Genomic DNA, 57671 nt, shown 5'->3' with positions numbered 1-57671 from the left:
CTGGAGCCGTGGCTAGAGAAGGCAAAGGAAACGCCCGGCTCCTGGTGGCCACATTGGCAGGATTGGGCCGAAGGGCTCGACAAGCGGCGCGTTCCCGCCCGCAAGCCCGGAGGGCCACTCAACTCCATCGAGGAAGCGCCGGGCTCCTACGTGCGCGTACGCGCCTGACCTGCGGAAGCGCATTGTGAACTTTGCCCGCCCGCTCGTTCCAGCGACGCTGCTTCAGCGTTACAAACGCTTCCTCTTCGATGCAGACCTCGCGGACGGAACGCGGATCACCGGCTCCTGCCCGAATACCGGCTCGATGCGTGGCCTGACGACGCCAGGATCGGCAATCTGGCTGTCCGAGCATGACTCGCCAACACGCAAGTATCGCCACATGCTGGAAATCGTCGAGGCGGACCGCACGCTTGTCGGCATCAATACCGGGCTGCCAAACCGGATCGCCGAAGAAGCGATCGCCGCCGGGCTGATAAGCGATCTCCACACCTATGAAACGCTCCGCCGCGAACAGAGGTACGGGCGCAATTCGCGGATCGATATTTTGCTCAGCGATCCGGCAAAGGGGCTTGCTTATGTCGAGGTGAAGAATGTCCATTTCAGCCGCGCCGAGGCGTTGGCAGAATTTCCGGACAGCCCGACGCAGCGCGGCACCAAGCACCTTGACGAGCTCGGGGACATGGTCGAGACGGGACACCGGGGGATCATGCTCTATCTTGTTCAAAGAAACGACTGCAGCGTCTTGCGGATATGCCGCGACCTCGATCCGGTTTATGCTCGAGCTTTCGAACGGGCCGCTCGTCGCGGCGTCGAAGCCTATGCGGTCAGATGCGCGATATCGCCGTTCGACATCGTGCCGGCCGGTGCGATGATAGTGGACGAACCGGTACTTGCTGATCTAAGAAAACCGCCTGAAACATCGAAAGTCTTGGAATGGTAACTTATATCGAGGCCGGCGCCGCCCCCTACAAGAATACCGGGGTCATTCGTCTCTACGGGCCGGACGGATTCGAAGGCATGCGCAAGGCCTGTCAGGTGACGGCACGGTGCCTCGATGAACTGGTGCCGCGGGTGCGGCCCGGCGTGACGACGGAAGAGATCGACCGCTTCGTCTACGAGTTCGGCATGGATCACGGAGCGCTGCCCGCGACGCTGAATTATCGTGGCTATACCAAGTCGTCCTGCACGTCGATCAACCACGTCGTCTGCCACGGCATACCGAATGACAAACCCTTGCGCGACGGCGATATCGTCAACATCGACGTGACCTATGTCGTCGATGGCTGGCACGGCGATTCCAGCCGAATGTACCCGGTCGGCGACGTCAAGCGCGCCGCCGAACGCCTGCTCGAAGTCACCCATGAATGCCTGATGCGCGGCATAGCGGCGGTTCGGCCCGGTGCCCGTACCGGCGCCATCGGCGAGGCAATCCAGATCTATGCGGAGTCGGAGCGCTGCTCCGTCGTCAGAGACTTCTGCGGCCACGGCGTGGGACGATTGTTCCACGATGCTCCGAACATCCTCCACTACGGACAAGCCAGCGAAGGGCCGGAATTGAGAGAAGGCATGATCTTCACGATCGAACCGATGATCAATCTCGGCCGGCCGCATGTGAAGGTGCTCTCGGACGGATGGACGGCCGTCACCCGCGACCGGTCGCTTTCGGCGCAGTACGAGCACACGGTCGGGGTTACGGCGAATGGCTGCGAAGTCTTCACGCTTTCACCGGCCGGCCTTTTCATGCCCGGCGTCAGCGCTCTGGGCAACGCGTGACGAAGCCGCCCGTTTTTCCAGAACCGGACGAAGGCGAGACCGCCGACGAACGGCATTTCTTCGCGCAGCAGAAGACGCGGAAACTGGACAAGACGCCGGCGCTTGGCGGCAACGTCGAGGCGCATTATCACGGTCATCGCGATCGGCTACGAGCCCGCTACCGCGAACAGGGCGATGTGTCGCTTGCCGACTACGAGCTTCTCGAACTCATTCTGTTCCGCCTCATTCCCCGCCGCGACACGAAACCGATCGCCAAGGACCTTCTCGTTCGCTTCGGCACGCTCGCCGGTGTCTTCGGCGCGCCGCAGCACTTGCTGCAGGAGGTCAAGGGCGTCGGCGAGTCCGTCGCGCTCGATTTGAAGCTCATCGCGACCGCCGCACAACGGATGCTGAAGAGCGAGCTGCGCAACAAGCAGGTCCTGTCATCCTGGAGCGCGGTGATCGACTATTGTCATGCTGCAATGGCGCATGAAACGAAGGAGCAGTTTCGCATCCTGTTTCTCGACAAGCGCAACACGCTGATTGCCGACGAGGTTCAGCAGCAGGGAACGATCGACCATACGCCCGTTTATCCGCGCGAGGTCGTCAAGCGAGCCCTGGAGCTTTCCGCGACGGCCTTGATCCTCGTCCACAACCACCCCTCCGGCGATCCGACCCCGTCGCGTGCCGATATCGACATGACGAAGCTGATCGCCGAGGCGGCCAAGCCGCTCGGCATCACCGTCCACGACCATGTGATCATCGGCAAGGACGGGCACGTGAGCATGAAGGGGCTGCGGCTGTTTTAGGCCCGGGCCATTCCGCCCCGATCAAAGCCAGCGCGCACGCCGGAAGAACCGGTAAAGCGTGGCGCAAAGCCCGAAGATCACGGCCAATACGACGAAATAGCCATAACGGAACCGGAGTTCCGGCATGGCGTCGAAGTTCATGCCGTAGATCCCGGCGATCGCCGTGGGAACGGCGAGAATCGCCGCCCAGGACGCGAGTTTGCGCGAGATTTCCGTCTGCTCGGATTGGCCGATCATCAAGCTTGCTTCAAAGGTGAAAGCAAGCACCTCGCGAAGCGCGTCGATGTCCTCCTGAACGCGGCGAACGTGATCGGTAACGTCGCGGAAAAGCGGCTGCATGGCGGCGTCCATGCCGGGTAATTCGAGATGCTCGTGCCGGCGGCAGACATCGACCAAAGGAACGACGGCGTTGCGCAGCTTGAGCAGATTGCGCCGGAGCACGTAGAGACGTTCAATGTCGACCTTGTCCAAGCGACCGCGAAGCAGACGGTCCTCGAGTTTTTCCACCTCGCCGTGGATCGTCTCCACGACCGGCATGTAGTTGTCGACGATGAAGTCGAGGATCGAATAGAGGATATAGTTCTCTCCGTGCGCAAGCGCAGCCGGGGAAGACTCGCAACGCTGCCGCACCGCCATATAGGATGTCGAAGCGCCGTGGCGAACCGAGACGACATAGCCGCGCCCGACGAAGAGATGCGTCTCGCCGAAAGCGATCTCGTCCTCGACCATATGGGCGGTACGCGCAACGACGAAGATGGCATCCCCATAGATCTCCAACTTCGGACGCTGATGCGCCTTGCCGGCGTCCTCGATCGCCAGATCGTGCAGGTCGAACGCCTTCTGCACCTGCCGCAGCAATTGCTGGTCAGGCTCGTGCAGGCCGATCCATACGACAACGTTCTCGCGATTTCGCCACTCTCCGGCGTCTTCGATCTCGATGTCTCGCACGCGGCGGCCATTTTGATAGACGGCGGCCGCCACGACGCCAGGCCGGTTGCTCGACGCGCCTTCGAGCGCTGATTCGCCGCCATAGCCGTGCGCGGGCCGCGAACCATTCGCCGGACCGTTCATCCACTCAAGCGCCATGCCTATCCGTCTCCCACTTCCGCCGAATGCGAGCAGCATAGCGATATTTGACTTCGGACGCATCCAGGACAGATCGCTGCGGCATTGCCACTTCATCAAACCGGCGGATTGACGATATAGATGTCCGTGCGCGAATTTTGCCGCATTGCAATAACGATTCTTGCGCGGGTCAGGGGAAACGGTCATGAACCAGTTCGATCTTATCGTCGTCGGCAGCGGTCCGGCCGGACGCAGAGGCGCGATTCAGGCCGCCAAGCTCGGCAGGAAAGTGCTCGTCATCGAGCAGGGAAAACGCGTTGGCGGCGTCTCCGTCCATACCGGAACCATTCCATCCAAGACGCTGCGCGAGACGGCGCTCAACCTGTCCGGCTGGCGCGAGCGCGGCTTCTACGGCCGCTCCTACCGGGTGAAACAGGAGATCAGCGCGGAGGATTTGCGCCAGCGCCTGATCATCACCCTCAACCACGAGGTCGAGGTCCTTGAGCACCAGTTCGCGCGCAACCGCGTCCAACACATCCGCGGCAAGGCGAGCTTCGTCAATCCGACCACGCTCGAGGTCATCAAGGACGACGGCGAGAGCGTGCAGGTTTCCGGTACCAGTATCCTGCTTGCCGTCGGCACGAAACCCTTTCGGCCGGACTACATACCGTTCGACGGCAAGACCGTTCTCGATAGCGACGAGCTTCTCGACATCGAGAACCTGCCGCGTTCGCTCGTCGTCATCGGCGCCGGGGTCGTCGGCATCGAATATGCTACCATCTTCAGCGCCCTCGACACGCAGGTGACGGTAATCGACCCCAAGTCCACCATGCTCGACTTTATCGACAAGGAGATCGTCGAGGACTTCACCTATCAGCTTCGGGACCGCAACATGAAGCTCAATCTCGGCCAGAAGGCCGAGAAGGTGGAACGGCTTGATGACGGTAAGGTCCAGCTTACGCTCGATAACGGCCGCAGGATCACCACGGAAATGGTCCTGTTTGCCGCCGGCCGCATGGGCGCGACGGATGCGCTCAATCTCGGGGCTGCCGGCCTCGAGGCGGATAGCCGCGGCCGCCTGAAGGTCAATCCGGAAACATTCCAGACGGCCGTACCGAACATCTATGCCGCAGGCGACGTAGTCGGCTTCCCGAGCCTCGCCTCGACATCGATGGAACAGGGCCGCGTCGCGGCGCGCGTCGCCGTCGGCGCGATCGCCAAGGAACCGCAGAAATACTTCCCTTACGGCATCTATGCCGTGCCGGAAATCTCCACCTGCGGGCTTTCCGAAGAGGAAGTGAAGGAACGCGGCATCCCTTACGAATGCGGCATCGCCCGGTTCCGCGAAACCTCGCGCGGGCACATCATGGGGCTCGATGCGGGCCTGCTCAAGATGATTTTCTCGCTGAAGACCCGGCGCCTGCTCGGCGTGCACATCATCGGCGAAGGGGCCACCGAACTCGTCCATATCGGCCAGGCGGTTCTGAACCTGAAGGGCACGGTCGAATATTTCGTCGAAAACACCTTCAACTATCCGACCCTCGCGGAAGCCTACAAGATTGCAGGGCTCGACGCCTGGAACCGTATGGGCGAGATCAAGGCGGTATAGGTCCCACCCCTCGCCGCTCTAGATCATTTCATCGTTTCATTGAAACGGTGAAATGAGCCAACCCTTTGAAATTACGCAATTCCGGACGGAAAACCGTTGTTACACTTTTCCTGGAATTGCTCTGTGCTCGGCCGCCGATTCGGCGGCCTTTTATTTTCCCTGAAACGCGAAAGGCCGCCCGAAGGCGGCCTTCAAATGTTCCGAAAGAGTCCGATTACTCGGCGCTTTCGTCCGCGGCCTTCTTCTTGGCCGGAGCCTTCTTCTTCGGTGCAGCGGCCTCTTCGCCCTCGGCGGCTTCAGCCTTTGAAGCGGCTTTCTTCTTGGCGGACGCCTTCTTGGCCGGCTTGTCCTCGGCTTCGTCCTCGGCCATCAGATCGTCCTTGGAAACGGTCTTGTCGGTCACCGAGACTTCCGAAAGCAGGTGGTCGACGACTTTTTCTTCGAAGAGCGGGGCACGCAGCGAAGCGGCGGCGCCGGGCGTGTTCTTGAAATAGTCGAGGATCTGCTTTTCCTGGCCGGGGAACTGACGCAGCTGCTCGAACAGCGAGCGCTGCATTTCGTCGTCGCTCACCTGGACGCCGGCCTTCTCGCCGATTTCGGAGAGAACGAGGCCGAGACGGACGCGGCGCTCGGCGAGCTTGCGGTACTCGACGCGGGCTTGCTCTTCCGTCGTGTCCTCATCGGCGAAGGTCTTGCCGGCCTGCTCGAGGTCGGTATTGATCTGGCGCCAGATGTTGTCGAATTCGGCGTTGACGAGCCGCTCGGGCGTCTCGAACTGGTACAGTTCGTCGAGCTGATCGAGCAGCTGGCGCTTGACTTTCTGGCGGGTGACCGAGCCGTACTGGCCTTCGATCTGGCCGCGAACGATTTCCTTCAGCTTGTCAGCCGATTCGAGGCCGAGCTTCGTCGCCAGTTCGTCGTTGATTTCGATCGGAGCAGCACCGGCGACCTCCTTCACAGTGATGTCGAAGGTTGCTTCCTTGCCGGCGAGGTTGGCTGCCGGATAATCGGCCGGGAAGGTGACGGTGATGGTCTTCTCGTCGCCTGCCTTGACGCCGACGAGCTGCTCTTCGAAGCCCGGGATGAATCGGTTGGAGCCGAGCACCAGTTCGGCGTCCTCGTCCTTGCCGCCGTCGAAGGCGGCGCCGTCCACCTTGCCGAGATAGTCGATGGTGACACGGTCGCCGTTGGCTGCCTTGCCCTTCTTCGATTCATAGCTGCGGGCGCTTTCGGCGATACGCAGGATCTGCTCGTTGACTTCGTCCTCGCCGATCTCGACGACTTCGCGCGTCACCTTGATGCCGGTCGCATCCTTGAGCTCGATCGCCGGGATGATCTCGTAAGCGAGCGTAAACTCGAAATCGGCTTGGGCGTTGAGGATCTTGTCGGCTTCAGCCTCGTCCTCGGTCATGGCGACTTCAGGCTGCGTGGCCGACTTTTCGCCGCGGCTCGTCAGAATTTCGGTCGGCTTTTCGCGAACGATCTCGTTGACGAGCTCGGCCATGATCGACTTGCCATAGACCTTCTTCAGATGCGAGACCGGCACCTTGCCGGGACGGAAGCCGTTGATGCGGACGCGATCCTTCACCTCGGCCAGGCGCTCGTTCATCCGAGTTTCCATTTCATTGGCCGGAATTACGACCTTGAGTTCGCGCTTCAGCCCTTGAGCGAGCGTTTCGATAACCTGCATGTTCAAACCTTCACTTCACGTTGACAGTGCTCTTGCCCCGAAAGGTCTGGCGAGCACTTGAGCCGATCCATTTGCCGGGAGTGGCTTTACGCAATTCCGCAACCGTTTTGCAAGCAAAATGGCATTTTGCCTCCCCTCCTCACCGTCGAATACCGACATGTGGCCGCGATATTGTCCGGATACGATCGGAAGACTGACCCGTCTCGCCTCGTTGCACCGAAACCCAATCACCGCCACGCAAATGTCGATTGACCAGGCGCCGGTGAACCCAATCACCTACCCGCGACTGCCGCGTCGCCCTCGACGGGCATCACGAAGTCATGGCACATTTCGCGGTGTGTCACGGGCGCCAAATACACCCGATGGCCGCCGAATGGCAAGCATTTCCGGTAGGGAAGCCCCACACGAGGCTTGCCAAAATGCCTGTCATTGTTCTACAGGCGGCAAGCACCGCCGTTGCCCGGTTGGTGGAATTGGTAGACACACTTGGTTTAGGTCCAAGCGCGAGAGCATGGGGGTTCGAGTCCCTCACCGGGCACCATCTTCCCTCGATGTGAACCCCCGCCGCCATGCCCGGCTGCCGCGACGCCGCAGCGGATCATCGCGAGCGACCGTGCCTGGCGAACGTCAAGGATCGCGATTGCTCCGCGAGGCCGCCCTCGCGGTTGCCCATCATCCTAAGGACACCTGCGCCCCAGATGCGGGCCGATTGTTTCGCAGTTGCAAAAATCCACTCGCGTTTTCCGAGCCGCACTGCGCAGATTGCCCATTATTGAAGCATTTCTGCAGAGGCGGCGGTTGAGCTATGCATCGGGCGCATGCGTGCCATTCCGCAGTGTCCCTATACAAATTAGGGGTTCGCACCTATCTTCAAAGCATCGATCGGGCAGCGCACTCCTCCTCCCAGCGCTCCCGATACGGATTGGCAACACTCCTCCTCCCAGTTGCCAATCAGAACAGGCAACGCCCGCTGGATCTCCTCCCCCAGCGGGCGTTGTTTTTTGGCGCGTTGCAACAGGTTTCGATAGTCATCGTCCAGCCTGCAGCGGTCGATCTACGGTACCGGCGCCAAAGATTAAGACTGCGTTACCGTCCATCAACAGGATTGCAGGGCATGCATGGGTGCGATGCAGCATCGTCTCTTTTTCCAACGCCCAAATCGATTATATTCACAGCCATAAGATGACGGCCAGCAAGAGAGATAGAGCGCTGGCAAACGACCCTGAAAGGAATAGGATCATGAACCTCGCACGTTCTTTCAACAATTGGCGCAAGTATCGTCAGACCTGCAGCGAGCTCGGCCGCATGAGCGACCGCGAGCTGAACGACCTCGGTATCGGCCGTTCTGACATTCCCTACGTTGCCCGCCAGGCAGTCAAGTAAGCCACAAGACAAGCGCTACTTTTCAAACGCCCTCCGGCTCCCCGCCGGCGGGCGTTTTTCTTTGCCTGCGTCGCGTGAAAAGTGGCAGGGCCGCATCTCTGTTTGACCGGACGAAACGCCAGCCAAGAAAAGCTTTGCGAAGCGCACCGCGCGCCGACGCTTTTGGACTGAGCAAAGCTGCGGCGAAGCACACCCCATTTGCCGCATGCTGGCCTGGGTCCGCCCCCGGTGGCGTGATGCATTCTCGGGCTTTCTCTGCCTTTGCCCATCAAATCATCGATGCAGTGCACAAATGCATAGCAGATGCATTTTCTTTGCACTCCACTTCCAATTAGACAGGCGTATAAGAACCTCAACGACGCAGACAAATCACTGTCTCGCCTAAGCGATCTGAGGAAACGACCATGAACCCCATTCGTATTGCAAAAAGCTGGATCAACTATCGCCGCACTGTCGCCGAACTCGGTGGTCTCTCGAACCACGCCCTGAGCGACATCGGCATCACCCGCTACGATATCCGCAACATTGCGGCTCGCTCCTTCCGCTAAACGGAACGAAAGCCCGGACATCTCAAAGACGGCGCCTGCGGGCGCCGTTTTTGTTGGAAGCGCGACATGCCTGTGGTAGGAAGCCGCGCATGAACAAGACCACCTCCCCTTATTCCCCCATCCATGTCATCGGCGGCGGCCTCGCCGGCTCGGAGGCTGCCTGGCAGATCGCCGAGGCGGGCGTCCCGGTCATCCTCCATGAAATGCGCGGCGTGCGCGGCACGGATGCGCACAAGACCGACGGACTCGCCGAGCTTGTCTGCTCCAACTCTTTCCGCTCCGACGATGCCGCCAGCAATGCCGTTGGTGTGCTGCATGCGGAAATGCGCCTGGCCGGATCGCTGATCATGCAGGCGGCCGATCGCAACCAGGTGCCGGCCGGCGGCGCGCTTGCCGTTGATCGGGACGGCTTCTCGCAGGCGGTCGGCGCCCAGATCGAAAGTCATCCGCTGATCTCGGTCGTTCGCGAGGAAATTGGTGCCCTCCCGCCCAGGGAGTGGGACCTCGCGATCGTCGCCACCGGTCCGCTCACCGCGCCCGCTCTCGCCGAGGCGATCCGCCAGGAGACCGGCGCCGACGCGCTCGCCTTCTTCGATGCCATCGCGCCGATTGTCTACACCGAGACGATCGACATGGACGTGTGTTGGCATCAGTCGCGCTACGACAAGGTCGGTCCTGGCGGCACCGGCAAGGACTATATCAACTGCCCGATGACGGAGGAACAGTACAATGCCTTCGTCGATGCACTGATCGCCAGCGACAAGACAGGCTTCAAGGAATGGGAAGGCACGCCCTACTTCGACGGCTGCCTGCCGATCGAGGTAATGGCGGAACGCGGCCGCGAAACGCTGCGTCACGGCCCGATGAAGCCCATGGGACTCACCAATGCCCACAATCCTTCGGTCAAGCCCTACGCCGTCGTCCAACTGCGCCAGGACAACGCGCTGGGCACCCTCTACAACCTGGTGGGCTTCCAGACCAAACTGAAATACGGTGCCCAGACGGACGTCTTCCGGATGATTCCGGGCCTCGAGAACGCCGAATTCGCACGGCTCGGCGGCCTGCACCGCAACACTTACATCAACTCGCCGATCCTCCTCGATCGTTCGCTGACGCTCAAGTCCCGGCCCGGTCTGCGCTTTGCCGGCCAGATCACCGGTTGCGAGGGCTATGTGGAAAGTGCCAGCATCGGCCTTCTCGCCGGGCGGTTTGCCGCCGCCGAGCGCAAGGGTGATGCGCCGTCGCTACCGCCGGCCACGACGGCCTTCGGCGCGCTCCTCAATCACATCACCGGTGGGCACATCGTTTCCGACGACGAGCCCGGCAAGCGCTCGTTCCAACCGATGAACATCAATTTCGGCCTGTTTCCACCGCTGGAAGCCGGCGCCCTCACGCGGCCGGAAGGTGCCAAACGATTCCGGGGCAAGGAAAAGGCACTGGCCAAGAAACAGGCAACCGCGGCGCGGGCACTCAAGGACTGCGGCGACTGGCTGCATCACGAAGCCGAATAGGCATTTCAGTCGATCGTCTGCGCCGCCGCCTTGTTTTCGGCCGCTGGCTCCGCGAACTCGGATTTCGGGCTGAAGCTGCCGAGCAGCCACAGCGAGACCTCGGCCGCCTCGGCGGCCGTTCGAAATTCGAAGCTGTTGTCCAGGTAGGCGAAATCCGGAAAATGGACGATGAGCCCCTGCCCGCTTTCGGAACTGTTTACCCGCAGCTTACCGGGGTGAATGACATGGCATACATAATGCGTGCCGTGAGATCGGATGAAGCCGGCCTTGCCGTCGTGCAGGCGCAGAAAGATGGCCTTGCCGTCGATGGTCGAATGCAGCGCCCGGATTGCTTCATCCGGAAAAGCCCGGCCAAACTCGACCACTGCGGAACCGGTATCGGGATTGCTGGAGTCGCGCTCGGCGCGTGCATTCATCCAGACATAAAATGCGGCGACGAAGACAATCGCAGCGACGAGTATCAACCAGAGCATAGATCCGTCCCTTTCGGACGACAGAAACCCGTGAGGGCCTAGTCTCTATCGATCGAGGCTTGCGCCAGCTTGAACAGGAACACGACCGGCAAACACTACAGCCTCCAACGGAACCATGCAGTGGCATGCCTTTACAGCGCCGTGCGTCCTATCGGACGCACAAAGGACGCTGTAAGTCTTGGAAACTACGCATCGAGCTTTCCGAAAATCGGGTCCGATTTTCGGGCCGATGCGCTAGAAGCGGCGGCGGCGGCTCGCGCGCCACATTCGCCATTGCCGCTGCCACTGAGGCGGCTGGATCGACTGGCTGAGGGTCCGGGCACCGGCGGCCTCGGCGCGATCGAACACCGGCTCGGCGAGAGCGACGGGGATGAAGGCAGAGAAATTCTGCGGAGAAATGGAAGCCAGGCTGCTGCGCGCTTTGGCGAGGTGATCCCGGCCAAGTCCGCAGAATGCGCGAACGGCCCTGCCGATCGATTCCTCGTCGCGCCCATCCAGCAGCATTTCCCTGTCGAGCCCGGTCGCGCGCAGAAGGTCCGCGGGAACATAGACCTGGCCCCGCCGTGAATGGATCGGCAGGAGCAGCAACAGACCGGCGATCGTCTGCGCGACGCCGGCATGCCCGGCAGCATCCGCCGACTCGGCGGCGCTGGTCGGGTCGAGAACCAGCGAGGCAAGCTGAATGAGCGCCGACGCGGTTTCGCCGGCATAGCCTTCCAGCGCCGTCGTATCCTCCATCGGATCGTCGTAAAGGTCGAAAATCCGAGCGTCGATCATGTTCTGCAGAACCGCCACGGGCAGATGATGCTCGTCAATGCAGCGCAGGAGCGCGCCTGCCAGAGGGTGGCCCTCGTCCCCTGATCGGTTTTCCAGCAGGTCGCGCCACCATTGCAGCCGGATTTCGCCAGGCAGCGGCTCGTGTATCATGTCGCGGATGCGGGCAATCTCGGCGTGGAACGCATAGAGACAGGCTAACGAGTGCCGCTTTTCCGGCGGGGCGAGCAGGCATGCAAGGTAGCGATCGCGATCGGTGTCCCGCAGAGTGGCGAGGATCGGGGCATCGGGCTCTTGCACGCTGGGAATCCTTCGATACTGGATCAAACCGCAATCAATGCGGCGGCGACGGCGCGCGCTTCTGCCAGCATGACGTTGTAGGTGCGGACCGCTGCGCCGGTACTCATCGGATCGGACGAGATATTGGCGGCTTTAAGCGTTGCTTTCAAATCCGCCGGCAAGGGTCTGATTTCACGACCCGTCCCGACGAGCAGGACTTCGATCCCTTGCGCCTCATCCAGGACGCGCCGAAACTTGTCGACCGCCAACGGATCGCCCTCGGCCACGTCCCACGCATAGATACCGGACGGCAACATCAGCACCGAGCCACGATGCGACATGTCAGCGAAGCGAAAACCGCCATTGCCGTAGGCGTCGATCGGCGCACGTCCGGGGAAGTGCGCTTCGTGCATTTCGATACCTTTGACCATCAGGCAGCCCCTGTTGCTGTGTCTTGCGACGGGGTGCCGCGTCCTCCCAGTGCTCCGCCGAGACGATTGTTTCGGCGGTTGAAGAGAATGAGAACCGGTCCCGCGATATAGATCGACGAAATCGTCCCGATCACAACCCCGAACAGCAGCGTTGCGCTGAAAGACTGCACGAGGCGGCTTTCGCCAAACAGATAAAGTGCAACGAGCGCCAGGGCCGTCGTCATCGCGGTCAGGATGGTACGTGAAAGGGTCTGGTTGATCGATGCGTCGATCAGTACCGAAAGCCGCATCCGGTGATAGCGCGCCAGGTTCTCGCGCACGCGGTCGTAGATCACCATCGTATCGTTCAGCGAGTAACAGACGATCGTCAGAAGCGCGGCAAGGCTCGCGAGATTGAATTCGATGCCGGTCACCACGAGGAAGCCCAGCATCAGCAGCACGTCGTGAAGCGTGGTAATGACCGCACCGGCGGCAAACTTCCAGTCGAAACGCAGCCAGACGTAGAAGATGATGGCGAGTATCGCGGCTGCGACGGCGAGCGTTCCGGCGCGCGTCAGTTCGCCGGAGACCGCCGGGCCGACCACCTCGACACGCCGGAACGTGTAGTCATCCTCGAGTTCGGCGCGAACCAGGCCCATCGCGGTCTGGTCTGCGTTGTCGCCGGCTTCCTGCGAAGGGATCCGCAGCAGGATGTCGCCCGCCGAATCGAGTTCCTGAATCTGGACCTCCGCGAGGTTCAGGTCGTCGAGGCGGGCGCGGAGGTCTGCAACATCGACAGTGCCGGCCTTCGACCGGAGTTCCAGGAGAGACCCACCCTTGAAATCGGCCCCCATGTTGAGGCCGATGCTCACCAGCAAGACGAGCGAAGCAAGCGAAAGAGACGCCATCAGGATGAAGACGGGGTTGCGCAGCGCCATGAACCGGATGTCGGCCTCGGCAAAGAAGCCGGTGCGGATGCCCCTTGGCAAATGTTTCGGCCGGCGGCGGCGATACCATCCTCGGATGAGGCGGCGCGTCAGGCTGTGCGCCGTCAGGATGGTGGTCACGCTGCCGATTGCAAGCGTCGCCGCGAAACCGCGTATGGCTCCCGTACCCAGAAAGAAAAGTATCGCGCCCGCAATCAGCATTGTCAGGTTCGCGTCGACTATGCTCCTCAACACGCGGGAAAACCCGGTATCGAGGGCTTTGCGCAACGGTTCGGTGCTGCGGCGCACCTCTTCTCGCAACCGCTCGTAGATAAGCACGTTCGAATCGACCGCGACACCGATTGTGAGAATGATCCCCGCGATTCCCGGCAAGGTCAGCGTGATTCCGAGGAGCGACAGTACCGCGACGATGAGCACAACGTTGACGATCACCGCGGCCACTGCAACAACGCCGAAGAAGCCGTAAAATCCGATCATGCAGGCTGCGACCGCGGCGGCCGCGACCAATCCTGCTGTCAGGCCGTTTGCGATGGCATTCGTTCCGACTTCCGGACCGACTGTTCGTTCTTCGATGACCGTCAGCGAGACGGGAAGCGGCCCAGCTCTCAGCAGTGCAGAGAGATTCGCCGCGCCCTCCTCGGACAGGTCGGCGGAGAGCCGGGCGATGTCGCCTTCGATGGCTTCGCCCAGCGACGGCGTCGAGACCACCTGGCCATCGAGCACGATGGCGAAACGTCTCTGAGGAGCGGATTGCAGCACAGGCAGGATCCGCTGCGATGCCTCGGCCGTCAGCCGGACATCGACCACTGGCGCGCCGGTTTTCGGATCAAGCCCAGGTTGCGCGTCGGCAAAGTCCTGGGCCGAGGCCAACGCCCGCCTTTCGACGAGGTAGGGAACCGGCGGGTCGTCCAGCGAATAAAGAATTTTCGATGCGGCAGGTGGTCGCGTGTCGAGGGCCTGCTGCGGCGGCATCGATGTGTCGAGCCACCGGAGGGAGACGCTGCCGCGCTGGCCCAGAAGATCCTTGAGCCGCTGAGGATCGTCCAGGCCGGGTATCTGTATGCTCAAGCGGTCGTTGCCGCGACGCCGGATGACCGGCTCGACAGCGACGACCTCCCCGACGCGGCGACGCACGACGTCGATCGCCTGCGTAAGCGCTGTGGACAGACGGAAATCTATCCCTTCGTCCGTCAGGCGAAGCCGCAGTGGCTCGTTCGCCGCGGTCTCGTCCGCGACCAGTTCCCGGATCGGACTTCCAGTTCGGTCGGGCGCGTCAACCGGCGCGGTCAGTGCGCGGATGGCCTCACGAGCAGCCGCTGCCCTCGAGGCATCGCGCAGCCGGAACTGGATTTCCTGGCCACTGCCGGAAAGACCCGTATAGCCGATATCGGCATCCCGCAGCGCCCGTGCAATCGCCGCGATCGTGGATTCAAGCCGGTCTGCGACGATGCTCTCGCGGTCGACTTTCAGGACGATATCGGAACCGCCCCGCAGGTCGAGGCCGAGCGGCACCTGCCGATGCGGCAGCCAGGTGGGCCAGCCGGCAAGCTGCTCGCTCGGAACGACGTTCGGCAGAGCAAAGGCAAAACCGGCCAGAACGACCAGCCAGATCAGGGTGTTCTTCAACGGCGAGAAATTGGGCATGCCTTGAAATGCTCCATCGCCAGGCCCGGCTGGTCGTGACTGGTGCGTTTATTCCTTTACGGGCTCACCCTTCACGCGAACTTCGGAAACACCGCTGCGCACGACACGAACCTTGATCCCTTCGGCAATCTCGACTTCGAGTTCCGAATCGTCGACCACCTTCGTCACCTTGCCGACGATACCGCCGCCGGTAACGACCTGATCGCCGCGACGGATGTTCTTCAACAGCTCTTCGCGACGCTTCATCTGCGCACGCTGCGGGCGAATGATCAGGAAGTACATGACGACGAAGATCAGGATGAACGGCAGAATGGACATCAAAATGTCGGCCCCCCCGCCGGCGGCGGGAGCGGCAGTCTGCGCAAAAGCTTCGGTAATGAACATCGATCACTCCTTGAGTTCAACCCACGCGGTTACCTTAGCCGCGCGAAATCCGCCCGGAATATAGGTAGGCAATCCCACGACACAAATGTCGGCACCCTTCTCCGTTGCTCCTGCCTCTGACACAATTTCGGCAATAGGAGAACCCCTTGAGGGCGGGCAGCCGGGCTTTTCCAGCGCAAACCGCCGTGCTACCGACAAAATCGCCACGGCTGAAGAACAAGCGGCCGACAATTGCGCGGCTGCAGCGCCGCCGCATGCTCCATCAAGGGCGTGGGCCAGGGCTGCGGACCAAGATTCCTGGAGTATTTCGATGCGCGAAACCAAGCTCGACGTTCTGATCAGTGAAGTGCAGAAGCTTTCGGCAGCGCTCGACCGCATTGCCGGACCGCCGGCGGCGGACAACGACTGGAACGAGGCCGAATGTTTCGTGTGGGGTCCCACCACCCGCCATCTGCAGCCGGTGGCGAGGCCAAATCGCATCGATCTCTCGCTGATCACCGGCGTCAATCACGTCCGCGACATTCTCTTCGACAACACGCTTCGTTTCGCCGAGGGTTACCCTGCAAACAATGTGCTGCTCTGGGGCGCGCGCGGCATGGGCAAGTCTTCGCTGGTCAAAGCGGTCCACGCGAAGGTGGCACGCGATACCGGCAGCGGCCTGAAGCTTGTCGAGGTGCATCGAGAGGACATCGCCTCTCTCCCCGCCCTGATGGACATCCTGCGGCAAGCTCCGGTCCCGGTCATCGTCTTCTGTGACGATCTTTCCTTCGACCACGACGATACATCCTACAAATCGCTGAAGGCCGTTCTCGACGGAGGCGTCGAGGGACGCCCTGCGAACGTCGTGCTCTATGCCACCTCGAACCGCCGCCACCTCATGCCGCGCGACATGATGGAGAACGAACAGTCGACCGCCATCAATCCTTCGGAGGCCGTGGAGGAGAAGGTCTCCCTATCGGACCGGTTCGGGCTTTGGCTCGGCTTCTATAAGTGCAGCCAGGACGACTATCTGGCCATGATCGATGGATACGCGCGCTATTTCCACCTCACCGTCGAGCGCGAGGCGCTTCACGCCGATGCCCTGGAATGGGCGACGACGCGGGGATCGAGATCCGGCCGCGTCGCGTGGCAATTCATTCAGGACCTGGCTGGCCGTCTGCGTCGTCATCTCGACGAGACGGCCTGATCGGGCGCACCGGGCGCCGTGAGGACTACTCCAGGAATGTCGCCGGGTTCACCGGCGTCGCATTCTTGCGCACCTCGAAGTGCACCTGCGGCTGGCTTGCCTTGCCGGTCATGCCGGAGGCGGCAAGCGTCTGGCCGCGCTGAACCTTTTCGCCGCGCTGGACCTTCAGTTGCGAAGCGTTGCCATAGACCGTGACGGTCCCGTCGTCGTGGCGGACCAGGACGGCATTGCCCAGTTCCTTCAGGCTGCTGCCGGAATAGATGACCACGCCGTTCTCGGCCGCCTTGATCGGGGTGCCTTCCGGCACCGAGATGTTGATGCCGTCATTGCGATTGCCATCGACATTGGAGCCATAGCCTGCGACGACCGCCCCGCGGACCGGCCAGCGATATTTGCCGATCCCGGTCGACTTCGGAGACTCCTGGTCGACATCGGTCTTGATGGCGACGTCCGATACGCTTTCCTTGGCGACCGGTGCCTTGTATTCAGCCGGCTTGCCTTGATCGAGCGACGCGACCTTCGTTTCCTTCTTTGCCGGGACAGAGGCCGTGACGACCGCGTCGGTCGCCGTCGCGGCGGCACCGGGCATCTTCAGCTTCTGGCCGATGCGGATGGATTCCGCCGTCAGGCCGTTTGCCTGCTTCAAGGCTGCCACCGAGACGCCGTTTGCCTTCGCAATCTTGTTCAGCGAATCCCCTGGCTTGACCGTGTAGCCACCATCCGAGCCGCTACCCGCACCGGCATTATTGAGCTTGCCCGCGGCCACGTCGTTACGGCCTTCGCTCTTTTCGCGGGACTGGGACTGACCGGGGAGAATGGCCATTTCGCGCTGGTCGGCGGGCAACGGCGAAGGCTGCCGCTTGCCGCCCTCGAAGTCGGCAATGGAACCAGACGCCGCAGCTTTCGCGGCGCTGCTCGCCCCACCGAAGGTCGGCACGACGAGGCGCTGCCCCGGCTCAACCTGGCCCGAGGATTTCATGCCGTTCGCCTTGAGAATTTCCTTTTCGGGAACTCCGAAGCGGCGAGCCAATACAGCGACCGTATCGCCCGGGCGAACCATGATCGTCGGCGCATTCGCGGTCGTCCAGCCACCCTTGGCCGAAGTTCCTCCGGAAGACGAAGGAAGCGGCTCAGCCTTCGCGAGTACGGGTTGCGGCTCGCGGGCCGCGGGGAGCGCCTGCGGCTGGCGCGGCGCGGCCGGTGCCGGCTCCGCCAAGGCGGTGCGCTGGACACTGACCGGCGTGGAAGCGGCCCGAGCGCTGGAGACCGGCGTACTCCCCGTGCTCATCGGATCATAGGACGCGCTCTGGCCGGAATTCGGGAAAGCCTGACCATAAGATCCGCTGCCCGAACCAGCGGACGAGGTTAATTGGCCACCAGAGACATCGCCGCGCGGCACATTCCCGGGGATGGAACTGGTGGTGATATCGTCGGACCTCGAAAAGAGGCCGCTAAAACGGCTTACGTCGGAGCTGCAACCAGTCGCAACGCTTGCCAGCAAGACCGCCCCACTCAGGCGGACCAAGGACTTCCCTGCACTGGGAGATGAAAATTGACGCATGACGCTTACCCACTCCGAACGCAACTCGCTGTGGAATGATTAAAGCGCATTAGAGTTACCGCCCGGTTAAGGGCGGCACCGATTTGACGAAATGCTAACCATATGAGCCGCCACCGGCGCTGGAGACGCCGCTCGCACGCGAGAGCAGCCGCGGCATGCCCCTAGAGAAGTTCGGAATAGAGGCGCTCGATTTCCGACTGCGACCGCGATTCCGGCGGCTGGTCCTCGTAGCTGATACTGCCGACGTCCCAGCCGACAAAGGGGGTTTCGCGCGCCGGCAAAGCACTGGCGCCGACTGAAGACACCGACTTGTCCTCGTCGAGGAAGACGCTGACCAGCCTTTTGAAACTGCCTACTGCGTCCAGTCCGCTTTCGGCATCGTATTCCAGCGACCGCAGGCCGGCCACGGCCGCCTCACGCGTGCCGAAATAGCGCAGGCTGTTCTGGTCCTCCGGACGGAGACTGTCATAGTAGTCGACAAAGGCACTGTAGTAGGCCCTGTAGTCGCCGGTCTCGGCGTGCTTGCCGAAGGCCTGATACTCTCGCGCGGCCAGCTGGCCCGAAAGCCCATTGTTCCATTCGTCACTGGTCAGGGGCGGAAGCTTTTCGGGCGTCTTTCTGGTGCGGCTGAGATAGAGCAGCGCGTCCACCGAGAGCGAAATGCGCGGCGTGGGATCGAAGAAGTTTGCCGGAACTGCTTGGACCGCACCGTCGTCTTTACCGCCGGATACAACCTGCCCGGCGGAACGGCCGGCGAGATTGCCCAAACCGTCACCGGTTGTCGCTGCGGTCAGCCTGTTTGCGATCTCCATCACCGTCTCCGTCGCTGACACGATGGAGCGGATCAACGCGGAAACGCGACTCAAGCGCGCCGTCAGCCATCGTGCCTGTCCGGGCTACGGGCGCAAGCTTGCGCGAAGCTGGATTTCGTTAAGAATGTGTTAATTCGCTATTTTGAAGGACGTTACAGGGCATCGCTGATGCCAGCCCGGGCCGATGGGCTAAAGAAACGATGCGAGCTGCGGCACGATGGGAAGATAGGGCGCATCGAACAGGTCCTCGCGATCGAAGCGGCTGCCCGTGCGGCTGACCCGCACGATTCGGCAAAGCGTTTCGCTCATCATGATCGGAACCAGCAGGGTGCCGCCGGAGACGAGGTGGTCGGAAAACATGCGCGGCAGGCTGTTGAACGCAGCGGTGATCAGGATTCGGTCGAATGTCCCCTCACCCGGCACTCCGGAACTACCGTCCGCGTGTCTGACCACGACATTGCGGATGCCGGTCTTTTCGAGGTTCTTCTGCGCCGAGCTCACCAATGTCTGATACCGGTCGATCGTCAGGATGCGTTCCGCGATACGCCCCATTACCGCCGCCGTGAAGCCGCTGCCCGTTCCGACTTCAAGAATACGCTGACCTGGCTTGAGATTGAGGCAGTGCAGCAGGCGAACGGCAAAATCACATCCCTCCATGAACGATCCGCAGTCAAGCGGGATCAAGCGCTTGGAATAGACGTCGTCCTGATACTGGGGGGGGCAAAAATTGCTGCGCGGGGTCTGCTCGACGGCCTTGAGCAAATCGTGATTGACCACGCCGGCGGAACGAAGGCGCAGCGCCATGGCCGCAAAGCCCTCCTGCTGCAAAACGCGTCCGTTCAAGCGCCGGTCCCTTCCCGCAGTGCGCGCGCAATGCGCTCCTGGACGGCATAGTCGGTCATATCCAGTTTAAGCGGGGTTACCGAAATCCTGTTTTCACGCACCGCGCGAATGTCCGTCCCGGCGCGGAAGTCACCCGAACGCTCGCCGAAGCGGAGCCAGAAATAGGGAAATCCACGACCGTCGATACGTTCGTCAATGCTGAGGCCGAATTCGAGCTTGCCTTGGGAGGTCACTTCCACGCCTGCCACGGCGTCGGCCGCGCAGTTAGGGAAGTTCACGTTAAGGAGCGTTCCCTCCGGAAGCTCGACATTCATCAGGGTGCCGATCAAGGCGGGCGCGTGGGTCTCGGCGACATCCCACGAAACGGCGCCGCCGACGGCATGCTGGTAGGCCTGGCTGACGGCAATCGAGCGGATCCCCTGCAGCGTGCCCTCTATGGCGCCGGCGACCGTGCCGGAATAGGTGACGTCGTCCGCAAGGTTGGCACCGATATTGACGCCTGAAAGGACGAGATCCGGCTTGCGGTCGAGAATCTTGCGCGCCGCCATGATCACGCAGTCGGTCGGCGTTCCCCTGAGCGCGAAACGCCTTTCCCCAACCTGTCGCAGCCGTAGCGGCTCCGAGAGCGTCAGCGAGTGGGCGAGTCCGCTCTGGTCCACTTCCGGCGCGACGACCCAGACATCGTCCGAGATCGTCAGCGCGATCCGCTCGAGGACCGAGAGCCCTTCGGCGTGAATGCCATCGTCATTGGTCAGCAGGATGCGCATCCGGTCTCTTTCGCTTACCCGCGCCTCAGGCCGCTTTCTCGATGCGTCGGAGGCCGCCCATATACGGAACGAGGATCTCCGGCACGGAGATCGAGCCATCGTCGTTCAGATAGTTCTCGATGACGGCAATCAGCGCACGGCCGACAGCGACGCCGGAACCATTCAGCGAGTGGACGAACTTCGTCCCCTTCTCTTCCTTGGTGCGATAGCGCGCATTCATGCGGCGCGCCTGGAAGTCACCGCAGACCGAGCAGGAGGAGATTTCACGATAGGTATCCTGGCCGGGCAGCCAGACCTCCAGGTCATAGGTCTTGCGCGCCCCGAAACCCATGTCGCCAGTGCAAAGGGTCATAACGCGATAGTGGAGACCGAGCCGCTTCAGCACCTCCTCGGCGCAGGCGGTCATCCGTTCATGCTCGTCAAGCGAGGTCTCGGCGTCCGTGATCGAGACCAGCTCGACCTTGTTGAACTGGTGCTGGCGCAGCATGCCGCGCGTATCGCGCCCGGCGGAACCCGCCTCCGAGCGGAAGCAGGGCGTCAAGGCCGTAAAGCGCAGCGGCAACTTCTCGCCCTCGAGGATCTGCTCGCGCACCATGTTCGTCAGCGGTACCTCCGCTGTCGGGATCAGCCAGCGTTCGTCCGTCGTGCGGAAGAGGTCTTCCGCGAACTTCGGCAATTGCCCGGTCCCATACATTGCGTCGTCGCGGACGAGCAGCGGCGGCTGCACTTCGATATAGCCATGCTCCTGCGTGTGCAGGTCGAGCATGAACTGGCCGAGGGCACGCTCCAGACGGGCAAGCTGCCCTTTCAGAATCGTGAACCGCGAGCCGGCGATGCGGGCAGCGCCTTCGAAGTCCATGAAACCGAGGGCTTCGCCGATCTCGAAATGCTCGAGCGGCTTATGGTTCCAGGTGGGCTTGGCGCCAACGACCCGTTTCACGACATTGCCGCTCTCGTCCGGGCCGACAGGCACGTCGTCGAGCGGAACGTTCGGAATGCGTGACAGGGTATCGGCGAGCTCGGCTTCGAGCCGCCGGCTCTCCTCTTCGGCGGCGGGAAAAGCGTCCTTGAATGCTGCGACCTCCGCCTTGAGTTTTTCGGCGAGTTCGCTGTTCTTCTGCGCCATCGCCGCGCCGATTTCCTTCGAGGCGGCGTTGCGGCGGGACTGCATCTCCTGCAGCGACTGCAGAATCGCCCGGCGACGCTCGTCAAGCGCGATCAGCGCCGCGGATATCGGCGCCGCGCCCCGTTTCGCCAGGGCATTATCGAGCACGCCAGCATTCTCACGAATCCATTTGATATCGAGCATAGTCGTCCCACGCGTTGGTCAGGTCACGGCGCGAAAACGTCAGCCCTGGGCGGGCCCGACCGTTCCCGAAGAACCTTCCTGCGAAGAGGCAGACTCGTCTGCACGTGCCTCAGCTTCCCGCTGTCGTTCAACGAGTCGCGCCGTATAGATTGAAATCTCGTAGAGAAGGATGGCTGGCAGCGCAAGACCGATCTGGGAAACAGGGTCTGGCGGCGTCAGGACGGCGGCGACGACGAAGGCGATGACGATCGCATATTTGCGCTTCTCGGCGAGTCCCTGCGAACTGACGAAGCCGACGCGCGCCAAGAGCGTCGTGACGACGGGCAACTGGAAGACGAGGCCGAAGGCGAACACCAGCGACATGATCAGGCTCAGATACTCCGACACCTTCGGCAGCAGCTGGATCGCGACCTGCCCTTCGCCGCCGCCTTGCTCCATGGCCAGGAAGAACCACATGACCATCGGCGTGAAGAAGAAATAGACCAGAGCGCCGCCGAGCAGGAAAAGAAGCGGAGACGCAACCAGGAACGGCAGAAAGGCGGCCCGCTCATTCTTGTAGAGACCGGGCGCGACGAACTTGTAGACCTGCGAAGCAATGACTGGAAAGGCGATAACCAGCGCGCCGAACATCGCCACCTTGATCTGGGTGAAGAAGAATTCCTGCGGGGCGGTATAGATCAGCTCGACGTTGCGATGGCTGAGGCCGGCCCAGCTCACCGCCCACTTGAACGGCAGGACGAGGAGGTTGAATAGCTGCTTGGCGAAATAGAAGCAGACAAGAAAGGCGACGAAGAACGCGCCGACAGCCCACATCAGCCGCGCGCGCAGCTCAATGAGGTGCTCGATCAACGGCTGCGGCTTGTCCTCGATATCGCCGCTCATGCGTCACCTTTTTTCTTGCGCGAAGATGCGCTTGTCTTCTCGGTCTTGATAGCGCTCGCACCCTCGCCGGCTGTTGTCTTCCTGGCCGCGATCTTCTTCGGCGCCGTCGACGCGGTCGCCTTGGGGGCTCGCTTGTTCGGAGTGGCCTTGACGGTCGGCGCCTTCGGCGAAGCAGTCGCGGCCTTGGGCTTGGCGGCGCGCTTTGGCGGCGCCCCGGCGGGCTTTGCCTCCGCCACCTTTACCTCATCCGCCGTCGCACGTTCCATCTGCCGGGAGGCAGAGCCGACAGCGGCGGCGGCCACCGTGTCGACAGGCTGTGTAATTGCCCCAGCGGGCGCGCTCGCCGGAGCAACTTGAGATTCCGGCGTTGCAGGTTGAGCCGGCGCGTCGGGCGTCGTGGCCTTCTGCAGATCCGATTTGATCTCGTTCCCGAGCTGGCGCAGCGGGTTCATGGCGTCGCGCAACGCCGTGGTCGGATTGAGACTTTGCGCGTCGCTGATCGTCTTGCGGACCTCGTCGAGATCGGCCTCCCGCAGCGCTTCGTCGAATTGACGGCGGAAATCGGAGGCCATACCCCGCATCCGCGCCGTCATCCGCCCGAAAGCCCGCAGCATGGGCGGCAGGTCCTTCGGTCCAACGACGACGATCAAGACGATTGCGATAACAACAAGCTCGGTCCAGCCGATATCAAGCATCCGACGCGCCCTACAAACCCGTAATGCGGCTCACCGGACGCTATGTCGCGCCCGGTTCCGCCATCTTCCGATCGTCAGCGGACTTCGTCGGACTTATGCTCGACGGTCTTGCCGTCGATCGTCTTGTCGGCTGAGGCAGCGTCCTCGTCGGTCATGCCCTTCTTGAAGTTCTTGATGCCCTTGGCAACGTCGCCCATCAGTTCCGGGATCTTGCCACGGCCAAACAACAGCAGCACGACCACCAGGACGATCAGCCAATGCCAGATGCTAAACGAACCCATCCACTTACTCCCTCGCAGCTTTACCGATGTAAAGCCATCACGTTGTCATTTTTCAGGCGCTGCTCGACAGCACGCCATCATTCTGACGGACCCTAAGATGTCGAGGCGTCTTTTTCAAACACCAATATGTCGCGCTCGTTAACTGAAAGCGTGACGTCGCGCAATCCTTGCGGCAACAGGTCGGCGCGGATGCGCGCCCGCACCGTCCGTTCGGACTGTGGCACGGCGAGTTCCAGAAGCTCGACCACGCCCAGGAAACGCCGCGACAGGATACGCGCCGGGATGTCGCCGCCTTCCTGCTTCAACTGAACACCGGATAGCCGTACAGCCACGCTGAGAGGCTGCCCCTCCTCGTATCCGCCGGCGGGCACTTCGCCGAGCGGCGTTTCGACACGGCCGCCGCGCACGCGTGCATCAAAAACGTTGATCTCGGAAAAGAACCCGGCCGCAAAAAGATTGCAGGGCTTGCGGTAGAGCTCGTCGGCAGTACCGACCTGAACCAGACAGCCGTCCTTCAGAAGCGCAATCCGGTCAGCCATGCGCATGGCCTCTTCCGCGTCGTGGGTGACGACGATCGCCGTCGCCCGGGTCTCGCGCAGAATGGCCAGCGTGTCGGCACGGATGGAGTCCTTCAGACGGGAATCGAGACCGGAGAAGGGCTCGTCCATCAACAGCACCGCCGGTCGCGGAGCGAGCGCCCGGGCAAGCGCCACCCGCTGCTGCTCGCCGCCGGAAAGCACATGAGGGTAGCGATCGGCATAGTGAAACAGGCCCACCCGATCGAGCGCCGCATCGGCCTGGATCAGGGCCTCCTTCTTCGGCAAGGCCGTCAGCCCAAAACAGACATTGTCCCGAATGGTCATGTGCGGGAAGAGCGCGAAGTCCTGGAACATCAGCCCGACGCCGCGCCTCTCCGGTGGAAGAAAAACGGAAGGTCCCGATATTTCCTGGCCGTTCAGCAGAAGCCGCCCGCCTGTCTGCATTTCGATGCCGGCAGCAATCCGCAACAAGGTCGTCTTGCCCGAACCGGAGGGCCCGAGCAGACACAGCACTTCGCCGGCATCGGCCGTCAGGGAGAAGTCCTTGATCGTGTCCTTGGAATGATAGCGGTGGCTGACGTTCTCGAATGCGAGGCTTGCCGCAAAGGACACGCCCGGCCGTCTCTTCGTCGCAACGGCGCCGTTGAGCGCGTCTGAACCCATACCTCTATTCCTTGAACCGAAGGCATTCGGCGGGCATATCGGCTTTAAAGCCGATCCGTCCACTCAGGATTTCTAATCGTCTTCTTCAGCCTTCGGAGTCAAGAGGCCCAGTTCCTCGAGGTCCATCTGGGTAATGGGATCTTCATTGTCGGAAAGCTCGTCCTCGCCGACGGGCACCGGAATATGCAGGTTGGAAGGAACGCGACCGGACAGGAGCCCGGCGCCCTTCAACTCCTCGATGCCTGGAAGATCGCGGATCTCCTCCAGCCCGAAGTGATCGAGGAAATCCCGCGTCGTCCCGAATGTCACCGGCCGCCCAGGCGTGCGCCGGCGGCCGCGGAACCGCACCCATCCCGCCTCCATCAGCACATCGAGCGTGCCCTTTGACGTCTGTACGCCACGAATGTCTTCGATCTCCGCACGCGTTACCGGCTGGTGATAGGCGATGATGGCCAGTACTTCCAATGCGGCACGGGAGAGCTTCTTGACTTCCTGTTCATCGGTCTGGACGACGAAGGAGAGATCGGCAGCAGTACGAAAGGCCCAATGGTCGGCGACCTGCACGAGATTGACACCACGGCCCGCATAGGACTCTTTCAGCCGCGACATGATCTGCCCGACATCGACGCCACGGGGTATGCGGCTGGCGATATAGCTCTCGGAGATTGGCTGCGCCGATGCAAAGACGAGTGCCTCGGCAATACGCTCCGCCTCCTCCGCGAGCCCGGGGGCGACCAGAAGCTCGTCGAACTCTTCCTCGTCGGGTATTCCGGGCAAGTATTTTTGTGCCTCAGCCACGCGCTGCCTCCATTTCCGCCAAGGTCGCAGCATCGATCGGTTTCGGCCCGCGCCTCAAATAGATCGGAGCGAAAGCGGCTTCCTGCCGGATCTCCAACCTTCCCTCCCGCACCATTTCGAGCGACGCGGCAAACGAACTTGCAATGGCGGTTGCGCGCTCCCTCGGGCTCGTCATGTAGCGGATGAGGAAAAGGTCGAGCGCGGTCCAGTCGTCAAGGCCCCCAACCATTCTGGCCAGGAGGAGGCGTGCATCGGAAAGCGACCAGACGTGGCGCTTCTCGATCGTCACCTGCGTTATCGCCTGGCGCTGCCGGAGCGTGGCATAGGCCGTCAGCAAGTCGTAGAGCGAGGCGTCGTAGTCGGACTTTCTCTCCGCGACGAGATGCTCGGGTGCCCCGCGCGCAAAGACGTCGCGACCCAGCCGGCTGCGGTTGACCAGCCGCGTCGCCGCATCGCGCATCGCCTCGAGGCGCTTCAGCCGGAATGCGAGGGCGGAAGCCATTTCCTCGCCGGACGGGCCCTCGTCTTTCGACTGCTGGGGTATGAGGAGGCGTGACTTCAGGTAGGCAAGCCATGCCGCCATGACCAGGTAGTCGGCGGCAAGTTCGATGCGGATGGAGCGCGCCCGCTCGATGAAGGCGATATACTGTTCGGCAAGTGCGAGAACCGAGATGCGGGAAAGGTCGACGCGCTGGCTGCGGGCAAGATGAAGCAGCAGATCGAGCGGCCCCTCGAAGCCGCCGATGTCGACAACGAGCTCTTCCTCGTGCAGGCCGCGTTCGGCAGACTCCTCCTGCCACAAAGGCTCCATCGGCGCCTTTGCCGCGGGCTGTCCCTGCCTTTCGTCAGACCCCATCGCCACCATGCCCTTCCAGCGCAGCCGGCGCTGCCTTCTCTCTTACAGCTCCGCGCGTCTTTTCAGACGCGCAAAAAGGGCGCTGTAACACCTTGCACCCACGCATCGTGCTTTCCGAAAATCAGCTCGGATTTTCGGGCCGATGCGCTAGGCGAGCGCGAACATCGCATTGAACTCCGCTCGCAATATGTCTTCGTCCGAAGCATCCGGCTGCCGGAAGGCGGCCTCAGCCGCTTTGGCCCGCCGCAGCCGATCGCCCGAAAGGACCGGCACGACATCGGCGACGGCCTTCATTTCTTCCATAATGCCGTGACAATGCAAGACGAGATCGAGCCCTGCGCCGATAATCCCGCGGGCGCGGGCCGTCATATCCCCGGCAAGCGCGTTCATGGAAACGTCGTCGGACATCAACAGGCCGTCGAAGCCGATATAGTCGCGGATGATCTCCTGCACGACCCTCGGAGACGTCGTCGCCGGATTGTCCGGATCGATCGCGGTGAAGACCATATGCGCCGACATGGCCATCGCCTCGTCCTTCATGTCAGCGAAAGGCTGGAAGTCGACTCGCTTCAGTTCTTCCAACGAGGCGTTGACCACCGGCAGATTGTGATGCGAATCCACGAAGGTGCGGCCATGGCCCGGCATGTGCTTCATGACCGGTAGCATGCCGCCCGCCTTCAGGCCCTCGCTCAGCGCACGGCCGATCGTCGTCACGATCGCCGGGTCGTGTCCGTAAGCCCGGTTGCCGATGACGTCATGGCTGCCGGGCACCGGAACGTCGAGAACCGGCAGACAATCCACGGTGATGCCGAAGCGCATGAGATCGAACGCATGCAGGCGCCCAAGCAGCCAGGCTGCGCGCAGCCCCATCTGTTCGTCGCTTCGGTAGAGCTCCCCGATCGCAGCACCGCTCGGATACTGCTGCACGAGCGGCGGCCGAATGCGCTGCACACGACCGCCCTCCTGATCGATCAGGACGGGCGCTTTCGGATTGCCGACGCTGTCCCGCAGAGCCGCGACGAGATCGCAGATCTGCTCTCTCTCACCGATGTTGCGGCCGAAGAGAATGAAGCCCCAGGGGCGTTCGCCGGCGAAGAAACTGCGCTCGTCCGCCGTCAGGGAAAGGCCTTTGCAGCCCGAGATGAATGCCTTTGATTCGCTCATACGTGGATCATAGTGTCCTGCGGCCGAACCGCGAAGCGGCAAACCGACGCCCGACATCTCCATGCACAGGCAAACGCCTGCCTTAAAGAAAGCGGGCGCGACATCCCTGCCGCGCCCGTTCCACTTCTCGAACCGTTTCTGAGGCTACTTCGTCACAAGGCAGCTTCCGCCGGCGCTCTTGTAGCGCGAGCAAAGCGAATTCGCTTCGTCCCGCGAACCGGCCGGTATCCTGACGCGGTAGTAGGTACCCTTGCCGGCAATTTCCGCCTTGCGGATATCCACGCCGCGACCACCAATGACGCTCGCGAACTTCGCTGCGAGGCTATTGTAGCTTTTCTGCGCCTCGGCCTCGGAAGGCAGAGAGGCAATCTGGACGACGTAGCTGCCGGCCGGAACCGATGCGGTCGCGAGCGGCGCGGTGGGCTGTACAGCCGCCGTTTCCGTCGCCGCCTGACCTTCCGGTGTCTTGGCTTCCGGTGCCTTGGCTGCCGGAGCTTCGGTCGCGGGCCGCGTCTGCGGGACCGGTTCGCTGCCGACGGCCGTCGTCTTGACGTTGCGGACAGGAGCAACCTCGCCCAGAGCGGGTTCGCTCGGTGCCGCAAGCGCGACCTTCTCGGCAGGAGCGGCCGGCTCTTCGGCGGCTCGCAGGTCGGTTGCGGCAACAGCGACTGCCGCCTTGCCCTGGGAGCCGGAAGCGCCGGCTTCCGCCGAAGCGCTGGCTGGAATGGGCTGGGCTACGGCCGCAGCCGTGGCTTCTGCCGCCGGCTCCTCACGCGGGACAAGCGTCCCATCCGGCTTGACGATCATCGTCCGGACCTTGCGCGGCGCGACGGCCGGAGCGCTGTCTTCCTCGACGGCACCATTCTCCGCAGGTGCATCGGGCGTCAGACGTGCGACTTCTTCCTCTTCGGGCGCTGACACACCCGGCAGAGCATCTCCATCGCTACTGCCTTCCAGCGGCAGAGTCTCGGGCGTCAGCGTCTTCTGGACCACGTCCATCGGTTCTTCCGTCGAGGAGACAAGGGCCTCCTGACGTGGCGCGCTACTCTGGTCACCCGCCACGCGATCGTAGACGGCCTTATTCTGGTTCGGCACCGTTTTGCCGCCCTTTTGCTCCGGAACGACTTTTACGGGGTCCTTGTCGGCGAGGATGATTTTGGGACCGTCGCCGGACAGCACCGCGCTGCTGCCGCCCATCCAGGCGTAAACGGCGGCACCCCCGAGAATTATGACCCCGGCGACGCTCGCGGCGAGCAGCATCGTGCGCGACGAGCGGCGACCGTAGCCCTGCTCGGCAAAGTCGATGGCTTCGGCCCGCGGCATTGCCGCCACTCGCTCGGCGTCTTGGGCCGCGTTTCGGCGCTCAGACATCGAACGCTGGAAGTCCTCTTCCATCGCTTTCTCGAACTCGTCGAAATCGTTGAGCGAAGCGAGCGGCGCGCCTCCATTGCCAGCCGATCCGGCATGAGCCGCGGCTACTGGCCCGGCCTGGCTGGCGCCTGTGCCCTTTGCGACCGGCGCCGGTGTGCCGAAAAGCTGCGCCATTTCCGCGTCGATATCCAGGTCGAAATCGCTCGGGTAGGCAGCCGGCTTGACCTCGGCCTCCAGCGACGGCAGTTGCGGGACATCGAGATCGGCGATCGGTGCGACACCGCTTTCCATCTCGCCGATCATGGCGGGATCAAAGGGCAGCGGGCTCTCCGATGATGTCTCCTCGGCCTCCGCGACCGCTGAAACAGGAGCGACCACGGATGCCTGCACCTGTTCACGCTGCGGCTTCGGTTCGCTCGCCGGAGCGAGCGCCTGCAGGAACGGCTGATGAGCGGGCTCGACCAGCGCGGGATGCGCTACGACCGGCGCCACATCTGCAGCCACCTTCGGCGCATCGTCTTTCGACAGATCCATCTCCAACGCGATGTCGGCCAGTTCGAGTTCGAAATCATCGAGATCGAAACTCGGCTCTGCCTCGGCTTGCCGCAGCGTGTCTTGCGTGATCTGGAGTGCCGGTTCGGCAGGTGCCACAGGCGGGACGACCGGAGCGACCGGCGCTTTCACCGCTGACGGCGCCTGTATCGGACTGGCGAAGGCCCTCTGCTGTGACGTGCCGGACGTTGACGCGACCGGCGTCGCGCGGCTGAACGTCGGCGTGAAAGGATAGGTATTCTTCCTCGCGACGGGAGCGGAGACCACCGAGGGTCTCGCCTGCGCGGCGGCTGTGGCCGTGACTGCTGCGGCCGGGACGACCGGAATGACCGGGAAGCGCTCGACATCAGCCAGCAGGCGATCGACCTGGTCGGTCGCCGCAGTCTCAGACGGCATGGCCGGCGACACATGCGCTGCGATCGCCTCGGTGAGCGCCGCCTCCTGCGGCTGATCCGGCTCGGCCATGTCCAGGTACACCGGCTCCGCGATCGCGGCCTGCTCGGCAGCTTTTCCAGCCGCAGCGAGCCTGGAGGCAAGCGGCTCCTGCCAGTCTTCGAAAGCCGGAAGCTCCGACGTGTCGGCCTGAACATTGGATTGCGCCACTGAATCGACAGGCACAGGTTCCGCCGACAAATCTTCGTAGCCAAGCGAAAGCTCGAGTTCGCGCTCGAGATCAACTGCGGGATCGAGGTCCTGCGCCACAACGGCTTCAGGCTCATGGTCGTTCGAGACGTGGCCCTCATCGAAAGCTGGCGCGTAGGCTTCCGACTCGGGAGCTACCTCGTCGGCGGGTTCGACGGCCGGCGCGACAGGCTCCTGGATTTCCAGAACAGGCTCGGCGGGCGAGTCGGCCGCGGCGTTGGCAGCCGGGTGCTCGACAAGCCCGGTGTCGGGATGAACCGGCGCTGCGCGTGGGGCGTCGTAGCTGTCGAAGGCGCGCAGCAGTTCGTCTTCAAGATCAAAGGTCGGATCGCGTCGGATCGCCTCCTGGTGCCGCTGCAATTCCTGCAATTGCTGAACTGCTGGCCGAGCATCGTAACCGACAATGCGGGCAAGTTCGCTCAACGGATCATCATCGGCCAATTTGTCGAATTCTGCCGGCCCGCTTCGTGCGAATTGTTTGTCTGCCATAGTTTCCACTCACAACTGCCTGCGTTGAATTGCCAGCGCATTGTGGGGAAATGGTGACACTACTTACCGCATCTCTTCCGGCGCCGAGGTGCCCGTAACGGACAAACCCGACCTCAATACCGAGGCGACAGCATGCACCAGCCCGAGTCTGGCAATGCTCAATTCTCTGTTCTTATCGTTAACAAAACGTAATTCTGGATTTTCTTTACCTTTGTTCCAGAGTGCGTGGAAGGCCGCAGCAAGATCATAGAGGTAAAAAGCGATCCGGTGAGGTTCCTGCGAGAGTGCTGCAGCCTCGATGACGCGCGGATATTCTGCGAGCTTGGCAACGAGCTGCAGCTCGGCAGGATCGACGATTGCCCCGATCACAGCGCCGGCAAGATCGATCGAAGACAAATCAAGATCAGGAAACGCTTCTTTCGCCTGGCGAAATACCGAGCAGCAACGCGCATGCGCATACTGTACGTAAAAGACCGGATTGTCCTTCGACTGTTCCGTCACCTTAGCAAAGTCGAAGTCGAGCGGCTCCGAATTCTTCCGGTAGAGCATCATGAACCGGACCGGATCGCGACCGACCTCGTCGACCACGTCGCGTAGCGTCACGAAGTCGCCCGAGCGCTTCGACATCTTCACCGGTTCGCCGTTCCGGTAGAGCTTGACGAGCTGGCACAGCAGCACCGTCAGCTTCGCCGTCCCTTCGGATATTGCCCGCGCCAGCGCCTCCAGGCGCTTCACGTAGCCGCCGTGGTCGGCGCCGAGCACGTAGATCATCTCATGGAAGCCACGGTCGAACTTGTCCTTGAAATAGGCGACGTCGGCAGCGAAGTAAGTATAGCTGCCATCCGACTTGATGAGCGGCCTGTCGATGTCGTCGCCCACCTCGGTCGAACGGAAGAGCGTCTGTTCGCGGTCCTCCCAATCTTCCGGCAGTTGCCCCTTCGGCGGCGGCAGCGTGCCTATGTAGACATGCCCTTTGAAGGTCAGGTCGTTGATCGCCGTGCGAATCCGCGCCGCGCCATTGTCGTGCAGCATCCGTTCGGAGAAGAAGACATCGTGATTGACGTTGAGCGCGGCCAGATCTTCGCGGATCATCGCCATCATCGCGTCGATGACGCGTTCCTTGACGAGTGGCATCCACCGGTCTTCCGGCATGATCCGCAGGCTCGTGCCGAATTCGTCGGCAAGTGCCTCGCCGACGGGCACCAGGTAATCACCGGGATAAAGCCCGGCCGGGATTTCGCCGATTTCCTCGCCGAGCGCCTGCCGGTAGCGCAGGAATGCCGAGCGGGCGAGCACGTCGATCTGCGACCCCGCGTCGTTGATGTAGTACTCCTTGGCAACGTCATAGCCGGCGAAGGCCAGCAGATTGGCCAGAGCGTCGCCGACAACGGCGCCACGGCAATGGCCGACATGCATCGGACCCGTCGGATTCGCCGATACATATTCGACGTTCACCTTCCGCCCGGCGCCAACGGTGCTGCGTCCGAAATCCGTTCCTGCCCGCACCATCGTCGAGAGGAGCTTCTGCCAATAGGAGACCGACAGCTTGACATTGATGAACCCCGGGCCGGCGACGGAGACGTCCGCCACTTCGGGATCCTGGCGCAGCCTCTCGACGATGAGGTCGGCCAGGGCGCGCGGGTTGGTGCCCAGCGATTTGGCGAGAACCATTGCTGCATTGGTCGCGACGTCGCCGTGGCTCGCATCGCGCGGCGGCTCTATGTTAACGCGCCCAAAGTCAATGTCGGATCGCTTTTCACGAACGATATCAAGTGATTCCAGAATGTTTTTAATTCTTGATTCGAAGTCTGTGAAAAGGTTCATCTGATCCATCCGCTCTTTCCAGTCCAACTGGAGAATGGCGCAAAACTATAAAAGGAGGCCGGGTCCCGTGGGGAACCTGCAGCCTCCGCGCGGCGCGTCACTACCGCAAATCCGGCGTGTGGTCAAACAAACGCCGGTGCACGCTGATCGCGAAGGTATCGGTCATCCCGGCGAGATAGTCTCCCACATGACGCGCTCTTGCCGGCTCGGCCATCCCGGCGATCTGGTCGATCCAGTAATGCTCCTTCATCAAGAGCGGGTCGGCCATGAACGCGCGGTAGAGGTCGGTGACGATCGAGGCCGCTGCCTGGCGCACGCGCATGACCTCCGGGTGACGATAGATACGCGTCATCAACAGGTTCTTGATCTGCCGGTCGGTCTCGCTCATCGCCTCGGAGAAGGTCGCGATGACCCTGCCGGCCTTGCGCACATCGCTCGCACTGTCGGGGCGAACCTCGCGCAGACCCGTCTGGGCGACGCCGATGACGTCCTCGACCATCGCGGTGATCTGGCGCCGCATGATCTCATGGGTGAAGCGACTGCGTTCGAGGCCCGGGTAGCGGTCGTGCACCTCGCGCATCAAGCGGCCCAGGAACGGAACCTCCTCAAGCATCTCGAAAGTGAGGTAGCCGGCACGCAAGCCGTCGTCGATGTCATGGGTGTTATAGGCGATATCGTCGGAGATCGCGGCGACCTGGGCTTCGAGGCTCGCGAAACTCGCCAGTTCGAGATCGTGGACGGCACAGTAGTCCAGAATCGGCTGCGGCACCGGGCCTCGGGTGCCCTCGCCTTCCGGCGTCATCAGCGGCCCGTTGTGCTTGACCAGGCCCTCGAGACTCTCCCAGGTGAGATTCAAGCCGTCGAATTCCGCGTAGCGGCGTTCGAGCTTTGTGACGATCCGCAGCGACTGGGCATTGTGGTCGAAGCCGCCATAGGGCTTCAGCACGTCGTGCAGCGCATCTTCGCCGGTATGTCCGAATGGCGTGTGGCCGAAGTCGTGGACGAGCGCCACCCCCTCGGCCAGATCCTCGTCAAGCTTCAACGCCCGTGCCAGGGCGCGCGCGATCTGCGCGACTTCGATCGTGTGCGTGAGCCGGGTGCGGTAGTGGTCGCCGTCGGCGGCAATGAACACCTGCGTCTTGTGCTTCAGGCGACGGAACGCGGTCGTATGGACGATGCGGTCGCGGTCGCGCTGAAAGTCGGAACGCGTCGGGCTGGAGGCTTCGGCATAGAGCCTGCCGCGCGTCGCCGCGGGATTGGACGCAAAAGCTGCGTGCTCACCATAACCGAAGCCCAGGGCCTGTCTGTCGAAAGCCATTTCACACCTGCGATGCCGTCCCATTGACGGGACATTCAAGCCTTCATACCTATAGTATGCGTTGCAAGAAAGCGACGAGGGAATGACCGCTGAAATCAATGGGAAACCCGAGATTCGCTTCTCAAGCCCAGCAATTGTAACGTCAGGACGCACACGAATCTCTCCGGTTCTTGACCCCGGCAGGAGGCCAGACATGATGCAAGAAACAGTGACCCTTTCGGATGCGGCCGCCCGGCGCATCGCCACCATCCTTCAGACCGAGCACGACAAGACCGCGATGCGTGTCTCTGTCGAAGGCGGCGGCTGCTCCGGATTCTCCTACAAGTTCGATCTGGTGGACACGGAGAACGATGACGATCTCGTGCTCGAAAAGGGCAATGCCAAAGTGCTGATCGACAGCCTCTCGCTGGTCTATATGGGCGGCTCGGAAATCGACTTCGTCGACAACCTGCTCGGCCAATCCTTTCAGATCAAGAATCCGAATGCCGTTGCAAGTTGCGGCTGCGGAACAAGCTTCTCGGTCTAGACGACCTCACGCTTCATCCATCTCTAAAGATAGGGCGAACCGAGCCAAAGCAGGCGATTCGCCAGACGGTTGAGCAAGGGCTCCGCCTCGAGGCTCGCCAGCGTCACCTCGGCGGCCGTCCCGCGGACCGTGCAGATCTTTTCGCTGATCGCCTGCGCAAGGGCGTCGTCGAGAACCTCCAGATCGAATTCGAAATTGAGGCGGAGCGAGCGCGGATCGAGATTGCTCGATCCGACATAGGACCAAAGACCGTCGACGACGATCAGCTTGGAGTGGTTGAAGCTTCCTTTCGCACGCCACACGCGGCAATGGCCTTCCAGCACCTGATCGAATTGCGCTGTCATTGCGCGGTCCACAAGGGTGAGGTTGTTGACCGCCGGCACGATGATGTCGACTTCGACGCCTCTCCGTGCCGCCGTCACCAGCGCGCTGATCAATTCCCTGTCCGGGAGGAAATAGGGCGACATCACCCGGATGTGTCGGCGCGCGATCGAGAAGGCCCCCATCAGCATCTTGTGGTTGGTTTCATTCGTGCTGTCGGGCCCCGAGGGAACCGCTCGCATCAGCACCGAGGGCGCATCGCCGCGCTCCTCGATATCGGCCAGCCGCCAGGCTTCGCCCGCCAGCAACTCGCCGCTCGAGAACTGCCAGTCTTCCGCCCCCACCTGGAATATGTCGGCGACGATCGGTCCGGTCACGCGAAAATGAGTATCGAACGAAGCGGCAGTGCCTGCGATCTCGGTCGCGAAGCCCGCACGGATGTTCATGCCGCCGGTAAAGGCCACTGCGCCGTCAACGACGACGATCTTTCGGTGCGTGCGCAGATTGGCGTAGGGCAGCCTGAGGCCCATGATGATGTTGCCGTTGAAGACCGCGGTCGTGACCCCTCCTTCCTGCAGATAGCTGACGATGCTCGGCACGGAATAGCGAGCCCCAACCGCGTCGATCAGGACCCGGACGCTGACGCCGCGCTTGACCGCGGCGATCAACGCATCGGCAAAGCGAAGCCCGATCTGATCGCGATCGAAGATATAGCTTTCGAAGAGGATGCTGCGGCTTGCGCCGGCAATCGCCTCGAGCATCGCACCATATACCTCGTCGCCGCCCTCCAGCATGGCGATGTGATTGCCGGTCGACATCGAAAAGCGCGACACCCGGTCGCCAAGGATCTTCATCGCCGCGAATCGCTGTCCGAAGCGGACCGCAACGTTCTCGTCCGTGACATCGGAACCGAGAAACGGGTCCGGACCGCTCGTGCGCAGCAGCGAGCGCTGCAAGCCGATCGAGGAGCGGCGAATGCGGTTGATGCCGGCGACCGCATAGATCACAGCCCCGATCACCGGCGAAAGGAGGACGACGCCGACCCAGCCGGCGGCGGCGCGGACATCGTCCTTCGTCATGGCCGCATGGATGATCGCCGGCACGCCCAGCGCGAAGGACAGGAGCGCCAGGAAATGCGGCCAATAATTCTCGATGAACGCGATCATGGGCGGGACTATAGACGGACCGAATGAGGAATCAATTCCGCCACCAGCGGCTGCATTTCTTCCAGCGAACGCCCAACGAAATGGGCCTTCTTAGCGGCTGTTGCGTCCTGCCGCCCGAGATTTGTCAAAAGAAACCTCAGCCGCTAAAACGACTCGGCGCCAACGCGAGACCACAAAAGAAAGGCAGATGCGGCCCATGAAGATCGCCACCTGGAACATCAACGGCGTCAAGGCGCGGTTCGACGGTCTCGTTGCCTGGCTCAAGGCATCGAACCCGGACATCGCCTGCCTGCAGGAGATCAAGTCGGTCGACGATGCATTCCCGAGGGAAGAGATCGAGGCGCTTGGCTACCACGTCGAAACGCACGGACAGAAGGGATTCAACGGGGTCGCGCTGCTCTCGAAGCTGCGCCCGGACGAGGTCACCCGCGGACTGCCGGGCGATGTCTCCGACGAGCAGTCACGGTTCATCGAGGGCGTCTTCTCCGTCGCCGGCGGCGCGATCCGCGTCTGCTGCCTCTATCTGCCGAATGGCAATCCGGTCGACACGGAAAAATACCCTTACAAGCTTGGATGGATGCAACGGCTGGCTGCCTTCGCGAAGGACAGACTGTCGCTCGAGGAACCGTTGATCCTCGCCGGCGACTACAACGTCATTCCCGAAGCCCATGACTGCTGGGACGTCAATGTCTGGCGCAACGACGCGCTCTTCCTTCCCGAGACGCGCGCCGCCTTCCGGCGGCTGCGCAATCTCGGCCTGACCGACGCCGTACGCGCGACGACGGACGAAGTGCCGCTCTATTCATTCTGGGATTATCAGGCCGGATGCTGGCAGAAGAATTTTGGCATCCGCATCGATCACCTGATGCTGTCGCCCGAGGCAGCCGACAAGCTCGTGTCGACATCGATCGAAAAGCATGTCCGCGCCTGGGAAAAGCCATCCGACCACGTGCCGGTGACCGCGGAATTTTCTTTCTAGGGAGTCACAAGCACCGGTTCGGCAGGATCACTCGTCGGCCTGCGGGTGCATGTTCTGCGCCATGGTGATTGCGACGCGGCGATCGTCCTCGCTCGCGAGGGAGAAGGCCTGTTCCTGCATGGACTGGAGCCATGGCCGGTCCTTCGGCGAACACTGGTCGAGCGCTGCGGTCATATAGGCGAGCCCGCGCACCGTCTGACCCTCCTGGAAAATGACGTTTCCAAAGACGCCCATGGCCCCGGCATGGCCGTTCTTGCGCGCCCGGTTCAGCCATTTTTTGGCCTGCTGGACATTGACCGAGCCGCCCTCGCCCGAAAGCAGCATTCGCGCCAACTGGAACTGCGCCTCGGCGATGCCGAAGGTCGAAGCCGCCTGAAAATACAGCTGACGCGCCTGCGGCAGGTCCGCCGCCACAGGGCTGTCCGGAATGCCGCGGCGGTAGTAGCCGGCAAGCGCGATCAGCGCGTTGACGAAATAGCCGGTATCCTCCGAACCGGGCTCGACGCCCTGCTGGGCAATTTCGCTATAGATCTTGAACGCCTCGAGATCGTTCTCGGCGACCCCGTCGCCATAGGCGTACATATTGGCGAGCGCCCAGCGCGATCCCGTATGGCCCTTTTCGGCAGCGTAGCGATAGGCCTCGACCGCCTCGTCCTTTCGGCCGTTCTTGTAGGCGGAGAACCCGAACTTGAAGAGCGCGAAGGGGCCCGATTCCTTCGTCACGCCCGCGGTGGGATCAAAGGCGCGCGCCGGCCCGGCAGTGGTGGCGCCAACCGCCAGGGACATGCCCAGTACCGCCACCCTAAGCGACTTGTATTCTCCCGCGCGCATCACAATCAGTTTCTTCCGTTCCAGCCGGCTACGCCGAACCAACCACCACTACCGACCATGCCCTGTGTCGTTCGAGCATTCCCTCGCAGCAACGCCGTGCCGCGCGCATCAGTTCCGCCGTGATCGATGTCGGCCCGACCAGGCGCCAATCGCCAGTTGCTAAGGGATGTCATGGCGGCACACAAACTCAGTTCACCTCAAACGCAAACACAGCACTCGCACGTTTGTCGCTATTATCGCTGCTCCCATTTTGTGGCGGGAAATGGACATACTCGACACGAGCCGGATACTAGCAAAGCATAGTAATAAATGTGTTGCTGAATCGTCACATTCGCACTTGCTTATAAGCAAGGGCCCGGATGCCTCGCCCAGGCAAAAAAAGGCCCGGCAGAACCGGGCCTTGAGACGCTGATCGATGGAGATCAGAACCTGACTTTTAGCGATGTGGAAATTGCGCCGACGAAGTCGTTGTCGAAGTCATAGGTAACTTCGTCGCCATAGACCTGTCCCTGGTAGGTCGTCGGACCGGACTCGCCGCTGGTCATGATGCCCACGATACCGGCAAGCCGAAGCTCGATGTTCTGCGTCGGGCTGTAGGAAACGGCCGTACCGAGCGTCCAGGTATCTGTCTGCGTACCGATGCCGGTGCTTGTACCGCGGTCCCAGGCCAAGCTGACCGCGCCGCTCCATTGATCGTTGAACTTGTGACCGATGCCGCCAGTTACGGTCCACCCGTCGCGATACAACAGATCAAGGCTGGTGCACGGCGTAGCCAGCGTCACCGTCGCGGGGCAGAAATTGAGGACCTGCAACTGGCTCCAATCGGTCCACTTGACAGAACCGAACGCCAGCCATCCAGGAGCGATACCGGACTGCACCTTGAGTTCCAGCGAATCCGGCATCGAAGCGGAACCGGAGACGTCGTACTTTGTCAGCCCGAGTTGCCTCAGGTCGATCGATCCAGAAAGGTCATCCAGGTCGACGGCGCTGTTATAGACGAGGCTCGCGCGCATCGCGTATTCCGGGATTTCATAGGCGACACCGGTGCGCCAGCCCCAGCCGGAGCCCTCCAGGTCGAGACGGCCGATGCCGTTGCCCGGCACGGCAAAATCGGGCGCAACAAGGCGTTCCTTGAAACCACCGACCTCCTGGTAGAACGCGCCGCCGATCAGACGGACGAAGCCCGGCCCCATATCCCATTTGTAGGAGCAGGTGGCCGCGTAGTTGTCGCTCTCGACCTTGGTCTCGATATTGTCGTTTGCACCCATCCAGTTCTTACCCGGATTGGTGTGGGCGCCCCAAGGCTGGGAGTAGTCCGCCATACAGTCAATACTGTCACCCAAGCCAGCCTTTACGCCCACACGGGGCGCCCAATAGTCTTCCGTATCCCGAACGCTCGTGCTGCCGCCGCCTATTCCGTTGGAGCCGATGCCGTTCGCAGCATTGATGTCCGTTACGTTCTTGAGATCACGTTGCGGACTGACATACGTCGCCGTCGCTTCCGCCGCATAGTCCGATGGATCGAACAAGAGATCGATATTGTAACCGCTGCGTTCGAGCCCCCCAGCCTGCGCAGCCGATGCGACGAGCATTCCGGCAACCGCCGCCAGAATCCCCTTTTTCAGTCTATTTCGAGCCATCCAGCTCCTCCCCTGCATTTCATGAATGCGGCGTTTTGACCTCGCACCGCCGCACTTGGGCTGAATATTCGTCACGATCCTGTGAATGGCAAATCGTGGTCGGAGGGTTAAACCCGACAGATTCGGTCATCAAATTTACGTAAGAATTTCATGATTCGGCCATATTCCGGATAGTGAAAAATTTTTTTCCATTTCCACAATATGAATCCCGCCCGATCAGGAACATTATTCCAATAATCTAGCAGCGTGTGACGTCACGACAACAACATTGCTTTTTGCAATGTTTGTGTCCCCTGCCACCTCGAAATAAGCCCAGACAAAACCCATGCGTGCAAACCTGACGCATGATCGCCCACGCGCGTACCGATTCGAAGTCGCACCATGACGAAAAAATCCGCGGCGTTTCCGCCACGGATCTGCATGTTTAGCCAGGTCTGTAGCGGCTAGCCAGCTTCGGAAACGCGGGTCAGGGCGACGCCAAGCGAGTCCTTCTGCAGGTTGAGCTCCGCCAGTCGCTCCCGTTCCGCTTCGACCAGCTCCGGCTTGGCGTTGGCGACGAACTTTTCATTGGCGAGTTTGCCGAGAATTCTCTCGCGCTCGACCTCGACCTTGGAAATTGCCTTCTCGAGGCGGGATTTCTCGGCCGCCAAATCGATGAGGCTGCCGAGCGGGAGGCAGGCTGTTGCCTCGCCGATGACGATCTGCGCGCTGCCGCGCGGCGCGGTCGCCGCGTGCTCGATGCTCTCCACCCTCGCCAGGCGCTTGATCGCGGAGGCATGCCGATCGAGGCGCTCGCTCGTCAGGCCCTTGGCGCCGACGATGACCAGGGGCGCCATCGCCGCCGGCGGAACGTTCATTTCCGCCCGGACCGAGCGAATTCCGGACACGAGATCGATCAGCCAGTTGATTTCATCCGCGGCCAGATCGTCCGCGTAGAAAGCTCCCGGCCATTCGGCGAGACACAGCAGCGTCGCGCGCTCGCGCCCTGAGGCGGCGGTCTTTTCCCACAGCTCCTCCGTCATGAAGGGCATGAAGGGATGCAAGAGCTTGTAGGTTTCGTCGAGCACATAGGCGACGCAAGCCTGCGATTCGCGCTTGGCGTCCTCGTCCTCGCCGCCGAAGACCGGCTTCAGCAGTTCGAGGTACCAGTCGCAGAACTGGTTCCATATGAAACGGTAGAGGCTTCCGGCTGCGTCGTTGAACCGATATCCCTCGATCGCCTCGGTGACGTCGCGGATCGTGCGCGACAGCTCGGTCAGAATCCAACGGTTGACCGTCAGCGAGGCGGCTTCCGGAATGAAGCCCTCGCTGCTCGTGGCGCCGTTCATCTCGGCAAAACGCGTGGCGTTCCACAGCTTGGTGCCGAAGTTGCGATAGCCGGCAATGCGGGCCGGATCGAGCTTCACGTCGCGCCCCTGGGCGGCCATGATCGCCAGCGTGAAGCGCAGGGCGTCGGCACCATATTCATCGATCAGTTCGAGCGGATCGATGACGTTGCCCTTCGACTTCGACATCTTCTGCCCGTTCTTGTCTCGAACAAGCGCATGGACGTAGACCGTATGGAACGGCTCGACGGGTGTGCCGTCGGCGTCCTTCATGAAATGCAGGCCCATCATCATCATCCGGGCGACCCAGAAGAAGATGATGTCGAAGCCGGTGACGAGGACGTCGGTCTGGTAGTATTTTTCGAGTTCCAGCGTCTCCTTCGGCCAGCCGAGCGTCGAGAAGGGCCACAGCGCGGACGAGAACCAGGTGTCCAACACATCCTCGTCGCGCGTCAGGATTTCGCCCGGCTTGAAGTTCTCGAGCAGGTCCTCGACATAGGCCTTCATCGGTCCTTCATGCGCAAGGTAATGCTGAATTGCGGCGTGCAGCGCATCTTCTTCCGTCTTCTCGACGAAGACCTGACCGTCCGGACCGTACCAGGCCGGGATCTGATGACCCCACCAGAGCTGACGCGAAATGCACCAGGGCTGGATATTCTCCATCCATTCGAAGTAGGTCTTTTCCCAGTTCTTGGGGACAAAGGCCGTGCGTCCTTCCCTGACGGAGGCGATAGCCGGCTTGGCCATCGTCTTTGCGTCGACATACCATTGCTCGGTGAGCCGCGGTTCGATCGGCACGCCGCCGCGGTCGCCGTGCGGCACGACATGCCTGTGCGGCTCGATATGGTCGACGAGACCGGCGGCCTCGAGCATTTCGACAATCAGCCTGCGGGCCTCGAACCTGTCCTTGCCCTCGAGCTGATCCCAGGCGCCATGGAGCGCTGTGGGGTGATCGAGGCCCTCGAGGAAGTCCTCGTTGTTGGTGATCGTGATCCGGCCGTCAGCGGTCAAAACGTTGACCTGGCGAAGCCCACGGCGCTTGCCGACGTCGAAATCGTTGAAGTCATGGGCCGGCGTCATCTTCACCGCGCCGGTGCCGGTCGTCGGGTCCGGGTATTCGTCGGCGACGATCGGTATGCGGCGTCCGACGATCGGCAGGATGACGTGTTTGCCGACAATCCCCTTGTAGCGCGCATCATCCGGATGCACCGCGACACCGGTATCACCGAGCATCGTTTCCGGACGTGTCGTGGCTACGACCAGATAGTCGCGGGTTTCCCATTCGGTGGCATTGCCGTCTTCGTCGAACCCAACCGGGTGCTGATAGGTGACGCCCTCTTCGAGCGGATAGCGCAGGTGCCAGAGATGGCCGTTGACCTCGACCTGCTCGACCTCGATGTCCGAAATCGCCGTCTGCAGCTTCGGATCCCAATTGACGAGGCGCGTGTCGCGATAAATAAGGCCTTCCTTGTAGAGGCTGACGAACACCTCGACGACCGATTCGGACAGTCCCTCGTCCATGGTGAAGCGCTCGCGCGACCAGTCGCAGGAGGCGCCAAGCCGTTTCAACTGGTTGAAGATCAGGCCGCCGGATTCGCCCTTCCATTCCCAGACCTTGTCGATAAAGGCCTCACGTCCCATGTCGCGGCGGCCCGGCAGCTGGCGCTCGGCGAGTTGCCGCTCGACGACCATCTGCGTGGCAATGCCGGCATGATCCATGCCCGGCTGCCAGAGGACATCCTTGCCGCGCATGCGCTCAAAACGCACCATGACATCCTGCAGCGTGTTGTTGAGGGCATGGCCCATGTGCAGGGAGCCCGTCACGTTCGGCGGCGGAATCACGATGCAGAAGGTCTCGGCGCCCGGCTTGGCGCCGGCGCCGGCACGAAACGCGTTTTCATCGTCCCACTTCTTGGCAATACGCGGATCGACGGATGCGGAATCGTAGGTCTTATCGAGCATTCTTTGCGCCAATTTTGGAGATTGATGTCAGGGTTTTGTAAACCGGAACGGCCCGCGCAAGTCAACACAAACACGGAAAAAGCCGCGATGTTCACGGCTCCACTCGTCAACTCAAGGGTGTCCGTCGGCGGTTTTTCTCTGAACGGCTCGATCGCACCTGAGCGCCGAAGGCGGCGCTCCATCACTCTTTCCGGCTCTGGACGGCTATATTCGGGTAAAGTTCAGCGCCGCGGACCGCGTGCGACCCGTTCGATTTCTTCGCGCACAAGCTTTTCGACCAGCGTCGGCAAATTGTCGTCGAGCCATTCCTGCAGCATCGGGCGAAGCATGGCCTCGGCAATCTCGTCGAAAGAACGCCTCGGTCCGTGGTCCACCGCGTGCGCCAGATCATCAAAGGCACGCGCCACCTGGCGGCTGACGGCCGATGAAACGATCGCGCCGCCGGTCGTGTCCACCTTCCCCGCCGCCTCCGGAGCAGCCGGGTAGACGGGCGCCGCCGGCGCAGGCTCTTCGTCAAGGCTGCGCGACAGGGGCCCATCAGGCGCCGGCCCGGCCACGGTCGCAGTCGCTTTCGGGAACGAAACCGCCGCCATCCGGGATGTGATCATCGGGCTGTCCTGTGCTGGATCGGCGGCCTGATCGAGGCTTGCCGGCTCCTTCGGGGTGTAGTGCGACGCGTGGCGCTCGGAGGCTGCCCGCACCCGCGCCGCCACGTCGGCGAGAGAAAGCGGCGACGAAGAGGATGCGGTCGCATCGGCGCCGGTCGGCTCCGGGCTCGATGACGGCGGGGAAGCGGAGGCGCTGTGATCGGATAAATCGAATGCGGTGGCGCCCATTTCGGAGTCGATCGTCAATTCGATCTCATCCGTGCCATCCTCGAAGGTCTGCGCAGCAGCGCCGCCGGCAAGACCAGGCTCGTTGTTCTCGATAATCTTGCGAATGGATGCCAGGATCTCATCCATCGAAGGTTCTCGTGCGACATTGAGCTGTGCCATTTCAATCCTCGTTTGCTGCGGACAAGCGCAACTCAAGAGCGCGTCCGCGTGCCGATTTCGAACGAACCTTATGTGAGTCCGCGAACGAAACAAATGTCGCGAATCAGCTGAGGAAATTCTTGCACAGATTTGTTTTTTGCAGCAGGTGCCATAGCAACGAACGCAAATCGCGCGCCCATGGTAGCCCATCGGCGCGCGATACTTCCTGCAATCTGATCTCTTTCCTCAAACCCAAGTTGGATCAAGGAAAATGGCGCGGTAACCTCAGCGCCCGTCGACGGTCCGCAGGCCGAACCACTTGTCCTTGACGGCTTCGTAGTGCTGCTCCGGACGATACTCGGCCACTTGCAGGCCCTGAACCTGGACCGTCAGCTTGCCCATGGCCGCAAGCAGTGCGTAGCTCGCCACCACGGCATCGCGCTGTGCAGCGGCGAGCGATTCCTGCGCATCCAGGACATCCTGTTGCGAGTCGAGCACGTCGAGGGTGGTGCGCTGGCCAACCTTGCGTTCTTCGATGACACCTTCCAGGGCGAGATTCGCGGCCGAAATCTGCGACCTGCTCGCGGTGATCCGCGCCAGGGCAGATTCGAGCTGCGCATACGCGGAAACGACCGTCTGCTGCACCGAGGCACGCGCCGAATCGACGAGAATACGCTGCTGCCCCAGGACTTCCTTCGCCTGGCGGATCTGACCGTATTCGGCGCCACCCTGATAGATCGGCACCTCGAGGCGGGCGGTAACGCTCGCGGTGGTGTCGTCGAGGCCTGTGCCGGAATTGCCGGTGTTGCGCGTGACCGATCCCTGAAGAACGACGCCCGGCAGCATCGTGCCCTCGGCCGACTTCACCTGGAAGCCTGCCGAATCGACGTTGTATTGTGCGGCGAGGATCTGCGGGTTCTCCCGCAGGCCCGTCGCAACCGCCTGATCCAGAGACCGCGGCATGCCCCTCGTTGCCGGTCCCGACTGGCGGATGCCCCTCGGAGCGACGCCGACGATCTGGACATAAACCGCTTCGCTCTGCTTCAACTGGGCAATCGCGGTCACGAGCAGCGATTGCGCGTCGGCAAGTTGAGCATCCGCCTGGCTTACATCCGTCCGGGTGCCCTCGCCCACGTCAAGGCGGGCCTGAGCGGCATTCAACTGCTCCCGCAGGAAGGCCAGGTTCTGGCGGCGAATGGAGACGATCTGCTGGTCGCGGGCGATATTCGCATAGGACTGGGCGGCCGCCAGGAGAATCTGGATCTCGTTGGCCTTCAGCGTCTCCCGGCCGGCGAACACGTCCGACTGCGCCGCCCTGACGTTGTTCAAGGTTTGAAATCCGTCGAAGATCGTCTGGGTAATCGAGATGCCGACCTGCCCGTCATGAAAATCGCGGCTGCCGGTTCGCTCCTGATCGACGCGCGTCAGAGTACCGGTGGCCGAAGCACCGATCTGCGGCCGGTAGCCGGCCTTGGCGATCGGAACGCCTTCATCGGTGGCGCGAAGGCCGGCGCGCGCGGCGTTGAGATCGGGATTGTTCCCGTAGGCCGCGGCCATCGCCCCGAATATCGTCTCGGCGAGCACGACGTGCGGCGCAAGCAATACACTGGTCGAAACAGCCGCCCACAAGGCTGCTTTGCGGACAATCGACACCATCTTCCCTCCGATCAGCGGGCGCACGCACCCGGCAATTTCCAGCAGGCCAGATCCCCGTGGGCGACCTGCTCAATCCATGCAGTGACACGCCCAGCCACCCCTCGGCGGGCAAATCACTACGTCCTACCACTTTGAACCCCGGATTCGAACTTACGACAACCGTGCACTGCATTCGAGGGGGGTATTTCAAAAAGAAACACATGATACGTTGCCGATTGGCAACATTGCAGAATTTAGGCCCGCACGCGCATGCTGAGATACCTCAATAAGAGGCTCCTCAGAAAATGAATGACCGCTCGCGATGGAAGCCAGGCAGCGGCTTCACGGAGGTGTTGAAATCGGATCGCTCCGAAGTCCTTCCCGATTCGCGCACATAGAGTTTCGCACGAGATGCGTTACCAAACCCTTCAACGGCGACCAGGCGAGCACCGTCGCGAAGCTGCTCGAAGAGGGATGCCGGAATCGCTTCGACCGCGCCGTTGATAAAGATCACGCCGTAAGGCGCTTCGGCAACATATCCCTTGGTGAGGTCGCCGCTCACTACCCGGACATTGTCATAGCCGAGACGAGCCAGCGTCTCGGTCGCTGCCGCGGCAAGCGATTCGTCGCTCTCCAGCGCAACGACGGAGCCGGCGATGAGCGACAGCAAGGCGGACCCATAACCCGTCCCCGCGCCGATCTCGAGCACCGCGTCCGACTTGGTGATCTGGGCAAGCTGCAGCAGCTTCGCCAGCGGAGACGGCTCCATGAGGTAACGCGGCGCGGCGCCGCCGCTGAGCGCGATATCCGTGTCGATATAGGCAAGTTCCTTCATCTTCGCTGGCACGAATTCCTCGCGTGGCACGGAGAGGAAAGCGGTCAGAACCGAATGGGAGGTCACATCCGTCGTACGGATCTGATTGTCCACCATCTTAATGCGCGCTGCTTCGAAGTTCATAATACTGCCTCGTGTAGCGGGGCGCGGCGCCGCCATTCAGGAGCCCCGCGCGATCTTAGCCTGGCTGCGTGGCAGCCTCTTGCCTAAGCTCATAATTCGCCGCACTTCCGGTTTCAAGCGACCGCGGCAATTCGACCTGCAAAAAGGAAGCCGCCAGCGGGTGAGGCTGGCGGCTCGGATGCGATCGGATTGGGCGGCAGGCGCCGTCAGCGGCCGGGAGCGGCTTCGAGCCCGACGAGCGCTATCTTGCCGTAGCCCGCTCCCTGTACGAGGTTCATGACTGCCATCAGCTCGCCGTAGTCGACCAGCCGGTCGGCGCGGATGAGGACGCGGGTTTCCTTGTTCGCATTGGTGATCCGGTCGAGTTCCGCCACGAAGGCGTCACGTCCCGTCTCCTCATTGCCGATCGCGAGCGAGAGGTCAGCCTTCAACGTCACGAATACCGGCTTGTCGTCGCGCGGCGTCGGCGTGGCGACCGATTGCGGCAGATCGACCTTCATGTCTACGGTCGCCAGTGGCGCGGCCACCATGAAGATGATCAACAGCACCAGCATCACGTCGATAAACGGCGTGACGTTGATCTCGCTGTTCTCGTCGAGGTCGCCGCTGCCTTCGGATATCCTTCCCGCCATGGCCGTCACCCGATCCTGGCGATCGGCGCATCGGCGCCGTAGCCGTCCTGCCGGCGCGGCTGCGCCTTGCGGAGATGGCGATGGTCGAGGTCACGGCTGACGAGCCTTTCGACCGCGGCGGCGACATCGGCCAGGACGAGCTTGTACCCCCCGACCGAACGGGCGAAATAATTGTAGATCACCACCGCCGGTATGGCCGCGACGAGCCCGATGGCGGTTGCCAGCAAGGCTTCGGCGATACCCGGTGCGACAATCGCCAGATTGGTGGTCTGCGCCTTGCTGATGCCGATGAAGGAATTCATGATCCCCCAGACAGTGCCGAACAGGCCGACGAAGGGACCGACCGAGCCGATCGAAGCGAGAATGCCGGTGCCTGCGCTCATCCTCTTGCCGGCGCGGATCTCGATGCGGGCGAGAAGTGACGCGACACGTTCCTTGACGCCTGCTGCCGGTGCTTGATCCAAGACCGCCTCGGAACGGGCGATCTCATCGACTGCGGCAGCAACCATCGCGGCCGCAGCTCCCGACCTGCGGTCGAGTTCCACGTCCGCCAGACCCTTTGCTGAGGTCAGAACGCGAACCGCACGCTTTATCCGCGACTTTCCATAGGCAAGTTCCAGCGTCTTGACGAAGAAAATCGCCCAGGTGACCACGGAAGCCAGGGCCAGCGTGATCATCACGCTTTTGACGACCACGTCGGCGGCGAGGAACATGCCGACCGGCGACAGGTCATGCGGAAGGGTTGGCGCACCTTCGCCGGCGACGGCGACGCCCGCGGCTGGCGGAGACGTCGTTGCGGAAGCGGGAGCGGTGTTGCCCTCCGCCGCGGCCGGCATCGGGGCCGTCGTCTGCTCGGTCACCGGCGCCGATGGCGCCGTCTGGGCCATGGCGGGACCGGCAAGGAAAATGGCAAACGTGGCCGCCAGCAACATGTTCAAGGTCGGTCGGATCCGATTCGACATCTCGTTCCTCATAATCTCGGGCGTTGCCGGAGGCTACTGCGCGTCAGGCAATCGATTTCAAAGGTCGCCGGTGGCAAGTTGCCAGGCTTTCCGCGCCGGCTCTTTACGACAAACCGGGTTCGGCTGACAAGGATTTCTGGAGTATAATAATCATGAATAGTCGCAAGGCAAAGCCGGAACGGAGTGGCGCGCTCCGATTCCCGCTAGAATGCCGCCTCTTCCGAGGAAAAACTGTCGCTGCGCCAATCATAGCGGCGATGCTGCTGCCACGGCCTTTGCGTCGACGGAAAGGACGTCACGACACGCATGCGCGCGGGTTGCGTCTGATCGGCATGAATCTCGATGGCACCGGTCCGTCGCAATGTCCTGCCTGTCACGACCATGGCCCTGCCTGAGGGACAGGCCGGCAAGGTTCGCCGCGTTGCAGCGACCACCAGGTCGACCCGGCCGCACAGCAATGCGAAGACCTCCGGCGCGTCGAGCACGGCAACTGCCCAGCCCTCCCGGCTGCGACCGACGCACCATTGGCCCTTGCGGCACATAAGGGCTCCCGGCTGCGCCGCAGCCAGTGCCTTCGCCGCATCGGCGGCGCTTGCCACAGCGTCGACTGGTTGCTGCGTGCCTCTGGCATTTCGCCGAGGGCGCCCGGAACCATCCTGGGCGATCTGGCCCGAGGCAGATGTTTCGACCGGCGCGATGTGGCTGTCGAGGGCTAGCGCCCGTTGCCATTGCGAGAAGATGAACTCCGGCGGCCGCGCCTTGTTCGTGGCGATCGCCCCCTCGGTGATCAGGCCGACCAACTGGCCATCCTCGGATATGACGACCGAGGGTCGTTCCGCCCGGCGTTCCAACGCGATGGATGACCCGCCCAGAACGATCAGTACCGCCCCGGCAAATGCGAGACGGGTTCTGAGTACACATAGCAACACCCCGCCGAAAGCGAGCAAGAAGAAGCCTGTGACGTCGATGCGACCGGTGATCCACTCACCGTCGAGCGTCGCCACGTAGCGCGCGACGGCAAGCATCCAATCGAGGCCCTGCGCCATCACCATCAAGGGATAGTATTCGAGCCCAAAGGGCATCAGCAGCATGGCAAAAAGGCCGAACGGCATGATGAGAATGCCGATCAACGGCGTCGTCAGGACGTTGGCCAGCAGCCCATAGGCTGGCAGCCGGTGGAAATGTGCTGCGGCATAGACGGCAGTCGCAAGTCCGCCAATGAGCGACGTCACGACCGTAGCGACGATCGGACTGGATACTTGGCTCAGGCTCAGGCGGGATGTCCCGACATCCGTCTTCCGCATTCGATGGTCGCGCCAGCGGGCATAGCCGGCCACGAGCGCCAGAGTGGCAGCGAAGGACATCTGAAAGCCGGGACCGGCCACGGCCGAGGGCGACCAGGCAATGATGATGAGAGCGGCAAGCGCGACATTGCGCAGGCTGATGGAGACGCGATCGAAAAGGACGGCGACGAGCATGATCGAGATCATGATCCAGGACCTGAGGGCCGACACTGCGCCGCCGGAAATCAGGATATAGAGAAAGACCATGATGAGCGCGCCGGCGGCAGCGTACTTCTTGATCGGGCGCTTCGCCGCCAGGCCGGGAACGAGGCTCAAGAGCGTTCGCGCGCCGATGAGAAAGGTGCCCGCCGCCAGCACCATGTTGAGCCCCGAAATCGCAAGGACGTGCGAAAGGCCGGCTGCCCGCAGCATCTCGACGGTCTCCCGGCTGATGGCCCGTTCCTCACCGGTCACCAATGCAGCGGCAATGGCGCCGGTGTCGCCGCCGATCGCCGCCCGAATCCGATTGCCGACCGCCTCGCGCAAAGCCGCCAAACGGGCGGTCGCCTGTAACGAGAGGGAGAGATCACCGTTGCCGTCTACCGCGCGGTGCGGAGCGCCATAGAAAAAGCCGACGGCACCCACGCCCTTGAAAAAAGCATCGAAGGCGAAATCGTTGAGATCCGGCAGGGCCGGACCGGAAGGCGGCGAGAGTCGGACCTTGCCTTCGATGGCTGAGCCAATCGGGAAGGGTTCGTGACGACTGCGCGTCACCAGCGTCGCCTTCCCGGGAGGCCTGCGGAGCTTCGGTCCGGAGGTCTCTTCGATTTCGACCAGGTAGCGCCAGCGCCCCTTGTCATCCGGCTCGCGCGACAGCACGGTCCCGCGCAGCTGCGTCGTCACGGGACCATCAAGGATGACGGTATTGATACGGTCTGTTTCGGCCGCGGCGAGCAGCATCCCGGACACCAGGAGAGTTGGTGCAAGCACCAGAGGCCGCCAGGTGCGCAGGTTGCCCCGGCATAGCAACGCAGATATGCCGAAAATGCAAAGCAGCGCTGCGAGTTTGGCAATTCCGATGCTTTCCGCGAGCGAAAACCACAGGATGGCGCCGAGCGCCAGAAGCACCGGAATCAACACGAATCCATGGCCGAAATCTTCTTCCTCGCGCAGCAGCATGCGCAGAAGATTGGCGACGGAGCCAGCCGAAGACCGAAATCGACTGGTAGAAAAGGGGCGACCGACGGAGCCAGCCGAAGACCGAAATCGACTGGTAGAAAAGGGGCGACCGAACGTCGCCAAAGGGCGGCGGGTCGCCTTGAGCTGCGGGAGTTCCGTTGCATGAAGAACGGCCTTGGCACCTGATAGACGCCATGCGCTCGCCTCCGCGTCGCGCATCACTGTCGGTCCCTGCCCCTCCCCCATTTCGCCCTGCTCTGCCCTTCTGGCTGCCCGCATCGATCCTGCAACCAAAGGAAGCCCATTGCAATCGCAAGACTAGCTGCCGAAAAAATAGGCAGAAATGCGGCTGCCGTGCGGCACCGTCAGATTAGCGGTCATTGATCTTTGCGGATATATTGCCATAACATGCGGTTGTTGCACCGCCATATGCACATTTTCGCATCGCACAATTTGCCTTTCGTACAGCTTGGCAGTGGAAAGTAAATCATATAGCAAATTCGCAACGCTTAATTTCGTGGCATAGGACGATGTGCCACAGCGCCAAAAGACGGAGGGTCCCATGTCAGGAACAAGCGCGACAATCTCAATCGATGGAAAAGCAGCTGACCTGCCAGTGAGATCGGGATCCATCGGTCCTGACGTGGTCGACATCGGCTCGCTCTACAAGCAGACCAAGATGTTCACCTACGATCCCGGCTTCACGTCGACGGCATCGTGCGAATCCAAGATCACCTATATCGACGGCGACGAAGGCGTGCTGCTCCACCGCGGCTACCCGATCGAGCAACTCGCCGATCACGGCGACTTCCTGGAGGTCTGCTATCTCCTTCTCTATGGCGAGCTGCCGACGAAGGCGCAGAAGGACGACTTCGACTATCGCGTGACGCATCACACGATGGTTCACGAACAGATGTCGCGGTTCTTCACCGGTTTCCGTCGCGACGCCCATCCGATGGCCGTCATGTGCGGCTGCGTCGGCGCGCTGTCGGCCTTCTACCACGACTCGACCGACATCACCGACCCGCATCAGCGCATGGTTGCGTCGCTGCGCATGATCGCCAAGATGCCGACGATCGCGGCGATGGCCTACAAATACCATATCGGCCAGCCCTTCGTTTATCCGAAGAACGACCTCGACTACGCGTCGAACTTCCTGCGCATGTGCTTTGCCGTGCCCTGCGAGGAATATGTCGTAAACCCGGTCCTTTCGCGCGCAATGGACCGCATCTTCATCCTGCATGCCGACCACGAGCAGAACGCCTCGACCTCGACGGTCCGCCTTGCCGGCTCGTCCGGCGCCAATCCGTTCGCCTGCATCGCCGCCGGCATCGCCTGCCTCTGGGGCCCGGCGCACGGCGGCGCCAACGAGGCAGCCCTCAACATGCTCGCCGAGATCGGCACGGTCGATCGCATTCCGGAATACATCGCCAAGGCAAAGGACAAGAACGACCCGTTCCGCCTGATGGGCTTCGGTCATCGCGTCTACAAGCACTATGATCCGCGTGCGAAGATCATGCAGAAGACGACGCACGAAGTGCTCGCCGAACTCGGCCACAAGGACGACCCGCTGCTGGAAGTGGCGATGGAGCTCGAGCGCATCGCGCTGACCGACGAGTATTTCATCGAGAAGAAGCTCTACCCGAACATCGACTTCTATTCCGGCATCACCCTGAAGGCGCTGGGCTTCCCGACCACGATGTTCACGGTGCTCTTTGCGCTCGCCCGCACCGTCGGCTGGATCGCCCAGTGGAACGAGATGATCGAGGATCCGGAACAGCGCATCGGTCGCCCGCGCCAGCTTTATGTCGGCGCACCGCCTCGCGACTACGTGCCGATTTCCAAGCGCTGATCGCAAGTGCCCATTGAAAGAGCCCGGTCAGGAATGGCCGGGCTCTTTGCTTTGGAGATAGAGATAACCGAGGACAATTTCCGCCGCTTTCTCGCCGGGTGGCCGATCGGTCGCCATGCGCTGTTCCACGATCGCGAAGCCGTCCAGCATGGCGGCGCGCTGCGGCGTGTCGCGCGAAAGCCTTTCGAACCAGCGCACCAGCGTCCCCGGCCGAATGGCCTTGTTGAAATATTCGGGAACGATCGGAAAATCTGCGATGAGGTTCGGCAGCGCCGCCGTCCAGATCCGGATCTTTTCATGAAGAAGCGTCACGAGCCAGTCCGCGCGATAGGTCGAGACTACCGGAACGCCCGCCAGAGCCAGTTCGAGGATGACCGTGCCCGACGCGGCGATCGCCATATCTGCCTCGACAAAGGCCCGCCACTTCATTTCCGCATCAACGGTTATCTCAGGCTGGACCTTCCAGGACGCCGTCAAGTCGCGCACCCGTCTCTCCTGACGCGGCACGGTCGGCATAAGGAAACGCGTGCCCGGATTGCGTGCCGCAAGTTCCACGACGGCTTCGCCGAAGACCGGCAGCAGGCGGCTTACTTCGCTGCCGCGCGAGCCCGGGAGAAGCAGACAGGTCCTGGTCGCGCCCCCCTGCTCCATCTGCAGCCTCTGGCGGCGGCGTTCCCGGACCGCCAGCACGTTGGTGTCCGAGGCCAGCCGGTGGCCGACATAGGTGGTCGGCGGACCGCCGAGCTTCAGCATCACTTCCGGCTCGAAAGGAAGGACGGCAAGGACATGATCGACATAGCCGAGCATGCGCGGCGCTCGCTCGGGCTTCCAGGCCCAGACGCTCGGGCAGACATAGTCGATGACCGGTAGCTCAGGCAGGGCGGCGCGAACCATTCGCGCGACGCGGTGGGTAAAGTCGGGGCTGTCGATGATGACGAGGGCATCCGGACGCGCCGCCACGATGGCACGGGCGGTCTGGCGGATACGCAGAAGAAGCTTCGGCAGGCGCGCGAGAACCTGCGAGAACCCCATGATCGACAATTCCGAGTAATCGAAGAGCGACGTGAGCCCCTCGGCCTCGAGCGCATCGCCACCGATGCCGACGAGTTCGATCGCCCCGTCGATCCTGCCTCGAAGTGCACGCACGAGATCCGCGCCGAGCAGATCTCCGGAAACCTCCCCGGCTATGATCGCCAACCGATACGTCCGCTCTGTCACCACGGCCGCTCCCGAGCATTGCGCTCGATCCCAAGGACGAAAAGGCCGCATCGATTCGCCGTTTCGACGACCGTCGACCGCTCGAGGACGAGCGCGCGCCCGGCCTCGACGGCAATGCCGGCCAGCCCTGCCGCCTCGGCGCCGGCCACGGTCGAAGGCCCGATCGACGGCAGATCTGCGCGCTCGTCCTGCTGCGGCTTGCAGAGCTTGACGAGGACCCCACGGCGGCGTCTCGACACGCGACCGTCCGCTTTCAATTCGGCGACCCGCGCCAGCATTGCGTCCGTTCCCTCGGCACCCTCCAGAGCGATCACTCTGCCCCCGACGGCGACCGCCCCCTGGCCAACGTCAAGCGCCCCCAGCGCGTTGGCGGCAGCGATGCCCGCCTCGATGTCACGGCGGTCCTCGTCCGTCGGCGCTAGTTCTCCGATAGGACCGGCATCCGCGAGCAGGCCGGGAACGACCTCGTGGGCGCCAATCACCCGGGCGCCACTGGCTTCGATCAGGTCCATGGCCATGCGCAACACCGCGTCGTCGCCGCCGGAAACCAGCGTGCGCAGGACGCTCGGCACTTTTGCGAGCGTTCTCAATGTCGGTCGGATGTCACGCCAATCCGGCCGCCGCCGCACCGCGCCGGAGAGCACGACCCGATCGATTCCCTCCGCCTCAAAGGTTCTGCTGATCGCGGCGAAATCGCCAATGGCCAAAGTGGAGTGGTCGAAGCCGCTCCAGTCGGCATCAGCCTCACGCGAAAGCGCAATGATGAACGGGTCTTCGCCCTGCCCTCGAGCCGCCTCGGCAACATGGTGCGGCAACGCTCCGGCGCCGGCGATTATGGCAAGCCTGCCGCCGGAACGCGGCAGGCGCGGAGCCGCCATGGCTCTCAACCCTTGCTGCCGCGGTTGGGCGACGACAGCGCGCGGTCGCTGTCCGCGGCGATGAAATCGAGAATCTCCACTGCCGGCGGGCAGTCGAGATATTCGTTGCGGATTGCGGCTGCGTTGGCACGGACCGATTCCGGTCCCTCGAAGATCTGCTTGTAGCAGCGACGCACCGCGTGAATGACCGGACGATCAAAGCCGGCGCGCGTCATGCCGACGACATTGAGCCCGCTCAGCACACCCGGATTGCCGTTGAGCATGCCATAGGGAATGACGTCGTAGCTGACGGCAGACAGCCCGCCAATGAAGGCCTGCTTGCCGACCCGGGTGAACTGATGAACGGCCGAGCCGCCGCCGAGAATGGCGCGATCCTCGACGGTCACATGCCCGGCGAGCATCACGTTGTTCGACAGGATGATATTGTTTCCGAGCCGGCAATCATGCGCGACATGCGAATAGGCAAGGAACAGGTTGTTGTTGCCGACGGTGGTCGTCCCACCATGCTCGACGGTGCCGGTGTTCATCGTCACGCCTTCGCGGATCGTGCAATTTTCACCGATAACGAGAGTCGTATCGACGGCGCTGTGATGCACGCTCTGGGAATCGCCGCCGATGACCGCACCGGGGAAGATCTTGGTGCCCTTGCCGATCGTCGTGCGCCCGATCACGACGACATGGCTCAGCAGTTCGATATCGTCGCCTAGAACGACGTTCGGCCCGACGTGGCAAAACGGGCCGACCTTGACGTTCTCGCCGACCACCGCTCCGTCTTCGACAACAGACGCCGGATGGATCTTGGCACTTGATGCAATCATTTTCAGGCGTCTTCCTTGCTGACAATCATCGCGCCGATATCAGCTTCCGCGACAAGTTGCCCGTCAACTTTTGCATCACAGTGAAATTTCCAGATATTGCCCCGCTGCTTCTGCTTCGTGACGTGGAATTCGACGCGATCACCGGGCACGACGGGCTTGCGGAACCGTGCGTTGTCAATCGTCATGAAATAGACGAGGTTGCTGCCGATACCCGTCTTGCGCGCGCAGATGGCGCCCGCCGTCTGGGCCATGCCCTCGATCAGCAGCACACCCGGCATGATCGGCTTTTCGGGGAAATGTCCGGTGAAATGCGGCTCGTTCGCCGTTACGTTCTTGATGCCGATCGCCGAATTGTCGTCATCGATCTCGATGATGCGGTCGACGAGCAAGAACGGATAGCGGTGGGGAAGAAGTCTCAGGATCTCCTGAAGGTCCGCCGTACCGAGAACTGTCGCAGCGTCATTCATCCTTGCCACCTTTTTTCTTGTGCCTTTCGCTTGAACGCATCGCGATTTCGGCGACCTCGCGCAGGAAGTCGCGCATCGGCCGCGCTGGAATTCCGCCGTACCGCTCGCCCGCAGGCACATCGCTCGCCACACCGCTCATCGCGGCGATCTGCGCTCCATCTCCGATTGTGGTATGTCCGTTGACACCGGCATTGCCGCCGATCATCACGCCGTCGCCAATGCGCGCGCTGCCGGCGATGCCGACCTGGCTGACGATGCCGCAATAGCGGCCGATGCGGACGTTGTGGCCAATCTGGACAAGATTGTCGATCTTCGTGCCTTCGCCGATCACCGTATCGTCCATGGTGCCGCGATCGACGGTGGTGTTGGCGCCGATTTCCACATGATCCTGGATGATCACGCGGCCGACCTGCACGATCTTGATCATTCCGCCCTTGGGACCAGGAGCATAGCCGAAACCGTCCTGACCGATGCGCGCGCCCGGATGAATGATGACATTGTTGCCGACCAGCGCGCAGAGGATGCTGGCACCAGCCGAGATCGTGCAATCCCTGCCGATCCGGACATGGGGCCCGATGACCGCGCCGGCCGCGATCCGCGTCCCGCTGCCGATCTCCGCACCGGCACCGATGACGGCCGTCGGCTCGACCTCGACGCCGTCCTCGAGGCGGGCGGTCGGGTCGATAAAGGCTCCTGCCGCAATGCCCCGGCTGCTCATGTTGTACGACGGACGCAGCGCCTCGCCATGCAACAACGCGCCGGCGAGCGCGAATGCAGTGTGCGGCTTCTGGGTCAGCAGAACGGGGACGTGACTCGGAACGATCGATGCAATCGCCTTGTCGCAGATGATCGCGGAGGCCTGACAGCTCTCCAACTCATCCCGGCTCTTGCGCGAAAGCATGTAGCAAACGTCGCCGGGCTTGGCGCGATAGACCGGTGCCACCGCGTGGATGGCACGGTCGGCTACGCTGGCATCAGAAAGTTCCGCCCCAATCCGATCCGCGAGGTCACCCAGACGAATCCCTTGATGGGGCGGAAAAAACCAGTTCTGTTCCATGGACACTCCAGAACGATTTCCTGGCAGTTCTGGACTGCACTTATCAGAACGACGAGTTGATACCAAACTTGAAGTTCTGGACCTCGTCGAAGTCTTCCTTTGCAACCGGGACTGCGTAATCGACGCGAAGCGGGCCGAACGGCGAAGCCCAGATCAGGCTGACGCCGACGGAAGCCCGCAAGGAGGCATCCGTGCCGCGGGCGAACTCACCTGCTCCGGTCAGCGCCACGTCGTTGCCGTAGAGCGTGCCCGCATCGACGAAGAAGGCACCACGGAAGCCGCTGTCACGCGGGATACCGGGAAGCGGGAACGAGGCCTCGGCCGAGGCGGTGAAATAGGTCGTGCCGCCGAGCGCATCGCCATTGTTGACGCGCGGACCGATACCGTTGCGCTCGAAGCCACGGATGTCGTTGCTGCCCAGCTGGAACTGGTCGAAGACCTCCATCGAGCCCGAGGTCTTGAACAGGTGGCCCGCGCTACCGGCGAGCGAGGCGATGATGTCCGCTTCGTCGTTGACCGTGTAGTACCACTTGGCCTTACCCGTAAGCTTGTAGAAATCGGACGTGCCGCCAAGGCCGGCAAACTCCTGCGTCACCGATGCGAGGATGCCCTCGTGCGGCAACTGGGCGTCATCCAGCGTGTTGTAGGTGACCGACTGCGATACCGACGAGCGCGTCCACGGGCTGCCGTCGATCACGCGGTCGTAAGGCGATGAAAGTTCATCCTTGTCGCCGAAATACTCGAGTTCCGTATAGTTGTAACGCAGCGTCGTCGACAGGTTCTCAGTGATCGGCGCGGTGACGCGCAGGCTGAAGCCCTGGTCGTTGTAGCTGTAGTTATCGTCGTCGAAGTCGTTCTCGTTCTTGAAGAGGTCGAAGCCCGCGGCGAGGCGATAGCCCAGGAAATACGGCTCCGTGAACGACACATTGTAGGTCTGGCTGTCTTCGCCCTTGCCGGCGGCGAGACGGATATACTGACCGCGGCCAAGGAAGTTCTTTTCCTCGATCGAGGCTTCAACGAGGAAGCCGCCGCCGCTGCCGGCCGAATAGCCGGCACCGATGCCGAACGAGCCCGTCGACTGGTCCTGAACATCGACAATGACGATGACGCGGTCAGCAGCGCTGCCCGGCGCCGTCGTGATGTTGACCGTCGAGAAATATCCAAGGGCCTCAAGCCGG

50 protein-coding genes and 1 tRNA gene (2 of these 51 running past the window's edge) are annotated in these 57671 nt (G+C 62.2%); 13 read left to right on the top strand and 38 right to left on the bottom strand.

Going from position 1 to position 57671, the window contains the following annotated elements:
- The 4 genes in view from phaC to radC are tightly spaced (at most 16 nt apart) and all read left to right on the top strand, a layout consistent with a single transcriptional unit that may run on beyond the window.
- Window positions 1–168, top strand: partial view of a poly(3-hydroxyalkanoate) polymerase subunit PhaC gene (gene phaC, locus RHIBR816_RS0126795; protein WP_018239671.1) — the end only. 1677 nt of this gene lie to the left of the window's left edge; 168 of the gene's 1845 nt are visible here — the last part of the coding sequence; its start codon lies beyond the left edge, outside the window; it ends in the stop codon at window positions 166–168.
- Between the two features lie 16 nt (window positions 169–184).
- Window positions 185–940 (top strand): DNA/RNA nuclease SfsA, encoded by a 756-nt coding sequence (gene sfsA / locus RHIBR816_RS0126790; protein ID WP_018239670.1) that lies wholly within the window; start codon window positions 185–187, stop codon window positions 938–940.
- On the top strand, window positions 934–1773 hold the full coding sequence (gene map / locus RHIBR816_RS0126785; protein WP_018239669.1) for a type I methionyl aminopeptidase: 840 nt from the start codon (window positions 934–936) through the stop codon (window positions 1771–1773). Before sfsA ends, map begins: the two co-directional genes overlap by 7 nt.
- Window positions 1770–2561 (top strand): DNA repair protein RadC, encoded by a 792-nt coding sequence (radC, locus tag RHIBR816_RS0126780; RefSeq protein WP_018239668.1) that lies wholly within the window; start codon window positions 1770–1772, stop codon window positions 2559–2561. The genes map and radC overlap by 4 nt, the downstream gene beginning before the upstream one ends.
- Before the next feature lie 21 nt (window positions 2562–2582).
- Here the strand turns inward: radC and RHIBR816_RS0126775 are convergent, their stop codons facing one another.
- Window positions 2583–3647: a magnesium and cobalt transport protein CorA gene (locus tag RHIBR816_RS0126775; RefSeq protein WP_018239667.1), complete on the bottom strand. Its 1065-nt coding sequence runs from the start codon at window positions 3645–3647 to the stop codon at window positions 2583–2585.
- A 184-nt stretch (window positions 3648–3831) separates the two neighbouring features.
- On the opposite strand from RHIBR816_RS0126775, the gene sthA reads away from it, so the two are divergent.
- Window positions 3832–5235 (top strand): Si-specific NAD(P)(+) transhydrogenase, encoded by a 1404-nt coding sequence (gene sthA / locus RHIBR816_RS0126770; protein WP_018239666.1) that lies wholly within the window; start codon window positions 3832–3834, stop codon window positions 5233–5235.
- Between the two features lie 214 nt (window positions 5236–5449).
- Here sthA and tig read toward each other — a convergent pair whose 3' ends face one another.
- Window positions 5450–6925 (bottom strand): trigger factor, encoded by a 1476-nt coding sequence (gene tig / locus RHIBR816_RS0126765; RefSeq protein WP_018239665.1) that lies wholly within the window; start codon window positions 6923–6925, stop codon window positions 5450–5452.
- A 458-nt stretch (window positions 6926–7383) separates the two neighbouring features.
- Between tig and RHIBR816_RS0126760 the strand changes: the two genes are divergently transcribed.
- From RHIBR816_RS0126760 to trmFO, 4 genes are all read left to right on the top strand, one after another.
- Window positions 7384–7466, top strand: a tRNA-Leu gene (locus RHIBR816_RS0126760).
- Window positions 7467–8164: 698 nt separating this feature from the next.
- Entirely contained in the window at window positions 8165–8308 is a 144-nt protein-coding gene (locus tag RHIBR816_RS36490; protein ID WP_014328243.1) for a DUF1127 domain-containing protein, read from the top strand.
- 404 nt (window positions 8309–8712) lie between these two features.
- On the top strand, window positions 8713–8856 hold the full coding sequence (locus RHIBR816_RS39070) for a DUF1127 domain-containing protein (protein WP_014764283.1): 144 nt from the start codon (window positions 8713–8715) through the stop codon (window positions 8854–8856).
- An 89-nt stretch (window positions 8857–8945) separates the two neighbouring features.
- On the top strand, window positions 8946–10367 hold the full coding sequence (trmFO, locus tag RHIBR816_RS0126745) for a methylenetetrahydrofolate--tRNA-(uracil(54)-C(5))-methyltransferase (FADH(2)-oxidizing) TrmFO (RefSeq protein ID WP_018239664.1): 1422 nt from the start codon (window positions 8946–8948) through the stop codon (window positions 10365–10367).
- Window positions 10368–10372: 5 nt separating this feature from the next.
- Here the strand turns inward: trmFO and RHIBR816_RS0126740 are convergent, their stop codons facing one another.
- The 5 genes from RHIBR816_RS0126740 to yajC form a co-directional block, all read right to left on the bottom strand.
- On the bottom strand, window positions 10373–10840 hold the full coding sequence (locus RHIBR816_RS0126740; RefSeq protein ID WP_018239663.1) for a hypothetical protein: 468 nt from the start codon (window positions 10838–10840) through the stop codon (window positions 10373–10375).
- Window positions 10841–11074: 234 nt separating this feature from the next.
- Complete coding sequence (locus RHIBR816_RS0126735) at window positions 11075–11914, bottom strand: phytoene/squalene synthase family protein (RefSeq protein WP_018239662.1); 840 nt, start codon at window positions 11912–11914, stop codon at window positions 11075–11077.
- A 23-nt stretch (window positions 11915–11937) separates the two neighbouring features.
- Window positions 11938–12324, bottom strand: coding sequence for an Mth938-like domain-containing protein (locus tag RHIBR816_RS0126730; RefSeq protein ID WP_018239661.1), 387 nt, complete (start codon window positions 12322–12324; stop codon window positions 11938–11940).
- Window positions 12324–14894: a protein translocase subunit SecDF gene (gene secDF, locus RHIBR816_RS0126725; protein WP_018239660.1), complete on the bottom strand. Its 2571-nt coding sequence runs from the start codon at window positions 14892–14894 to the stop codon at window positions 12324–12326. The genes RHIBR816_RS0126730 and secDF overlap by 1 nt, the downstream gene beginning before the upstream one ends.
- A 48-nt stretch (window positions 14895–14942) precedes the next feature.
- Window positions 14943–15278 carry a preprotein translocase subunit YajC gene (gene yajC / locus RHIBR816_RS0126720; RefSeq protein WP_018239659.1) on the bottom strand — a complete coding sequence of 112 codons (336 nt, stop codon included), beginning with the start codon at window positions 15276–15278 and terminating at the stop codon, window positions 14943–14945.
- A gap of 310 nt (window positions 15279–15588) precedes the next feature.
- Here yajC and RHIBR816_RS0126715 point away from each other — a divergent pair, with 310 nt between their 5' ends.
- Entirely contained in the window at window positions 15589–16464 is an 876-nt protein-coding gene (locus RHIBR816_RS0126715) for an ATP-binding protein (protein ID WP_018239658.1), read from the top strand.
- A gap of 25 nt (window positions 16465–16489) precedes the next feature.
- On the opposite strand, the gene RHIBR816_RS0126710 is transcribed toward RHIBR816_RS0126715, so the two are convergent.
- The 15 genes from RHIBR816_RS0126710 to RHIBR816_RS0126640 form a co-directional block, all read right to left on the bottom strand.
- Window positions 16490–18025, bottom strand: coding sequence for a LysM peptidoglycan-binding domain-containing protein (locus RHIBR816_RS0126710; protein ID WP_026187466.1), 1536 nt, complete (start codon window positions 18023–18025; stop codon window positions 16490–16492).
- A gap of 161 nt (window positions 18026–18186) precedes the next feature.
- Window positions 18187–18837: a hypothetical protein gene (locus tag RHIBR816_RS0126705; protein ID WP_018239655.1), complete on the bottom strand. Its 651-nt coding sequence runs from the start codon at window positions 18835–18837 to the stop codon at window positions 18187–18189.
- A 189-nt stretch (window positions 18838–19026) separates the two neighbouring features.
- Complete coding sequence (locus RHIBR816_RS0126700; protein WP_018239654.1) at window positions 19027–19680, bottom strand: protein-L-isoaspartate(D-aspartate) O-methyltransferase; 654 nt, start codon at window positions 19678–19680, stop codon at window positions 19027–19029.
- A complete protein-coding gene (gene surE, locus RHIBR816_RS0126695; RefSeq protein ID WP_018239653.1) occupies window positions 19677–20447 on the bottom strand; it encodes a 5'/3'-nucleotidase SurE in 771 nt (256 codons plus the stop codon). Before surE ends, RHIBR816_RS0126700 begins: the two co-directional genes overlap by 4 nt.
- A 25-nt stretch (window positions 20448–20472) precedes the next feature.
- Window positions 20473–21756, bottom strand: a complete 1284-nt coding sequence (gene serS, locus RHIBR816_RS0126690; RefSeq protein WP_018239652.1) for a serine--tRNA ligase — start codon at window positions 21754–21756, stop codon at window positions 20473–20475.
- A 39-nt stretch (window positions 21757–21795) separates the two neighbouring features.
- Window positions 21796–22638, bottom strand: a complete 843-nt coding sequence (gene tatC / locus RHIBR816_RS0126685; RefSeq protein WP_018239651.1) for a twin-arginine translocase subunit TatC — start codon at window positions 22636–22638, stop codon at window positions 21796–21798.
- Window positions 22635–23333 (bottom strand): Sec-independent protein translocase protein TatB, encoded by a 699-nt coding sequence (tatB, locus tag RHIBR816_RS0126680; RefSeq protein ID WP_018239650.1) that lies wholly within the window; start codon window positions 23331–23333, stop codon window positions 22635–22637. The genes tatC and tatB overlap by 4 nt, the downstream gene beginning before the upstream one ends.
- A 74-nt stretch (window positions 23334–23407) precedes the next feature.
- Entirely contained in the window at window positions 23408–23614 is a 207-nt protein-coding gene (locus RHIBR816_RS0126675) for a twin-arginine translocase TatA/TatE family subunit (protein ID WP_018239649.1), read from the bottom strand.
- Between the two features lie 92 nt (window positions 23615–23706).
- Window positions 23707–24816 carry an ABC transporter ATP-binding protein gene (locus RHIBR816_RS0126670; protein WP_018239648.1) on the bottom strand — a complete coding sequence of 370 codons (1110 nt, stop codon included), beginning with the start codon at window positions 24814–24816 and terminating at the stop codon, window positions 23707–23709.
- Window positions 24817–24888: 72 nt separating this feature from the next.
- Window positions 24889–25614 carry an SMC-Scp complex subunit ScpB gene (scpB, locus tag RHIBR816_RS0126665; RefSeq protein WP_018239647.1) on the bottom strand — a complete coding sequence of 242 codons (726 nt, stop codon included), beginning with the start codon at window positions 25612–25614 and terminating at the stop codon, window positions 24889–24891.
- Window positions 25607–26470 (bottom strand): ScpA family protein, encoded by an 864-nt coding sequence (locus tag RHIBR816_RS0126660; protein ID WP_026187465.1) that lies wholly within the window; start codon window positions 26468–26470, stop codon window positions 25607–25609. Before RHIBR816_RS0126660 ends, scpB begins: the two co-directional genes overlap by 8 nt.
- A gap of 147 nt (window positions 26471–26617) precedes the next feature.
- Window positions 26618–27634 carry a beta-N-acetylhexosaminidase gene (nagZ, locus tag RHIBR816_RS0126655; RefSeq protein ID WP_026187464.1) on the bottom strand — a complete coding sequence of 339 codons (1017 nt, stop codon included), beginning with the start codon at window positions 27632–27634 and terminating at the stop codon, window positions 26618–26620.
- Window positions 27635–27778: 144 nt separating this feature from the next.
- Window positions 27779–30688, bottom strand: coding sequence for an SPOR domain-containing protein (locus RHIBR816_RS0126650; protein WP_018239644.1), 2910 nt, complete (start codon window positions 30686–30688; stop codon window positions 27779–27781).
- A 63-nt stretch (window positions 30689–30751) separates the two neighbouring features.
- Window positions 30752–32512 carry an arginine--tRNA ligase gene (argS, locus tag RHIBR816_RS0126645; protein ID WP_026187463.1) on the bottom strand — a complete coding sequence of 587 codons (1761 nt, stop codon included), beginning with the start codon at window positions 32510–32512 and terminating at the stop codon, window positions 30752–30754.
- A 100-nt stretch (window positions 32513–32612) separates the two neighbouring features.
- Window positions 32613–33830, bottom strand: coding sequence for a deoxyguanosinetriphosphate triphosphohydrolase (locus RHIBR816_RS0126640; RefSeq protein ID WP_018239642.1), 1218 nt, complete (start codon window positions 33828–33830; stop codon window positions 32613–32615).
- Window positions 33831–34023: 193 nt separating this feature from the next.
- Here RHIBR816_RS0126640 and erpA point away from each other — a divergent pair, with 193 nt between their 5' ends.
- Window positions 34024–34356 carry an iron-sulfur cluster insertion protein ErpA gene (gene erpA / locus RHIBR816_RS0126635; RefSeq protein ID WP_018239641.1) on the top strand — a complete coding sequence of 111 codons (333 nt, stop codon included), beginning with the start codon at window positions 34024–34026 and terminating at the stop codon, window positions 34354–34356.
- Between the two features lie 23 nt (window positions 34357–34379).
- Here erpA and RHIBR816_RS0126630 read toward each other — a convergent pair whose 3' ends face one another.
- Window positions 34380–35843 carry a phospholipase D-like domain-containing protein gene (locus RHIBR816_RS0126630; RefSeq protein ID WP_018239640.1) on the bottom strand — a complete coding sequence of 488 codons (1464 nt, stop codon included), beginning with the start codon at window positions 35841–35843 and terminating at the stop codon, window positions 34380–34382.
- Between the two features lie 196 nt (window positions 35844–36039).
- Between RHIBR816_RS0126630 and xth the strand changes: the two genes are divergently transcribed.
- On the top strand, window positions 36040–36822 hold the full coding sequence (gene xth, locus RHIBR816_RS0126625) for an exodeoxyribonuclease III (protein WP_026187462.1): 783 nt from the start codon (window positions 36040–36042) through the stop codon (window positions 36820–36822).
- A gap of 27 nt (window positions 36823–36849) precedes the next feature.
- On the opposite strand, the gene exoR is transcribed toward xth, so the two are convergent.
- The 9 genes from exoR to RHIBR816_RS0126575 form a co-directional block, all read right to left on the bottom strand.
- Entirely contained in the window at window positions 36850–37653 is an 804-nt protein-coding gene (gene exoR / locus RHIBR816_RS0126620) for an exopolysaccharide production regulator ExoR (protein ID WP_026187461.1), read from the bottom strand.
- Between the two features lie 422 nt (window positions 37654–38075).
- Window positions 38076–39293 (bottom strand): OmpP1/FadL family transporter, encoded by a 1218-nt coding sequence (locus RHIBR816_RS0126615; RefSeq protein ID WP_026187460.1) that lies wholly within the window; start codon window positions 39291–39293, stop codon window positions 38076–38078.
- A 443-nt stretch (window positions 39294–39736) separates the two neighbouring features.
- Window positions 39737–42580: a valine--tRNA ligase gene (locus RHIBR816_RS0126605; RefSeq protein ID WP_018239636.1), complete on the bottom strand. Its 2844-nt coding sequence runs from the start codon at window positions 42578–42580 to the stop codon at window positions 39737–39739.
- Between the two features lie 221 nt (window positions 42581–42801).
- Window positions 42802–43575 carry a PopZ family protein gene (locus RHIBR816_RS0126600; protein WP_018239635.1) on the bottom strand — a complete coding sequence of 258 codons (774 nt, stop codon included), beginning with the start codon at window positions 43573–43575 and terminating at the stop codon, window positions 42802–42804.
- 264 nt (window positions 43576–43839) lie between these two features.
- A complete protein-coding gene (gene tolC, locus RHIBR816_RS0126595) occupies window positions 43840–45210 on the bottom strand; it encodes an outer membrane channel protein TolC (protein WP_026187459.1) in 1371 nt (456 codons plus the stop codon).
- Window positions 45211–45487: 277 nt separating this feature from the next.
- Entirely contained in the window at window positions 45488–46147 is a 660-nt protein-coding gene (locus RHIBR816_RS0126590) for a protein-L-isoaspartate O-methyltransferase (RefSeq protein WP_018239633.1), read from the bottom strand.
- A gap of 206 nt (window positions 46148–46353) precedes the next feature.
- Window positions 46354–46779 carry a TonB system transport protein ExbD gene (gene exbD / locus RHIBR816_RS0126585; RefSeq protein ID WP_018239632.1) on the bottom strand — a complete coding sequence of 142 codons (426 nt, stop codon included), beginning with the start codon at window positions 46777–46779 and terminating at the stop codon, window positions 46354–46356.
- A 5-nt stretch (window positions 46780–46784) separates the two neighbouring features.
- Complete coding sequence (gene exbB / locus RHIBR816_RS0126580; protein ID WP_018239631.1) at window positions 46785–47741, bottom strand: tonB-system energizer ExbB; 957 nt, start codon at window positions 47739–47741, stop codon at window positions 46785–46787.
- 203 nt (window positions 47742–47944) lie between these two features.
- Entirely contained in the window at window positions 47945–50449 is a 2505-nt protein-coding gene (locus RHIBR816_RS0126575; RefSeq protein WP_026187458.1) for a ComEC/Rec2 family competence protein, read from the bottom strand.
- A gap of 316 nt (window positions 50450–50765) precedes the next feature.
- Between RHIBR816_RS0126575 and gltA the strand changes: the two genes are divergently transcribed.
- Window positions 50766–52055 carry a citrate synthase gene (gene gltA, locus RHIBR816_RS0126570; RefSeq protein ID WP_026187457.1) on the top strand — a complete coding sequence of 430 codons (1290 nt, stop codon included), beginning with the start codon at window positions 50766–50768 and terminating at the stop codon, window positions 52053–52055.
- 27 nt (window positions 52056–52082) lie between these two features.
- On the opposite strand, the gene lpxB is transcribed toward gltA, so the two are convergent.
- The 6 genes in view from lpxB to bamA are tightly spaced (at most 43 nt apart) and all read right to left on the bottom strand, a layout consistent with a single transcriptional unit that may run on beyond the window.
- Window positions 52083–53273 (bottom strand): lipid-A-disaccharide synthase, encoded by a 1191-nt coding sequence (lpxB, locus tag RHIBR816_RS0126565; RefSeq protein ID WP_026187456.1) that lies wholly within the window; start codon window positions 53271–53273, stop codon window positions 52083–52085.
- Entirely contained in the window at window positions 53270–54151 is an 882-nt protein-coding gene (locus tag RHIBR816_RS0126560; protein WP_018239627.1) for an LpxI family protein, read from the bottom strand. The genes lpxB and RHIBR816_RS0126560 overlap by 4 nt, the downstream gene beginning before the upstream one ends.
- 5 nt (window positions 54152–54156) lie before the next feature.
- Window positions 54157–54975: an acyl-ACP--UDP-N-acetylglucosamine O-acyltransferase gene (gene lpxA, locus RHIBR816_RS0126555; RefSeq protein ID WP_198294184.1), complete on the bottom strand. Its 819-nt coding sequence runs from the start codon at window positions 54973–54975 to the stop codon at window positions 54157–54159.
- A complete protein-coding gene (gene fabZ / locus RHIBR816_RS0126550) occupies window positions 54972–55436 on the bottom strand; it encodes a 3-hydroxyacyl-ACP dehydratase FabZ (protein ID WP_012707899.1) in 465 nt (154 codons plus the stop codon). Before fabZ ends, lpxA begins: the two co-directional genes overlap by 4 nt.
- Window positions 55429–56493 (bottom strand): UDP-3-O-(3-hydroxymyristoyl)glucosamine N-acyltransferase, encoded by a 1065-nt coding sequence (gene lpxD, locus RHIBR816_RS0126545; protein WP_018239625.1) that lies wholly within the window; start codon window positions 56491–56493, stop codon window positions 55429–55431. Before lpxD ends, fabZ begins: the two co-directional genes overlap by 8 nt.
- Window positions 56494–56536: 43 nt before the next feature.
- Window positions 56537–57671, bottom strand: partial view of an outer membrane protein assembly factor BamA gene (gene bamA / locus RHIBR816_RS0126540; protein WP_026187455.1) — the final stretch only. Its footprint extends 1199 nt past the window's final position; 1135 of the gene's 2334 nt are visible here — the last part of the coding sequence; its start codon lies off the right edge, out of view; it ends in the stop codon at window positions 56537–56539.

Origin of the sequence: Ensifer sp. BR816 (genome assembly GCF_000378985.1) — a bacterium.
Taxonomy (GTDB): domain Bacteria; phylum Pseudomonadota; class Alphaproteobacteria; order Rhizobiales; family Rhizobiaceae; genus Sinorhizobium.
Note: the sequence above shows the minus strand (reverse complement) of the source record. Positions and strands in the feature narration are given on the sequence as shown.

Coding starts and splice junctions, on each gene's coding strand:
- map (WP_018239669.1), top strand. CDS start 934: ATGGTAACTTATATCGAGGCCGGCGCCGCCCCCTACAAGAATACCGGG.
- RHIBR816_RS0126775 (WP_018239667.1), bottom strand. CDS start 3,647: ATGGCGCTTGAGTGGATGAACGGTCCGGCGAATGGTTCGCGGCCCGCG.
- sthA (WP_018239666.1), top strand. CDS start 3,832: ATGAACCAGTTCGATCTTATCGTCGTCGGCAGCGGTCCGGCCGGACGC.
- tig (WP_018239665.1), bottom strand. CDS start 6,925: ATGCAGGTTATCGAAACGCTCGCTCAAGGGCTGAAGCGCGAACTCAAG.
- RHIBR816_RS36490 (WP_014328243.1), top strand. CDS start 8,165: ATGAACCTCGCACGTTCTTTCAACAATTGGCGCAAGTATCGTCAGACC.
- RHIBR816_RS39070 (WP_014764283.1), top strand. CDS start 8,713: ATGAACCCCATTCGTATTGCAAAAAGCTGGATCAACTATCGCCGCACT.
- trmFO (WP_018239664.1), top strand. CDS start 8,946: ATGAACAAGACCACCTCCCCTTATTCCCCCATCCATGTCATCGGCGGC.
- RHIBR816_RS0126740 (WP_018239663.1), bottom strand. CDS start 10,840: ATGCTCTGGTTGATACTCGTCGCTGCGATTGTCTTCGTCGCCGCATTT.
- RHIBR816_RS0126730 (WP_018239661.1), bottom strand. CDS start 12,324: ATGGTCAAAGGTATCGAAATGCACGAAGCGCACTTCCCCGGACGTGCG.
- secDF (WP_018239660.1), bottom strand. CDS start 14,894: ATGCCCAATTTCTCGCCGTTGAAGAACACCCTGATCTGGCTGGTCGTT.
- yajC (WP_018239659.1), bottom strand. CDS start 15,278: ATGTTCATTACCGAAGCTTTTGCGCAGACTGCCGCTCCCGCCGCCGGC.
- RHIBR816_RS0126715 (WP_018239658.1), top strand. CDS start 15,589: ATGCGCGAAACCAAGCTCGACGTTCTGATCAGTGAAGTGCAGAAGCTT.
- RHIBR816_RS0126710 (WP_026187466.1), bottom strand. CDS start 18,025: ATGCGTCAATTTTCATCTCCCAGTGCAGGGAAGTCCTTGGTCCGCCTG.
- RHIBR816_RS0126705 (WP_018239655.1), bottom strand. CDS start 18,837: ATGGAGATCGCAAACAGGCTGACCGCAGCGACAACCGGTGACGGTTTG.
- surE (WP_018239653.1), bottom strand. CDS start 20,447: ATGCGCATCCTGCTGACCAATGACGATGGCATTCACGCCGAAGGGCTC.
- serS (WP_018239652.1), bottom strand. CDS start 21,756: ATGCTCGATATCAAATGGATTCGTGAGAATGCTGGCGTGCTCGATAAT.
- tatC (WP_018239651.1), bottom strand. CDS start 22,638: ATGAGCGGCGATATCGAGGACAAGCCGCAGCCGTTGATCGAGCACCTC.
- tatB (WP_018239650.1), bottom strand. CDS start 23,333: ATGCTTGATATCGGCTGGACCGAGCTTGTTGTTATCGCAATCGTCTTG.
- RHIBR816_RS0126675 (WP_018239649.1), bottom strand. CDS start 23,614: ATGGGTTCGTTTAGCATCTGGCATTGGCTGATCGTCCTGGTGGTCGTG.
- RHIBR816_RS0126670 (WP_018239648.1), bottom strand. CDS start 24,816: ATGGGTTCAGACGCGCTCAACGGCGCCGTTGCGACGAAGAGACGGCCG.
- RHIBR816_RS0126660 (WP_026187465.1), bottom strand. CDS start 26,470: ATGGGGTCTGACGAAAGGCAGGGACAGCCCGCGGCAAAGGCGCCGATG.
- nagZ (WP_026187464.1), bottom strand. CDS start 27,634: ATGAGCGAATCAAAGGCATTCATCTCGGGCTGCAAAGGCCTTTCCCTG.
- RHIBR816_RS0126650 (WP_018239644.1), bottom strand. CDS start 30,688: ATGGCAGACAAACAATTCGCACGAAGCGGGCCGGCAGAATTCGACAAA.
- argS (WP_026187463.1), bottom strand. CDS start 32,512: ATGAACCTTTTCACAGACTTCGAATCAAGAATTAAAAACATTCTGGAA.
- RHIBR816_RS0126640 (WP_018239642.1), bottom strand. CDS start 33,830: ATGGCTTTCGACAGACAGGCCCTGGGCTTCGGTTATGGTGAGCACGCA.
- erpA (WP_018239641.1), top strand. CDS start 34,024: ATGATGCAAGAAACAGTGACCCTTTCGGATGCGGCCGCCCGGCGCATC.
- RHIBR816_RS0126630 (WP_018239640.1), bottom strand. CDS start 35,843: ATGATCGCGTTCATCGAGAATTATTGGCCGCATTTCCTGGCGCTCCTG.
- xth (WP_026187462.1), top strand. CDS start 36,040: ATGAAGATCGCCACCTGGAACATCAACGGCGTCAAGGCGCGGTTCGAC.
- exoR (WP_026187461.1), bottom strand. CDS start 37,653: ATGCGCGCGGGAGAATACAAGTCGCTTAGGGTGGCGGTACTGGGCATG.
- RHIBR816_RS0126615 (WP_026187460.1), bottom strand. CDS start 39,293: ATGGCTCGAAATAGACTGAAAAAGGGGATTCTGGCGGCGGTTGCCGGA.
- RHIBR816_RS0126605 (WP_018239636.1), bottom strand. CDS start 42,580: ATGCTCGATAAGACCTACGATTCCGCATCCGTCGATCCGCGTATTGCC.
- RHIBR816_RS0126600 (WP_018239635.1), bottom strand. CDS start 43,575: ATGGCACAGCTCAATGTCGCACGAGAACCTTCGATGGATGAGATCCTG.
- tolC (WP_026187459.1), bottom strand. CDS start 45,210: ATGGTGTCGATTGTCCGCAAAGCAGCCTTGTGGGCGGCTGTTTCGACC.
- RHIBR816_RS0126590 (WP_018239633.1), bottom strand. CDS start 46,147: ATGAACTTCGAAGCAGCGCGCATTAAGATGGTGGACAATCAGATCCGT.
- exbD (WP_018239632.1), bottom strand. CDS start 46,779: ATGGCGGGAAGGATATCCGAAGGCAGCGGCGACCTCGACGAGAACAGC.
- exbB (WP_018239631.1), bottom strand. CDS start 47,741: ATGTCGAATCGGATCCGACCGACCTTGAACATGTTGCTGGCGGCCACG.
- RHIBR816_RS0126575 (WP_026187458.1), bottom strand. CDS start 50,449: ATGGGGGAGGGGCAGGGACCGACAGTGATGCGCGACGCGGAGGCGAGC.
- gltA (WP_026187457.1), top strand. CDS start 50,766: ATGTCAGGAACAAGCGCGACAATCTCAATCGATGGAAAAGCAGCTGAC.
- RHIBR816_RS0126560 (WP_018239627.1), bottom strand. CDS start 54,151: ATGGCGGCTCCGCGCCTGCCGCGTTCCGGCGGCAGGCTTGCCATAATC.
- fabZ (WP_012707899.1), bottom strand. CDS start 55,436: ATGAATGACGCTGCGACAGTTCTCGGTACGGCGGACCTTCAGGAGATC.
- lpxD (WP_018239625.1), bottom strand. CDS start 56,493: ATGGAACAGAACTGGTTTTTTCCGCCCCATCAAGGGATTCGTCTGGGT.